44 protein-coding genes, 1 pseudogene and 1 riboswitch (1 of these 46 running past the window's edge) are annotated in these 57,671 nt (G+C 71.2%); of the genes and pseudogenes, 14 read left to right on the top strand and 31 right to left on the bottom strand.

From position 1 onward, the window contains the following. From sepF to AB0G10_RS20445, 15 genes are all read right to left on the bottom strand, one after another. On the bottom strand, positions 1-548 hold the 5' portion of the coding sequence (gene sepF / locus AB0G10_RS20515; RefSeq protein ID WP_360923698.1) for a cell division protein SepF. Its footprint begins 166 nt before the window's first position; only the first 548 of its 714 coding nucleotides appear in the window; its start codon is at positions 546-548; its stop codon lies beyond the left edge, outside the window. A 221-nt stretch (positions 549-769) separates the two neighbouring features. Then, positions 770-1,480: a YggS family pyridoxal phosphate-dependent enzyme gene (locus AB0G10_RS20510; protein ID WP_360923695.1), complete on the bottom strand. Its 711-nt coding sequence runs from the start codon at positions 1,478-1,480 to the stop codon at positions 770-772. 8 nt (positions 1,481-1,488) lie between these two features. Next, complete coding sequence (gene ftsZ / locus AB0G10_RS20505; protein ID WP_360923692.1) at positions 1,489-2,607, bottom strand: cell division protein FtsZ; 1,119 nt, start codon at positions 2,605-2,607, stop codon at positions 1,489-1,491. A 278-nt stretch (positions 2,608-2,885) separates the two neighbouring features. After that, entirely contained in the window at positions 2,886-3,683 is a 798-nt protein-coding gene (locus AB0G10_RS20500; RefSeq protein WP_360923689.1) for an FtsQ-type POTRA domain-containing protein, read from the bottom strand. A gap of 1 nt (position 3,684) precedes the next feature. Beyond that, the gene (gene murC / locus AB0G10_RS20495; RefSeq protein WP_360923686.1) at positions 3,685-5,121 is read right to left on the bottom strand and encodes a UDP-N-acetylmuramate--L-alanine ligase; all 1,437 of its coding nucleotides are present in this window, start codon (positions 5,119-5,121) and stop codon (positions 3,685-3,687) included. Between the two features lie 28 nt (positions 5,122-5,149). Beyond that, the gene (murG, locus tag AB0G10_RS20490) at positions 5,150-6,253 is read right to left on the bottom strand and encodes an undecaprenyldiphospho-muramoylpentapeptide beta-N-acetylglucosaminyltransferase (RefSeq protein WP_360923683.1); all 1,104 of its coding nucleotides are present in this window, start codon (positions 6,251-6,253) and stop codon (positions 5,150-5,152) included. Then, a complete protein-coding gene (locus AB0G10_RS20485; RefSeq protein ID WP_360923680.1) occupies positions 6,253-7,626 on the bottom strand; it encodes a putative peptidoglycan glycosyltransferase FtsW in 1,374 nt (457 codons plus the stop codon). Before AB0G10_RS20485 ends, murG begins: the two co-directional genes overlap by 1 nt. Before the next feature lie 758 nt (positions 7,627-8,384). Continuing rightward, complete coding sequence (mraY, locus tag AB0G10_RS20480; RefSeq protein WP_360923677.1) at positions 8,385-9,500, bottom strand: phospho-N-acetylmuramoyl-pentapeptide-transferase; 1,116 nt, start codon at positions 9,498-9,500, stop codon at positions 8,385-8,387. Further along, entirely contained in the window at positions 9,497-10,873 is a 1,377-nt protein-coding gene (gene murF / locus AB0G10_RS20475; protein WP_360923674.1) for a UDP-N-acetylmuramoyl-tripeptide--D-alanyl-D-alanine ligase, read from the bottom strand. The genes mraY and murF overlap by 4 nt, the downstream gene beginning before the upstream one ends. Then, positions 10,870-12,375, bottom strand: a complete 1,506-nt coding sequence (locus AB0G10_RS20470; protein WP_360923671.1) for a UDP-N-acetylmuramoyl-L-alanyl-D-glutamate--2,6-diaminopimelate ligase — start codon at positions 12,373-12,375, stop codon at positions 10,870-10,872. Before AB0G10_RS20470 ends, murF begins: the two co-directional genes overlap by 4 nt. 57 nt (positions 12,376-12,432) lie before the next feature. Then, positions 12,433-14,736 carry a penicillin-binding transpeptidase domain-containing protein gene (locus AB0G10_RS20465; RefSeq protein WP_360923668.1) on the bottom strand — a complete coding sequence of 768 codons (2,304 nt, stop codon included), beginning with the start codon at positions 14,734-14,736 and terminating at the stop codon, positions 12,433-12,435. A gap of 4 nt (positions 14,737-14,740) precedes the next feature. Beyond that, a complete protein-coding gene (locus tag AB0G10_RS20460; protein ID WP_360923665.1) occupies positions 14,741-15,337 on the bottom strand; it encodes a hypothetical protein in 597 nt (198 codons plus the stop codon). Between the two features lie 264 nt (positions 15,338-15,601). Next, the gene (rsmH, locus tag AB0G10_RS20455; RefSeq protein ID WP_360924973.1) at positions 15,602-16,657 is read right to left on the bottom strand and encodes a 16S rRNA (cytosine(1402)-N(4))-methyltransferase RsmH; all 1,056 of its coding nucleotides are present in this window, start codon (positions 16,655-16,657) and stop codon (positions 15,602-15,604) included. Between the two features lie 235 nt (positions 16,658-16,892). Further along, a complete protein-coding gene (gene mraZ, locus AB0G10_RS20450; RefSeq protein ID WP_360923662.1) occupies positions 16,893-17,324 on the bottom strand; it encodes a division/cell wall cluster transcriptional repressor MraZ in 432 nt (143 codons plus the stop codon). Positions 17,325-18,069: 745 nt separating this feature from the next. After that, positions 18,070-18,864 carry an NlpC/P60 family protein gene (locus tag AB0G10_RS20445; RefSeq protein WP_360923659.1) on the bottom strand — a complete coding sequence of 265 codons (795 nt, stop codon included), beginning with the start codon at positions 18,862-18,864 and terminating at the stop codon, positions 18,070-18,072. A gap of 39 nt (positions 18,865-18,903) precedes the next feature. Continuing rightward, positions 18,904-19,071: riboswitch (cyclic di-AMP (ydaO/yuaA leader) on the bottom strand. A 379-nt stretch (positions 19,072-19,450) separates the two neighbouring features. Here AB0G10_RS20445 and AB0G10_RS20440 point away from each other — a divergent pair. Genes AB0G10_RS20440 through AB0G10_RS20430 form a run of 3 tightly spaced genes read left to right on the top strand, consistent with a single transcriptional unit; the run spans position 19,451 to position 22,098 of the window. Then, a complete protein-coding gene (locus AB0G10_RS20440; protein WP_360924970.1) occupies positions 19,451-20,671 on the top strand; it encodes a MurT ligase domain-containing protein in 1,221 nt (406 codons plus the stop codon). Beyond that, positions 20,661-21,374 (top strand): glutamine amidotransferase, encoded by a 714-nt coding sequence (locus AB0G10_RS20435; RefSeq protein WP_360923657.1) that lies wholly within the window; start codon positions 20,661-20,663, stop codon positions 21,372-21,374. Before AB0G10_RS20440 ends, AB0G10_RS20435 begins: the two co-directional genes overlap by 11 nt. Before the next feature lie 40 nt (positions 21,375-21,414). Then, complete coding sequence (locus AB0G10_RS20430) at positions 21,415-22,098, top strand: VTT domain-containing protein (RefSeq protein WP_360923654.1); 684 nt, start codon at positions 21,415-21,417, stop codon at positions 22,096-22,098. A 670-nt stretch (positions 22,099-22,768) separates the two neighbouring features. On the opposite strand, the gene AB0G10_RS20425 is transcribed toward AB0G10_RS20430, so the two are convergent. From AB0G10_RS20425 to AB0G10_RS20415, 3 genes are read right to left on the bottom strand one after another with little or no spacing between them, the layout of a single operon-like run. Then, positions 22,769-25,225, bottom strand: a complete 2,457-nt coding sequence (locus tag AB0G10_RS20425) for a DUF3488 and transglutaminase-like domain-containing protein (protein WP_360923651.1) — start codon at positions 25,223-25,225, stop codon at positions 22,769-22,771. Beyond that, complete coding sequence (locus AB0G10_RS20420; protein ID WP_360924967.1) at positions 25,222-26,520, bottom strand: DUF58 domain-containing protein; 1,299 nt, start codon at positions 26,518-26,520, stop codon at positions 25,222-25,224. Before AB0G10_RS20420 ends, AB0G10_RS20425 begins: the two co-directional genes overlap by 4 nt. Positions 26,521-26,522: 2 nt before the next feature. Further along, on the bottom strand, positions 26,523-27,494 hold the full coding sequence (locus AB0G10_RS20415) for a MoxR family ATPase (protein WP_360924964.1): 972 nt from the start codon (positions 27,492-27,494) through the stop codon (positions 26,523-26,525). Positions 27,495-27,954: 460 nt separating this feature from the next. On the opposite strand from AB0G10_RS20415, the gene leuS reads away from it, so the two are divergent. Then, entirely contained in the window at positions 27,955-30,744 is a 2,790-nt protein-coding gene (gene leuS / locus AB0G10_RS20410; protein WP_360923648.1) for a leucine--tRNA ligase, read from the top strand. Positions 30,745-31,095: 351 nt separating this feature from the next. Here the strand turns inward: leuS and AB0G10_RS20405 are convergent, their stop codons facing one another. The 9 genes and pseudogenes from AB0G10_RS20405 to AB0G10_RS20365 form a co-directional block, all read right to left on the bottom strand. Further along, positions 31,096-31,485, bottom strand: a complete 390-nt coding sequence (locus AB0G10_RS20405) for a DUF3040 domain-containing protein (RefSeq protein WP_127547594.1) — start codon at positions 31,483-31,485, stop codon at positions 31,096-31,098. A gap of 228 nt (positions 31,486-31,713) precedes the next feature. After that, positions 31,714-32,889 carry an alkaline phosphatase family protein gene (locus AB0G10_RS20400; RefSeq protein ID WP_360923645.1) on the bottom strand — a complete coding sequence of 392 codons (1,176 nt, stop codon included), beginning with the start codon at positions 32,887-32,889 and terminating at the stop codon, positions 31,714-31,716. 96 nt (positions 32,890-32,985) lie between these two features. Next, positions 32,986-33,741, bottom strand: coding sequence for a methyltransferase domain-containing protein (locus tag AB0G10_RS20395; protein WP_360923642.1), 756 nt, complete (start codon positions 33,739-33,741; stop codon positions 32,986-32,988). Positions 33,742-33,760: 19 nt separating this feature from the next. Beyond that, a complete protein-coding gene (locus AB0G10_RS20390) occupies positions 33,761-34,117 on the bottom strand; it encodes an SSI family serine proteinase inhibitor (RefSeq protein WP_360923639.1) in 357 nt (118 codons plus the stop codon). A 31-nt stretch (positions 34,118-34,148) separates the two neighbouring features. Continuing rightward, positions 34,149-37,475, bottom strand: a complete 3,327-nt coding sequence (locus tag AB0G10_RS20385; RefSeq protein WP_360923637.1) for an error-prone DNA polymerase — start codon at positions 37,473-37,475, stop codon at positions 34,149-34,151. Positions 37,476-37,486: 11 nt separating this feature from the next. Continuing rightward, positions 37,487-39,328, bottom strand: a complete 1,842-nt coding sequence (locus AB0G10_RS20380; RefSeq protein WP_360923634.1) for a DNA polymerase Y family protein — start codon at positions 39,326-39,328, stop codon at positions 37,487-37,489. A 545-nt stretch (positions 39,329-39,873) separates the two neighbouring features. After that, positions 39,874-40,515 (bottom strand): annotated as a pseudogene (locus tag AB0G10_RS20375) (hypothetical protein); the annotation flags it as partial. A gap of 127 nt (positions 40,516-40,642) precedes the next feature. Next, positions 40,643-41,044 (bottom strand): SAV_6107 family HEPN domain-containing protein, encoded by a 402-nt coding sequence (locus tag AB0G10_RS20370; RefSeq protein ID WP_360924961.1) that lies wholly within the window; start codon positions 41,042-41,044, stop codon positions 40,643-40,645. A 619-nt stretch (positions 41,045-41,663) separates the two neighbouring features. Continuing rightward, on the bottom strand, positions 41,664-42,641 hold the full coding sequence (locus AB0G10_RS20365; protein WP_360923631.1) for a winged helix-turn-helix domain-containing protein: 978 nt from the start codon (positions 42,639-42,641) through the stop codon (positions 41,664-41,666). 65 nt (positions 42,642-42,706) lie between these two features. Between AB0G10_RS20365 and AB0G10_RS20360 the strand changes: the two genes are divergently transcribed. From AB0G10_RS20360 to AB0G10_RS20330, 7 genes are read left to right on the top strand one after another with little or no spacing between them, the layout of a single operon-like run. Then, positions 42,707-43,882, top strand: a complete 1,176-nt coding sequence (locus AB0G10_RS20360) for an MFS transporter (protein WP_360923628.1) — start codon at positions 42,707-42,709, stop codon at positions 43,880-43,882. Positions 43,883-43,892: 10 nt separating this feature from the next. Continuing rightward, on the top strand, positions 43,893-44,714 hold the full coding sequence (locus AB0G10_RS20355) for an SDR family NAD(P)-dependent oxidoreductase (RefSeq protein ID WP_360923625.1): 822 nt from the start codon (positions 43,893-43,895) through the stop codon (positions 44,712-44,714). Continuing rightward, positions 44,707-45,177: a YbaK/EbsC family protein gene (locus AB0G10_RS20350; protein ID WP_360923622.1), complete on the top strand. Its 471-nt coding sequence runs from the start codon at positions 44,707-44,709 to the stop codon at positions 45,175-45,177. The genes AB0G10_RS20355 and AB0G10_RS20350 overlap by 8 nt, the downstream gene beginning before the upstream one ends. Continuing rightward, positions 45,170-45,829, top strand: coding sequence for a monooxygenase (locus tag AB0G10_RS20345; RefSeq protein WP_360923619.1), 660 nt, complete (start codon positions 45,170-45,172; stop codon positions 45,827-45,829). Before AB0G10_RS20350 ends, AB0G10_RS20345 begins: the two co-directional genes overlap by 8 nt. Before the next feature lie 2 nt (positions 45,830-45,831). Then, on the top strand, positions 45,832-46,395 hold the full coding sequence (locus AB0G10_RS20340) for a GNAT family N-acetyltransferase (RefSeq protein WP_360923616.1): 564 nt from the start codon (positions 45,832-45,834) through the stop codon (positions 46,393-46,395). After that, positions 46,389-47,123: a carotenoid biosynthesis protein gene (locus AB0G10_RS20335; protein WP_360924959.1), complete on the top strand. Its 735-nt coding sequence runs from the start codon at positions 46,389-46,391 to the stop codon at positions 47,121-47,123. Before AB0G10_RS20340 ends, AB0G10_RS20335 begins: the two co-directional genes overlap by 7 nt. Beyond that, the gene (locus AB0G10_RS20330) at positions 47,120-48,208 is read left to right on the top strand and encodes a glycosyltransferase family 2 protein (protein WP_360923613.1); all 1,089 of its coding nucleotides are present in this window, start codon (positions 47,120-47,122) and stop codon (positions 48,206-48,208) included. Before AB0G10_RS20335 ends, AB0G10_RS20330 begins: the two co-directional genes overlap by 4 nt. 303 nt (positions 48,209-48,511) lie before the next feature. On the opposite strand, the gene AB0G10_RS20325 is transcribed toward AB0G10_RS20330, so the two are convergent. From AB0G10_RS20325 to AB0G10_RS20315, 3 genes are read right to left on the bottom strand one after another with little or no spacing between them, the layout of a single operon-like run. Further along, complete coding sequence (locus AB0G10_RS20325; protein ID WP_360923610.1) at positions 48,512-49,255, bottom strand: succinate dehydrogenase/fumarate reductase iron-sulfur subunit; 744 nt, start codon at positions 49,253-49,255, stop codon at positions 48,512-48,514. Next, positions 49,255-51,195, bottom strand: coding sequence for a fumarate reductase/succinate dehydrogenase flavoprotein subunit (locus tag AB0G10_RS20320; RefSeq protein ID WP_360923607.1), 1,941 nt, complete (start codon positions 51,193-51,195; stop codon positions 49,255-49,257). The genes AB0G10_RS20325 and AB0G10_RS20320 overlap by 1 nt, the downstream gene beginning before the upstream one ends. A 2-nt stretch (positions 51,196-51,197) precedes the next feature. Further along, a complete protein-coding gene (locus AB0G10_RS20315; RefSeq protein ID WP_360923604.1) occupies positions 51,198-51,863 on the bottom strand; it encodes a succinate dehydrogenase cytochrome b subunit in 666 nt (221 codons plus the stop codon). Between the two features lie 146 nt (positions 51,864-52,009). Between AB0G10_RS20315 and AB0G10_RS20310 the strand changes: the two genes are divergently transcribed. The 3 genes from AB0G10_RS20310 to AB0G10_RS20300 all read left to right on the top strand — a co-directional run bounded on the left by AB0G10_RS20310 (position 52,010) and on the right by AB0G10_RS20300 (position 55,591). Beyond that, positions 52,010-52,948: a LysR substrate-binding domain-containing protein gene (locus AB0G10_RS20310; RefSeq protein ID WP_360924956.1), complete on the top strand. Its 939-nt coding sequence runs from the start codon at positions 52,010-52,012 to the stop codon at positions 52,946-52,948. A gap of 17 nt (positions 52,949-52,965) precedes the next feature. Continuing rightward, positions 52,966-53,709 carry a methyltransferase domain-containing protein gene (locus AB0G10_RS20305; RefSeq protein WP_360923601.1) on the top strand — a complete coding sequence of 248 codons (744 nt, stop codon included), beginning with the start codon at positions 52,966-52,968 and terminating at the stop codon, positions 53,707-53,709. 160 nt (positions 53,710-53,869) lie between these two features. Beyond that, the gene (locus AB0G10_RS20300; RefSeq protein WP_360923598.1) at positions 53,870-55,591 is read left to right on the top strand and encodes a substrate-binding domain-containing protein; all 1,722 of its coding nucleotides are present in this window, start codon (positions 53,870-53,872) and stop codon (positions 55,589-55,591) included. Between the two features lie 73 nt (positions 55,592-55,664). Here AB0G10_RS20300 and crtI read toward each other — a convergent pair whose 3' ends face one another. Continuing rightward, the gene (gene crtI, locus AB0G10_RS20295) at positions 55,665-57,089 is read right to left on the bottom strand and encodes a phytoene desaturase family protein (protein WP_360923595.1); all 1,425 of its coding nucleotides are present in this window, start codon (positions 57,087-57,089) and stop codon (positions 55,665-55,667) included. Between the last annotated feature and the right edge of the window lie 582 nt (positions 57,090-57,671).

Genomic DNA, 57,671 nt, shown 5'->3' with positions numbered 1-57,671 from the left:
GACTCATCCATCTCGGTGAGATTGATGATGACCGGGACGCCGTCGCGGAAGTGCTCTCCGATCGTGCGGGCCTCCCGGTACGTGGTGGGGTGCAGCGTGGTGATCTGGTAACGCTGCTCCTCCTCCACCGGACGCGGCTGCACCTGGGGCTGGACCTGCGGCTGCGGCTTCAGGGCGAGGTTCTCCCGGGTCGAGTACGAGAGGGCGTTGCTCTGCTCCGGCGCCGGCTGCGGCCGGGTGATGGAGCGCACGCTCGCCCGATCGAGGCGCTCGCTCTCCTCCCGGTCGAGGTCGGCACGCGCGGCGGAGACCCGGTCGAGGCGGCTGCTGCGCTCGGACCGCGCCCGCGGAACGGCGCGCTCCTCCTCCTCGTCCTCCTCGGCGAACTCGTCGGCGTAGCGGTCGCGGTCGCTGGTGTAGCGCTCACGCTCGCGCTCCCGGCCGCGGTCACGGTAGGAGCTCTCCCGGTAGCCGCGGTCGTCGTACCCGCGGTCGTCGTCCTCCTCGACGAGGCCGAGCCAGACGCCTGCCTTACGCAATGCGCTCACGCCGCCCCTCCCTGCCGAGCGTCCATGCCCCCACCTCCGTGTCCGCTGTGCGGCGCGCGCCCCCTTCGGCGTGCCGCGTCCCCCCTTGTACGAGCCGAACACACGGATCCGATTCGGACCCACGACTCGCTGCGACGCTGCGTCGTCGGACGCGGCGGCCGCCGAGGCGGTGAGTCCGTCGCGTAAAACAACACCTGTGTAGTTTGCTGCCCGGCGCAAGGCTACCGCAGCGAGTTTCGCATCCCGAGTAAAGATGTACCGATCCGTACGTGTGTCGCCCCGTGCCGGACGGCCGCCTCGAGGTCGCCGCTCATGCCCGCGGAGACCGTCGTGGCGCCCGGATACCGCTCGCTCAGGCGCCCGGCCAGCAGGGCCAGTCGCTCGAACGCGCGGTCCGGATCCCAGCCCAGCGGCGCCACCGCCATCACGCCGGCGAGCCGGAGACCGTCCGATGAGGTCACCGTGTCGGATACCCGCCAAAGATCATTTTCAACCACGCCGCCGCGCTCCGGGTCGCCGTCGATGCTGATCTGGATCAACACGTCGAGCGGGACCGCGCGGCCGGCGGCGGCCCGCCCCAGGGCCTCGGCCAGACGTTCCGAGTTCACCGACTCGACCACGTCGGCGTACGAGACCACCGACTTCACCTTGTTGCGCTGCAGCTGACCGACGAAGTGCCAGCGGAGGCGTACCCCGTCCGCGGCGAGCGCGGCGGCCTTGGCCGCCGCCTCCTGGTCCTTGTTCTCCCCGACGTCGGTGACGCCGAGCCCGGCGAGCAGAGCGACGTCGCTCGCCGGGTAGGTCTTCGTCACCGCGGTCAGGGTGACGCTCTCCACCGGGCGCCCGGCCGCCTCACAGGCGCGGGCGATCCGGTCGTTCACCTGCACGAGATTGGCGGCGAGCTCGGCCCGCCGCCGTTCATCACGTTCCATCGGCAGTGCTACGAGCCGTTCTTCAGGAAGTCCGGCACGTCCACGTCGTCGAAGAGCACCCGGCGCGGCGGCGGAGTGGCGGCCGGCTGCACCGGCGGCGGGCTCACCGGCGCCGAGACCGGCGGGCTGGCGGGCTGCGGCACGACCTTGCGGACCGGCTCGGCCGGCTTGTACGAGGGCGTGCCCCCGTCGAAGCCCGCCGCGATCACGGTGACCCGCACCTCGTCGCCGAGGGCGTCGTCGATCACGGCGCCGAAGATGATGTTCGCGTCCGGGTGGGCCGCGTCGGTGACCAGCTGGGCCGCGTCGTTGATCTCGAACAGGCCGAGGTCCGAGCCGCCGGCGATGGAGAGCAGCACGCCGCGCGCGCCGTCCATGCTCTGCTCCAGCAGCGGGCTGGAGATGGCCCGCTCGGCCGCCTCGACCGCGCGGTTGTCGCCGCGCGCGCTGCCGATGCCCATGAGCGCGCTGCCGGCGTTGCTCATGACGCTCTTCACGTCGGCGAAGTCCAGGTTGATCAGACCCGGCGTGGTGATCAGGTCGGTGATGCCCTGCACACCGGAGAGCAGGACCTGGTCGGCCTGGCGGAACGCGTCCATCATGCTGATGCCGCGGTCGCCGAGCGCGAGCAGCCGGTCGTTCGGGATGACGATCAGGGTGTCGCACTGGTTGCGCAGCTCGTCGATGCCGGCCTCGGCCTGGACCTGCCGCCGCTTGCCCTCGAACGAGAACGGGCGGGTGACCACGCCGATGGTGAGCGCGCCGAGCTTGCGGGCGATGTTCGCCACGACGGGCGCGCCGCCGGTGCCGGTGCCGCCGCCCTCGCCGCAGGTGACGAAGACCATGTCGGCGCCCTTGAGCACCTCCTCGATCTCGTCGCGGTGGTCCTCGGCGGCGTTCTTGCCGACGTCGGGCTGCGCGCCCGCGCCGAGGCCGCGGGTGAGCTCGCGGCCGACGTCGAGCTTCACGTCGGCGTCGCTCATCAGGAGCGCCTGGGCGTCCGTGTTGATCGCGATGAACTCGACGCCCTTGAGCCCGACCTCGATCATGCGGTTCACGGCGTTAACACCGCCGCCGCCGATACCGACGACCTTGATAACCGCCAGGTAGTTGTGTGGAGGTGTCATCGGTCTCCAGCCTTCCCTTCCAGGGTGGACGAACGTCGACGGCGCACTTCGACATCCGCTGCCGTACAAGGGAGGGCGAGGAAACCCTCACCCTCTACTAGAGGTTTAGAGTTATGTCAACCACTCAGAACCTCTCGACGCAACGTAAGCAAACATCCGGCCGTCACCAAAGACCCCGGACGGCGTGTCGCGTCCGCTTACGTGGCGAGTATCCGACTGACCCGTAACCTCGGACGTTATATTCCGTTCCTACGGCTTCGTCCGGATTAATCGGATAATCACCGAATTGTCACGACTGTCGGGGCGCTCACGTCGATCTCCTCGCCCTTCTGCCCGAGCAGCTCGGTCGCCACCTTGCTCTTCTCGTCACTCTTGGTCTCGTCGCCCCAGATGACGACCCGGCCCTTCCGTAACTCCAACCGGATCTGCACCGGCGAGGGGACGGCCACCGCCACGAGCTGTTTGCGGAGTTCGTCACTGAGGGCGGAGAGCACCGTCAGCGCCGACTCGGTGTTCGTGTCGAGCGGGCCGGGCGCCGAGAGCCGGGCCAGCGGCAGCCCGGACGGCTGCTCCTTCACGGCCCGGAACGGCACTCCGTCGTCGTCGATCAGGATGAAGCCCTGCTTCGCCGGGACGGCCGCCACGGCGGTGCGCTCGATCACCTCGATCACCACCGTCGACGGCCAGCTGCGGCTCACCACGACCCGGTCCACGGCGGGCAGCCCGCGCACCCGGGCGCCGGCCGCGCCGAGGTCGACCCGGGCCAGCGGGCGCCGGTCCGGGATCGCGGCGGCCCGGCGCACCTGGTCCTGGCTGAGCAGCTCGGTGCCGACCACCTCCACCTGGCGCACGCCCAGCACCGAGGTGCCGTAGACGAGCCAGACCAGGCCGCCGGCGACCAGCAGCACGCCGGCGCCGATCAGCCACGGCATCGCGGCCTTCAGCCGGCGCTGCCGGGCCCGGGCCATGAACCGCCGCGCCGACGACGGCACCGCGTCCGTGTCGGCGCGGACCAGCCGCCAGTTGCGCGTGCCCCCGCCCGCTCCCGGCTTGCCCGCCCCCGGCTTGCCCGCCACGCTATCCGGCCAGGTCCGGCTGCTGGTCCGCCTCGGCGAGCGCGGCCAGCAGCTCGTCGCCCATGAGCGAGATCGGCGGCGCGCCCATCGTCACCACGACGTCGCCGGGACGGCTGCGGCGGACCACCTCGGCCGGCACGTCGTCCCAGTCCGGCACGAAGACCTTGCGGTCGTCCGGCAGGTCGATCGCGGCGGTCAGCGCCCGGCCGCCCTCGCCCGGCCCGCGGGTCTCCCCCGGCCCGAACACCTCCATGCAGATCACCTCGTCGGCGACCGCGAGGCCCTCGGCGAGCTCGGCCTGCAGGTCCCGGGTGCGGTAGACCCGGTACGGCTGGAAGACCACGAGCAGCCGGCCGTCCCCGGCCACCTCGCGCAGGGTCCGCAGCGCGGCCATGACGGAGGTGGGGTGGTAGGCGTACTCGTCGTAGACGCGTACCCCGGCGGCGATGCCCTTGCGCTCGAAGCGCCGGCGCACCCCCGGGAACGACTCCAGCGCCTCGATCACCCTGTCCAGCGGCAGGCCCAGCTTCAGCGCGGTCAGCACGGTGGCGGCGCTGTTGAGGCCCATGTGCTTGCCGGGCAGCGCCAGCTTCACCTCGCCGAGCGGCTTGCCCTCGAGGGTGGCCTGGTAGCGCACGCCGCTGGTGGAGGACACCACGTCGCTGATCCGCAGATCCGCGTGCTCCGATTCCCCGTACGTGTAAACGGTCTTGCCCTGGGCCTTGAGCCCCTCGATCAGCTCCTCGGTGCCCGGACCGTCGGCGCAGGTCACCACGAAGCCGTCGGCGAGCTTGCCGAACTCGAGGAAGCCGGCCTTGAGCGACTCCAGGTCGCCCCAGTTGTTGAGGTGGTCACCCTCGATGTTCGTGATGATCGCGACGTGCGGCCGGTAGATCAGGAACGACTTGTCGCTCTCGTCCGCCTCGACCACGAAGTGCGGGCCGGTGCCGTGATGCCCGGCCGCGCCGGCCGCCGAGATCTCGCCGCCGATCACGAACGACGGGTCCTGGCCGGCGTGCTGCAGGATCACCGTCATGATCGAGGTGGTGGTGGTCTTGCCGTGGGTGCCGGCGATCGCGATGCCCTGCCGGTTCGTCATGGCCGCGGCGAGCGCCTCGGAGCGGTGCAGCAGGCGCAGGCCGCGGCGGCGGGCCTCGGCCATCTCGATGTGGTCGTGCGGGATCGCGGTCGAGTAGACGACCGTGTCCACGCCGTCCAGGTTCGACGCGACGTGCGACATGTGCACGGTGCCGCCGAGGGCCCGCAGCGCGGTGAGGGCGGGCCACTCGCGCAGCTCGCTGCCGGAGACCGGGACACCCCGGGTCAGCAGGAGGCGGGCCAGGCCGGCCATGCCGACCCCGCCGATCCCGATCAGATGCACGCTGCCCAGGTCCTCGGCGGTCAACTCGCCGGCCGGCGTCAGCTCCGCCGTGTTCACAGATCAACTCCCTCAGTGCAAAGCACGTTCAGCTCACCGCTTCCAGGACGTAGCGCAGCAGCGCCTCGTCGCCGTCCCGCCGGCCGTACCGCGCCGCGGCCGCGCCCATCGCGCCGAGCCGCTGCCGGTCCCGCGCGATCGGGATGATGTTGCGTTCGATCCAGTCCGGGGTCAGCTCGCTGTTGTCGACGAGCAGGCCGCCACCGGCCTCCACCACGGGCAGCGCGTTGCGGCGCTGCTCCTGGTTGCTGTACGGGTAGGGCACGTAGATCGCCGGCATGCCGAGCGCCGTGGTCTCGGCCACCGTGATCGCGCCGCCCCGGCAGAGCATCAGGTCCGCGGCCGCATAACCGAGTTCCATCTCGGAGAGATACGGGACCACCACGTACGGGACCGGCAGGTCGTTCGGCACCTCGAACGGGTCGTTGCGCCCGCCCTGCACGTGCAGCACCTGGATGCCGGCGTGGGCGAGGCGCTTCGCGGCGGCCGCGACCGCCAGGTTGATGGTCCGGGCGCCGGACGAGCCGCCGGAGACGAAGAGCACCGGCAGGTCGGGGCGGAGCCCGAAGTGGTAGAGGGCCTGCGGGCGCAGCGCCGGCCGGTCCATGTGGGTGATCCCGGTGCGCAGCGGCACGCCGACGAGCCGGGCGTTGCGCAGCGACTCGGCCTGCTCCAGCTGGTGCGGGAAGCCGACCGCCACCCGCTTCGTGAACTTCATGCCCATCCGGTTCGCGACACCCGGCGGCACGTTCACCTCGTGGATCACGATGGGCAGCTCACGGCGCCAGGCCGCGAGGTAGGCCGGCACCGACACGTAGCCACCGAAACCGACGACGACCTCGGCCTGCACCTCGTCGATGATCTCGCCGGCCGCGTGCGCCGACTTGTACATCCGATCCGGCGTGCGCAGCAGGTCCAGGTTCAGCGCCCGGGGCAGCTGGAACGCCGGGATCACGCGCAGGTCGTACCCGGCCGCCGGGATCAGCTGGTTCTCCATGCCCTTCGGGCTGCCCAGCGTCGTGATCCGGATGTTCGGGAAGTGGCGCCGCAGAGCGTCGGCGAAGGCGAGCAGCGGGTAGATGTGACCACCGGTGCCTCCTCCGGCGAGCACGACCGACCGCAGCTGGCTCATCACCGTCTCCTCTCGTCCCCCACTCCAACGGGTTTCTTCTGCGTCGGCCGCCGCGGCGCCGGGGGTAGCGGCGGCAGCGGGGCCCACAGTAGTCGTACCCATCTCGGGGTCGGACGGGCGTTCAGCGCTCGCGCGGCATCCGGTTCCGCCCGGGCGAACGACGCCAGCATGCCGATCGCCGCGAGAGTCACCACCAGAGCGCTACCACCTGCGGAGATGAACGGTAGCGGAAGGCCGGTGATCGGCAGCAGCCCGACCACCCCACCCATGTTGATCACGGCCTGAGCGACCAGCCACGTGGTGATCGCGGAGGCGGCGAGCCGGCGGAACGGGTCCTGCGACCGCCGGGCGATCCGGAAGCCGGTGTACGCCAGCACCGACAGCAGCGCCAGCACCACGGCGCACCCGACGACGCCGAGCTCCTCCGCCACGATCGAGAAGATGAAGTCGTTCTCGGCCTCGGGCACCCAGCCCCACTTGAGCGCGCCCTTGCCGAGCCCGACGCCGAACCAGCCGCCCTCGAAGATCGCCGACCGGCCCTGGATGATCTGGTAGCAGGCCTTGTCGATGTCACACTCGCTGAGCGGCGTGAGGAAGCTGGTGAGCCGCTCCAGCCGGTAGTTGGGCTCCCCGGCCGCACCGGACCCGGCGCCGCGCGACGCCGCCGCGATCAGCAGGCCGACACCGGCGAGCCCGAGCACGCCGAGGGCCGCGAAGAACTTCATCCGCACCCCGGCCGCCCAGAGCAGACCGACGATGAGGGAGAGCAGCACCAGCATGGTGCCGAGGTCGTTGTAGCCGACCAGCACGAACAGCAGGCCGATCACCGGGAAGAGCGGCATCGCCAGCTCCCGCCAGTGCCCCAGCTTCGGCCCCTTGCGCGCGATCACGTCGGCGCCCCAGAGCACCATGCCGACCTTGGCGAACTCACCCGGCTGCATGCTGACCGGGCCGATGTACAGCCAGTTCAGGTCGGACTTGATCGGACCCAGGCCGCTCTTCGCGATCCCGGCCGACTTGAGCGCGTGCAGCACCGCCAGGAGCGTCAGCAGCAGGATCGCGAGACCGATGACGTATTTCCCGAGCGTCCGCAGCGTCTGCGCGGGAAGCCGCTGGCAGATCCAGAACGCCACCAGCCCGAGCAGGGCGAAGACCGCCTGACTGGAGATCTCCGAGAACGCGTTCCCGTTCTTCGCGTACGCCTCCACGCTGGTCGCCGAGAACACCATGGTGAGCCCGATGAGCAGCAGCAACCCGGAACTGGCGATCAGCAGGTAGTAGGACGAGAGGGGGCGGGCCAGCAGCCCGTGCACCGCGGGCAGCAGCTGCCGGCTCAGCGACGGGCGGGCCTTCTGGTTACGGTCGTCCGCCATATCCCCATCATCGTCGGATGTCCACCTTCCACAGGCGTCACACCACGGCGTGTCGCGCTTGTTCCCGCTCACTGCCAAACCCATTTTTCGGGTACGACCTACCCCGTCCCCACCCGCACCACCACCGTCCCGTGGCGCACCACACCTGCGGCCACCTCCGCCCGGCGCGACCCGCCGCCGGCCCCGGCGTCCCTCACCCTCCCGCCGTCCCGTCCACCCCCGCCGAACGCCCCACCTCCTAGGCCGTCACCGACCGCCACCCAGCTGCACAGAAGAGCGACAAATCGGGCGCAAGAAGAGCCATGACGTACAGCCACCCCAGCCTGGCTGCACAGCAGAGCGACAAATCGGGCGTGAAGGCAGCCATGGCGTACAGCCGCCACAACCTGGCTGCACAGGAAGGCGACAAAACCGGCGTGAAGGCAGCCATGGCGTACAGCCACTGCGGCCCGGCTGCACAGGAGAGCGGCAAATCGGGCGCGCACCGAGCCGTGGCGTGCAGCCGAGCCGGCGCGGCCCGGCTGCACCGGAGGGCGACGAAACGGGCGCCGAGAGAGGGCGGGCTTGGGCGGCCGGCTGTGGGCGACCTTCCGGAACCGCGTGGAGGGTGGGTGGAGGGTGAGGGGACGCCGGGGCCGGCGGCGGGACGCGCCGGGCGGAGGTGGCCGCAGGTGTGGTGCGCCACGGGACGGCGCTGGTGCGGCTGGGGGCGGCCGGTCACCTCGTACGGATGAAGGGGGTGACCGGCCGCAGCGAGCTCAGCCCATGACCGCCAGGTGATCGCTGTAGAAGAGGCCCAGGCCGATCGCCGCGCAGATGCCCGCGATGATCCAGAAGCGGACCACGATGTTGACCTCGGACCAGCCCGCCAGCTCGAAGTGGTGCTGGAGGGGGGACATGCGGAAGACGCGCTTGCCGGTCGTCTTGAAGGAGATGATCTGGATGACGACGGACATCGTGATGATGACGAAGAGGCCGCCGATGATGACCGAGAGCAGGGTCGTGCGGGTGGCGACGGCGAGGCCGCCGATCAGGCCGCCGAGGGCGAGGGCTCCGGTGTCGCCCATGAAGATGCGGGCCGGGTTGGTGTTCCACCAGAGGAAGCCGACGCAGGCCGCCGCCGCGGCTGCCGCGATCATCGCGATCTCGAGCGGATCTCGTACCTGATAGCAGTGCTGCTGGGTGAGCTCGCTGGTGAGGCGGTAGTCGTCGTCGCCGCACCAGTGCCGGTACTGCCAGAAGCCGATCAGCGAGTACGCGCCGAGCACCAGGATCGACGCGCCGGTGGCGAGGCCGTCGAGGCCGTCGGTGAGGTTCACGCCGTTCGACATCGCCATGATGACGAAGACGAAGACCATGACCGAGCCGACCTTGCCGACGTCGAGCCAGCTCACGTCGCGGATGAAGGAGATCTTCTCGCTCGCCACGGTCTGCCCGTTGGTGCTCGGGAAGTTCAGCGCCACCAGGCCGAACGCCGTGCCGATGAGCAGCTGGCCGAGGAGTTTGCCCTTGGCGCTGAGGCCGTCCGAGTTCTTCTTGCGGACCTTCAGGAAGTCGTCGAGGAAGCCGACCGCGCCGCAGAAGACGAAGATCCCGAGCAGGACCAGCGCCGTCATGGTCGGCTTCTCCTGGGCGATCTGCCGGTCCGGCAGGGTGGTCAGCGCCAGGTGGCCGGCCACGTACGCGAAGACCGTGGCCAGGATGAACGCCACGCCGCCCATCGTGGGGGTGCCCCGCTTGCCCAGGTGGGTCTGCGGGCCGATGGTGCGGATCGGCTGCCCGGCCTTGAGCGCCGAGAAGACCCGGATCGCGATCGGGGTGCCGAACAGCGAGATGAGAAAGGCGACCGCGGCCGCGACGATGACTGCCCTCACTTGGGCTGAACCTCCTCGGGATGCCGCAGCCAGTCGGCGACGTCCCACGTGCGGTACCGGGAACCCTTGACCAGCACGACGTCGTCGGCGCGCAGGTCATTCTTCAGGATGGCGATGGCCTCGGCCTGGTCGGCGGCGAGGTGCTTCTCCGCCATCGCGGAGGCACCGTCCAGGATGGGGCGGGTGTTCTCGCCGACGGCGATCAGGCGGTCGACGCCCAGCTCGGCGGCGAGCCGGCCGACGTCCCGATGTCCGGAAATTTCGTATTCGCCCAACTCGGCCATGTAGCCGAGGACCGCGGTGGTCCGGCGGTCCCGGCCCATCGCCGCCAGGGCACGGAGGGCCGCGGACGTCGAGGAGGGGTTGGCGTTGTAGGAGTCGTCGATGACCCGCACGCCGTCCTCCCGGTCGAAGACGTCCATCCGGCGGCCGGACACGATGCCCACCTCGCCGAGCGCCTCGACCAGCTCGTCGAAGTCCATGCCGGCGCTCAGGGCCACGGCGGCGGCGGCCAGGGTGTTCGCCACTTGATGACGACCGGCCACGGCCAACCGGACAAGTCCCGATTTTTCGTTGAATTTCATTGTGTACGTTGCCCGGCCCGCATCGTCGAGCGACACCTCGCTCGCCCGCACGCCGGCGCCGGCCTCCCCGGTGAGGATCACCTTCGCCGAGGTCCGCGCCGCCATGCCGGACACCAGGGGGTCGTCCGCGTTCAGGATCGCCACCCCGTCCGCCGGCAGGGCCTCGACCAGCTCCCCCTTGGCGAGGGCGGTCCCCTCGACCGAGCCGAACTCGCCGATGTGCGCGGCGCCGACGTTCAGCACGACGCCGATCCTCGGCTGGGCGATCTCGGTCAGGTAGCGGATGTGACCGATACCGCGGGCGCCCATCTCCAGCACCAGGAAGCGGGTCTCCGCGGTGGCCTGCAGGACCGTGTACGGGAAGCCCAGCTCGTTGTTGAGCGAGCCGGCCGGGGCGACGGTCGGGCCGAGCCGTGCCAGCAGCTGGCCGATGTAGTCCTTCGTGGTCGTCTTCCCGGACGAGCCGGTCAGCCCCACAATCGTCAACTTGTCCAGATTTTTCGTGACATGGCGTGCCAAAGCCGCCAGCGCCGCGAGCTGATCCTCGACGATGACCGACGGCACGCCGACGTCCTTGGTCCCGAGGACCCCGGCCGCCCCCGCCTCGATCACCGCGGGAGCGTAGTCGTGCCCGTCGGCCTTCTCCCCCTCGAAGGCGACGAAGAGGCCACCGGCCGGGACCTTGCGGGAGTCGTACTCGACGCCGCCGGTCACCGTGACATCCTCGGCGGCGTTGACCACCCGGCCGCCGGTCACGGCGGCGATGGCCGCCAGGGTCATCGGGATCATCTCCGGCCTCCCAGCGCCGCGGCCAGCTCGATACGGTCGTCGAACGGCAGCACCTCGCCGTTCACCTCCTGGCCCTGCTCGTTGCCCTTGCCGAGCACCGCGATCACGTCGCCGGCCGCCGCGAGCCGGACCGCCTCGTCGATCGCGGCACGCCGGCCGCCCACCTCGATGATCTTCGAGGCGGCGTGGGCGGACTCCGCGCCGTCCCGGACCGCGGCCCTGATCACGGCCGGGTCCTCGGTGCGCGGGTTGTCGTCGGTCACGATCACGAGATCGGCGCCGTGGGCCGCGGCGTCGCCCATGAGCGGCCGCTTGCCCTTGTCCCGGTCGCCGCCCGCGCCGATCACGCAGATGAGCCGACCGCCCCGGCCGGTGGCGAGCTCGCGCAGGGCCGCGAGGGCCGCGACGATCGCGTTCGGCTTGTGGGCGTAGTCGACGACGCCGAGGATCTCGCCGGGGGCGTCGACCTGCTCGAGGCGGCCGGGCACCCCCTTGCACTCCTTGATCCCGCGGCCGGCGGTGGCCGGGTCGACCCCGGCGCCGGCCAGCAGGGCGAGGGCGAGCAGGGCGTTCGCCACGTTGTGCAGGCCGGGGAGGGCGACGCCGGTCTCCACGGTGAGGCCGCCCGGCCCGTGCGCGGTGAAGGTCTGCCCGAAGTCGGAGACACGGACATCGCCGGCCCACCAGTCCGCCGCGACATTCCCGGAAGCGGAATACGTGACCGATTTGTCATGCTTTAAGCGCATAACTTCCGAGTCATCGTAGTTCAGCACTTCGACTGCCGACCTACCGTCGAAGAGCCGGGCCTTCGCGGAGAAATACTCTTCCGAGGAGGCGTGGAAGTCGAGGTGGTCCTGGCCGAAGTTGGTGTACCCGGCCGCCGCGAACGCGATCCCGTCGGCTCGCCCCATCACGAGGGCGTGGCTGGACACCTCCATGACGACTGCCGAGACCCCGCGCTCGAGGCCGGCCGCGAGGATCGCCTGGAGGTCGGTCGCCTCCGGCGTGGTCCGCACCGACTTGACCACGAAGTCCCCGAGCCGCGTCTCCACGGTTCCGACCAGCCCGGTGACCAGACCGGCGGCCCGCAGCCCGGCCTCGACGAGGTACGACGTCGACGTCTTCCCGGCAGTGCCGGTGATGCCGATCATCGTGAGCCGCCGCGACGGATCACCGTAGATCGCCGACGCGACGGCGCCGAGGACCGCCCGCGGGTCGTCCACGACGAGCGCGGGCAGCCCGGCCTCCGCGGCGAGCGGCAGGCCCGCCCTATCGGTCAGCACGGCCACCGCTCCCGAGGAACGGGCCGAGGCTATGAACTCCGCCCCGTGCCGGTTCGCTCCGGGGAGAGCCGCGTACAAATCGCCGGGGCGCACGGCCCCGCTACTGTGAGTGACCCCAGTGACATCAATGTCACCGCCCGCCGCTTCCACGCTGAGCAACGCGGCGAGCCTGCTCAACGGGTACGGCGTGACGTTCACGGGTCGGGGAATGCCGGACACGGCGTCAGACCCTACCCCGTGCCGCACCGGTTCTCGTCAACGCCATGCGGCCGGGGTTCATGGATGGATCTTGAAAGTCGGCGGCTTCGTACTGGACGGTGGCACACGGTAGCGGAGCAACGTGTTCGACATCATCTCGCTGAAGGCCGGCGCGGCCACGTCGCCGCCACCGCCGGTCGCCACGTCCATCGAGACGGCGATGACGTACCGCGGGTCCTCGGCGGGCGCCATGCCGATGAACGAGCTGGCGTTGTGGCTGGTGTACTGCCCGTCGGTGAGCATCTTGCCGGTGCCGGTCTTGCCGGCCACCCGGTATCCGGGCACCGCCGCGGCGCCACCGGTGCCGCCCTTCGCGTCGACCACGGCCTCCATCATGGTCCTCAGCTGCGCGGCGACGCCCGGGTCGAGCACCTTGTGCGTCTTCGGCTCGGCGGCCGGGGTGACCTTGCCGTCCGCGCCGGAGATGGTCGCCTTGATCAGCTGGGGCTGGATGTAGACGCCGTCGTTCGCGATCGCGCCGTACGCCGCCGCCATCTGGATGAGGGTGGCCGAGACGCTGTGCCCGATCGGCACCGACCCGTACGCCGAACCACTCCACTGGCTGGGCTCGAGAAGCTGGCCGTCCGCCTCGCCGAGGACGCCCTCACCGGTCGCCCGGCCCAGCCCGAACAGCTTCTGGTACTCGTACACCTTCTCCTTGCCGAGCTTCTCGGCGATCAGGATGGTGCCGACGTTCGAGGAGTACGCGAGCAGGCCCGGCATGGTCATCTCGGTGCCGGGGTCCTGCGGATGGGTGTCCCGGAACGGGTAGCCGCCCCGCTCGATCCCCGGCCCGATCTTCAGGGTCGAGTCGGGCGTGATGATGCCCTCCTGCAGGGCCGCGCCGAAGATGAACGCCTTGTGGCTGGAGCCCGGGTCGGTGACCACGCTGCTCGGCACGTCGGCCCGGTCCTGCGACTCGGAGTCCTCCGGCTTCGCCGCGTTGTAGGCCGGGTAGCTGGCCTGGGCCAGCACCTCGCCGGTGCGCGCGTCGAGGACCACGGCGCCGGCCACGGTGGCCTTCCTCTTCTCCGCCTCGGCGTCGAGGATGCGCTGCACTTCGTACTGCACGTCGCGGTCGATGGTGAGCTGCAGCGAGTTGCCCGGCTTCGCGGCGGTGTACTGCTCGTACCCACCCGGGATGGGCGCGCCGAGGCTGCCCTTGCCGACCTCGAAGACGCGCTTGCCGTCGGTGCCCTGCAGCAGCTCGTCGTAGCGGGCCTCGAGCCCTTCGAGCCCGTGGTGGTCGTCGCCGGTGAAGCCGATCAGGTTGGCCGCGAGGTCCTTGCCGGGCACGTCACGCCGCTCGTCGCTGTGCGTGTAGATGCCGGGCAGACTCATGTCGTCGATCTTGTCGGCGACCGCCACGTCGATGCCGCGGGCCAGGTAGCGGAACTTCAGCCACCGTCCCAGCGACTGCTTGCGCTGCATGCTCGCGATCAGCTCGGAGGCCGGGACGCGGAGCAGCGGCGCCAGCTTGGCCGCGATGCCGGGGACGTCCTTCTGGAGCCCGGCGTTCTCCGGGTCGGCGTAGACGTACCGCGCCTCGACGCTGTGCGCCAGGACCGCGCCGGAGCTGTCCAGGATGCTGCCGCGCGGCGCCGGGAGCTCCACCGTGGAGAGCCGGCGTTCGCGGAGCGCGAGCAGGCTCTCGGCCTCGTCCGGGGAGGTGGCGACCTGGAGCACGACGAGGCGTACCCCGATCGTCACGAACAGGGAGAGCGCCAGGACGGTCCCGAGCCGCAGCCGCCGCGTGCTGTTGGCGAGCTTCGGCGGTTCGGCCGGCACCCGCTTCTCGGTGCGCATGCGCTCGGGCCTCGCGGGCGGCCTGCGTCGTGGTCCGGCCGAGCGTCCGGCCTCCCGCTCGCGGTCGGCACGATCCTGCCGGGTACGAGGGATCGCACCGCTCTCGCGGCCGCGGGTCTCCTTCTCCTTCACCCGGGGGGTGGCCCGTTCCTTCTCCTTCGCCCGGGGAGCGGCCCGTTCCCGGTCCTTCTCGGGCCGGCGGGCCGGAGTCGCCGGAGTCGCCGCCTCGTCCTTCTCGGCCTGCTCCCGGCCCCGCCCGCGGGCCCGTGGCGGGGTCTCGCCGCCGTCCAGGACCTGCAGGGCCGGCCGGAACGGGTCGGAGGTGCGGCCGGAACGCGGCAACCGCCCCCGCTCGGCCACGGTCCGGCCGCGGGGCGTGTAGGCCCGGGCGTCGCCGATGCTGGAACGGCCCCGGCGCCCCGGGTTCTCCTCGGGCTCCTCGGCGGGGAGGTCACGTGACGAACCGCGCCGGGGCTGAGTACCCCGGCGCGGTGTCTCGTCGTCTCGCGGCGACATGGCGCTACTGCCCGGCGCCCGCGGTGGCGGTGCCCGGCTTGAGGCCGCCCTGGGCGGTCACGCCCGGCTGGCCCCGGCCCGGCGTGGGGATCCGGCTGATCTTCCCGTCCGGGAGCCGGATCATCGCCGGGTTCTCGGCCATGACGAGGCCGAGGCGGCGGGCCGCAGCGTGGATGTTGCCCGGGTTGGACGCCTGGATGAGCTGCTGCTCCAGGCCCTGCTGCTGCTTGTCGAGCGCGGCCTGCTCCTTCTGCAGGGCGTCGAGCTTGAAGGACTGCTCCATCGTCTTCGTGTTGACCAGGAGGACACCGAGGACGCCGAGCAGCACCACGGCGATCACCGAGGCGGCGAAGGTCGCGCGCGGGGCACGCATCGGCAGCGGCGGCGCCACCCAGAGGCGGGGGCGGCCGGCCGGCTGGGCGGTCGCGGGCTGGGCTTCCGCCGGGACGGCGCTGACCTCGAGGGCGAGCGCGGCGGTCCCGTCGGCGTCGGCTCCGGCGCCACGGTTGCTCCGGCGTACCGGATCGGCGCCCGGCTTGACCGGCGCACCCGGCTTGGCCCGGCCGGTCCCGGTCCGGGGTTCCGCGCTGCCGCTCCGCATCCCTGAGCGGCGCGTGTCGGCACGACCGGAGCTCTGGCGCGCCCCCCGGGCGCCAGTGCCCGTCGCCTCACGAGGCGCCGACCGGCCCCCCGACCGCGGCGCGTCGAATCGCTCGCTCATGTCCATCCCTCCCCCTCATGGTTCGCCCCCGGGCGTAACCGCCCCTGTCCCCCGTGCGTTGACTCGCGGGGTTACTTCTGTTTTCCGCCGCGGGTCGGCCCAGCCTCGCGGGGTTACTTCTGTCGTCCGCCGCGGGGAGGCCTGTTACTTCTCGCCTCCGCCGCGGGTCGGTCCAGCCATCCGAGGCCGTTCGCGGCCGGTCCTCGGTGCCTGGTTGTACTTCGGTCCCTGCTCCTGCTCGTCGATCCGTTCCACCGCTCGCAACTTCACCGAGGCCGCCCTCGGGTTCTCCGCCACCTCCGCCTCGCTCGGCAGCTCGGACCCCCTGGTGAGCAGCCGCAGCGTCGGCCCGGTGCCGGGAAGCTCGACCGGCAGGTCGATCGGCCCGGTGCTACGTGCCCTCGCGGCGAGGGCACGCTTCACGATTTTGTCCTCCAGTGATTGATAACTCATCACCACAAGCCGCCCCTTGGGCGCCAACACGTCCAAAGCAGCCGGAACCGCACCCTCGAGAGCGTCCAGTTCGGCGTTGACCTCAATGCGTAGTGCCTGGAACGTCCTTTTTGCGGGATTTCCACCCGTTCGGCGCGCGGCGGCCGGGATCGCTTCCTTGATCAGTTCAGCCAGCCGTGCGGTCGACGTGATCCGCGCTTTCGCCCGCTCCCGCACGATCGCCTGCACGACCCGGGGCGCGAACTTCTCCTCGCCGTACTGCCGCAGGATCCGGACCAGCTCGCCCGGCTCGTAGCCGTTCACGACCTCTTCCGCGGTCACGCCCCGGGACTGGTCCATCCGCATGTCCAGGGGAGCGTCCTGCGAGTACGCGAACCCGCGGTCCGCCTCGTCCAGCTGCAACGAGGAGACGCCCAGGTCGAAGAGCCCGCTGTGGATCGCCGGGATGCTCAGCTCGCCGAGCACCCGCGGCAGTTCGTCGTAGACGGCGTGCACCAGATGTGTCCGGTCCGCGAAGCGGGTGAGCCGGTGCCGCGCGTGAGCGAGCGCCTCGGTGTCCCGGTCGAGCCCGATCAGGACGACGTCCGGGAACCGCTCGAGAACCGCCTCGGCGTGCCCGCCCAGACCCAGCGTGAAGTCGACGTGAACGGCGCCCGGGAGCGCCAGCCCGGGAGCGAGCAGCTCGAGACAGCGCTCGAGCAGCACCGGCACATGCGTGCCCCGCGGCTCCCCCATGACGACCCCCATAGCCTGCCCATTCACGTGTCTCACCTACGGTGTTTCCCTTACTCGGCCGACGATTTCGGCCCGGCCGCCTGTCCGTACCGCCAGATCCCCATCCGCTCTGCCCGGCGCCGGCGTGGCCGGCCCGGACACGCGCCTGGCGCCGGGGAAGAGGCGCCAGGAGCGGGAGCGGCTGGAGATCTCGCAGTACGGCGGCAGTGGCGTCCGGGCCGTGGTGCGGCCCACCGAGGTGCCACGCCTACAGTCCGCCGGGCAGCACCCCCTCCTCGATGTCGGCGAACTCTTCCTCGCTCGCCGTGAGGTAGTCGTCCCAGGACTGCTTGTCCCAGATCTCGACCCTGGTGCTGGCGCCGATCACCACGAGGTCGCGGCCGAGGCTCGCGTATTCCCGCAAGTGCGCCGGGATCGTCACCCGGCCTTGCTTGTCGGGAACCTCGTCGTGGGCGCTGGCGAAGAACACCCGGCTGTATGCCCGGGCGGCCTTGTTCGTCACCGGCGCCTCACGCAGCTGACCGGCGAGCCGCTGGAACTCCGGCATCGGGAACACGTAGAGACAGCGCTCCTGCCCTTTCGTGATCACGACACCTCCCGCCAGCTCGTCACGGAACTTCGCCGGGAGGATCAGCCGGCCCTTCTCGTCCAGGCGCGGGGTATGCGTGCCGAGGAACATCGGCCAACCCCCCTTGCCGTGGCGTCGCGTTCCTTCGCGGTGGAACGGTCTCGCCTGTCAACTCGGGCCGGCAGTCCCGGTTCGGTTCCTCGGTCCTGCCACTGCGCCCCACTCTACTCCACTTCCCTCCACCTGCAACCCGAATGGAGCCGCTCGCGAGGCCTTTTCGCGGACGAATCCCCAGTTCACAGGCGGTGGGCCGGAGTGGAGGGCCAGACCATGATCGACGACGTCTGGTTTCCGACATCGACCCCAGCGAGTCCGATAACTCCGCGTTCACACTGTGGGAGCCCTCCCGTTTCGCTCCCCGTGGAGGGAAGTGGAGGCGCCCGGTGGAGCGAAGTGGAGCCCTCCGGTGGGGTGAAGCGGGCCGCCGGGCCGGAAGGTGGGGCCCGCCGCGGGCGGGCGGCCGGGAGGGCGGGCACGCCGCGGGCGGGCAGCCGGGAGGTCGGGCACGCCGCGGGCGGGCAGCCGGGAGGGCGCGGGCCCGCCGGGGGCGGGAGGCTGGGAGGGTGAGGGCACGCCGGGGCCGGCGGCGGGTCGCGCCGGGGGAACGTGGCCGCAGGTGTGGTGCGCCACGGGACGGGCGCTGATGCGGTCGGGGACGCGGTAGGTCGTACAGAAGAAGGTCCTGAAGAAACGCCTGTGGGGCGTGACCCAGGCGATCGGGTCACACCCCACAAGGCGTTCGAACTCCAGCCGGCGCCACCACGCCGCCCGGCTCTTCCTTACTTACTACCTACTACTAGGCGACGAGACGCCGCACGACGTAGTTCTTGCTCCAGATCTTGTGCTTGCCGACGCGGGCGCCGGTGTGCGGCGAGTCGTAGATGTAGCCGTTGCCGGCGTAGATCCCGGCGTGGTAGCCGTACGACCCGTTGCGGAACACGATCAGGTCGCCGACCTTCTTCTTGCTCTTGGCGACCTTGGTGCCGTACTTCTGCTGCGAGTTCGCCTTGTGCGGCAGCTTCTTGCCCGCCGCCTTCTTGTAGACGTACTTGGTGAAGCCCGAGCAGTCGAAGCGCTTGGGGCCGGCCGCGCCGTACTTGTAGAGCGAGCCCTTGTGCTTCTTGGCCTCGGCGAGGATCTTGGCACCGCTGGCCTTGACCGTGATCTTCACCTTGCCGGTGGAGGCGCTGCTGTAGCCGGAGCCGGTGAAGAGCGTGCGGACGTAGTACGTGTTCTTCGGCTTGTACGTGAGCGACACGGCACCGCTCTTGGAGGTCGCCGTGTCCCACGTCCGCCACTTGCCGCCGACCAGGCCCTGGAGCCGGACCGTGCCCTTGGCGACCTTGCCGGTGCGCGGGTCGATGACCTTGGCGGTCACCTTGAGGGTGGAGCCCCAGGGGAGCTTCCGGGTGCTGGCCTTGGCGGTCAGCTTGGGCTTCACCGTGGCGGCCGCCTGAGTGGCGGCGACCGTCTTCACGACCGGCGCGGTGCTGGCAGCCGCGGCCGCGGGGGACGCGGTGGCGACCAGCTGGCCGGCGCAGAGGCAGAGACCCAGAGACAGTGCGACAGTGCCGGCGCCGCGAGAAGACATGCGGCGGCCACGGCGCGAACTGTGTTCGTGCACGGTAGAGAATTCCCTCCGGCACGCCTGCGAGGTTAGCTGTCGGGTTCGGGCGGGAAGGTGTGCCCGGTCGCGGGAGGCGACTTCACCCCGAGGCCGATGTTGAGCGGTACCGGCCGGAAATGGTTCCCCCGTCCCTGCCCCCGAATGCCTTTGTGGTTGAACCGATGGAGCAGTGGTCGCACCGTCCAACCCGGGGCAGGGCTCGGCGTGAGCCGTCCGGTGCGAGCCGGGCGGTTGTGCCCGGCCCAACCTTGGTACCTGACGTTCCGCATGATCGTTAGCGCCGAAAAAGTCACGCAGAGTGATTGGCACAAATGTAGGTGTCCGGTTTGTTACCGGCCGGAGACATTTGCCACCACGGAGGGGAACCGGGTGCTCACTCATGGTCGAAAGTTACGGGTGAAACAGAACACACAATTGCCGGAGGATCAACCTCACACCTAGGTCAAAACGTCGGGAGCACCACAAACTCCGAGCGCACGTGATCTTGACCGGTCGGCAACTCGACGTAACCTTCCGGTCCGGTACCCTCGCTGGCGTGACGGACGGGAAGATGCCTCTCATCGCCAAGGTCGCGACCACTGCGTCGAAGACCGCGGCGGCGCTCTCCAGGGCCGCGGGACGCGGCGACGGTTCAGTGATCGGCGGCTGGATCGGCCTCAAGATCGACCCTGACCTTCTGGCCCACCTCTCGTCCGGGCGCGCTGTCGCGCTCGTCTCCGGGACCAACGGCAAGACCACCACGACCCGTCTCACCGCGGCCGCCGTCGGCGTCCTCGGCCGGGTCGCCACCAACTCGTTCGGCGCCAACATGCCGACCGGCCACACCTCGGCGCTGGCGAAGGAGGGACACACCCCGTTCGCCGTGCTGGAGGTGGACGAGCACTACCTCCCCCAGGTCATCGAGGCCACCAGGCCCAAGGTGGTGGCGCTGCTCAACCTCTCCCGGGACCAGCTGGACCGGGCCAAGGAGGTGGCGATGATGGCGCAGCTGTGGAAGGTGGCGCTCGCCAACCACCCGAGCATCAAAGTCGTGGCGAACGCGGACGACCCGATGGTCGTCTGGGCCGCGAGCAGCAGCCCGCAGACCACCTGGTTCAGCGCCGGCCAGCGCTGGCTGGACGACTCGTTCGTCTGCCCGGAGAGCGGCCACCCGATCGAGCGGCAGAACGGCGACTGGTGGTGCACCGGCTGCCCGCTGCGCCGCCCGCGGCCCGGCTGGCAGGTCGAGGACGAGGGCGTCATCGACCCGCGCGGCGACTGGCACCTCGTGAAGCTCCAGCTGCCCGGCAAGGTCAACATCGGGAACGCGGCGACCGCGCTCGCCGTCGCGGCCGAGTTCGGCGTCCGCCCGATCGAGGCACTCCCCCGGCTCGCCCGGGTCACCTCGATCGCCGGCCGCTACGCGCAGGTCGACCGGGACGGCCGCAACATCCGGCTGCTGCTCGCCAAGAACCCGGCCAGCTGGCTGGAGGCGTTCGACATGGCCGAGCAGGCGCCGACACTGCTCTCCATCAACGCGCGGGACCCCGACGGCTTCGACACGTCGTGGCTCTACGACGTCGACTTCTCCCCGCTGCGCAACCGCCCGGTGCTGATCACCGGCGACCGCGCCTACGACCTGGCCGTCCGGCTCCAGGTGAACCAGGTGCCGTTCCGGCACGTACAGAGATTCGACGAGGCGCTCGCGGCGGTGCCGCCGGGCCGTCTCGAAGTGATCGCCAACTACACGGCGTTCCAGGACATCCGAGCGGAGTTGGACCGTGTCAACTGAGAGCCTCCGGATCGTGTGGATCTACCCCGATCTGCTGTCGACCTACGGCGACCGGGGCAACCTGCTGATCCTGGCCCACCGGGCGGCCGCGCGCGGCATCCCGGTGGAGACCTACGAGGTCCGCTCCGACCAGCAGATGCCGACCACTGCCGACATCTACCTGATCGGCGGCGGCGAGGACGGCCCGCAGGCCCTCGCCGCGCAGCGCCTGATCACCGACGGCGGTCTGCACCGCGCGGTCAATCAGGGTGCGGCCGTCCTCGCGATCTGCGCCGGATATCAGCTCTTCGGGCACTCATTCTTCGCAAAAGGGGCGAAGTGTCAGGGTCTCGGTTTGCTCGACATAACCTCGGACCGGGGCGTCACCCGGGCGGTCGGAGAGATCCGCGGTGACATCGACCCGCGGCTCGGGCTGCCGCCCCTGACCGGGTTCGAGAACCACGGTGGGCGCACCCATCTCGGCGCGCACGCCGCGCCGCTGGCCCGGGTCACCGCCGGGATCGGCAACGACGGCCAGACCGAGGGAGCGTGGGCGGGGAAGATCCTCGGAACGTACTCCCACGGCCCGGCGCTCGCTCGCAACCCAGCGATAGCCGATCTGCTACTGCGCTGGTCAACGGGCGCGGATAGGCTTGCGCCCCTGGATGACACCTGGGCCGACCGGCTCCGGCAGGAACGGCTCGAGGCCGCGAGCGCAGTTTGACTTTGTTCTGAACCGACGACAGTTGGGGCGGTACGCCTGCATGACCGACATCCTGATCGCTGCACGCCCTCAGGACGCCGTTCCTTTCTCATGGAAGCGCCGTCTCATCCGCTTCGGCTCCCTCGGCGCCGTGGTGGGCGCTCTCGCGATCGCCGCCGCCACGCTCCCGCTGCGGGAGATCGGCGCGAGCGTCGAGACCCTGGGTGCGGTCGCCCCCGCCGCCGTCGCGGTGGTGGGCGGCCTGCTCCTCTCGGTGCTGGTCCCCCGTACCGCGATCACCCTCCTCTGCGGCCTCCTGCTGGGCGCCGCGACGGGCGCGATCGCCGCCCTGGCCGCCGCCATCATCGCGGCGACGGCCACCTACTACGCGGGCCGCTGGGCCGGCCGCGGCGCCCTGAAGGCCCGCGCCGGCAGCAAGCTCGACCGCCTCGACGGCTGGCTCAACCGCCGCGGCCTGGCCGCCGTCCTCCTGGTCCGCTTCCTCCCGCTGGCCCCCTTCGGCCTGGTCGGCTACGCCTACGGCACCACCTCGGTCTGCCGCAAGCGCTACCTCCTCGGCACCACGATCGCCGCCATCCCCTCCACGGTCACCTACGCCGTCATCGGCGCCGCCGTGGCCTCCCCGGGCTCGATGAACGCCGCCACCCTGGCCCCCGCCGCCATCGGCTTCGCCATCTCGACCGCGATCGTGCTGCGCTGGCGATACACCGCGCGCCGGGCCTGACCCCTCCTTTTCCGTACGACCTACCGCGTCCCCGACCGCATCAGCGCCCGTCCCGTGGCGCACCACACCTGCGGCCACCTTCCGCCGGCGCCCGTAGCCGCCGGCCCCGGCGGTTCGTGGCGCTCCAAGCACCGTCACCCATCCATTTCGCCGAGCGGCCCCTTCACCGGCTGCACACCATGGCTGTCCAGCGCCCGTTTTGTGAACCACACGCCGCAGCCGGACTCGTCCATTCGCTTCGGCTGCACCACAGAGCGACAAAACGGGCGGCGACCCGACACTGGCGTACAGCCAGCCCCGACTGGCTGCACATAAGCGTGACAAAACGGGCACCGAGACAGCCGTGAAGCGCAGCCGGCGGGGACGACATCTGCCGGCTTCTCGCGTATGCGAGGCGAGCTGTATCCCATTGCTGTCCGGCGCCCGATTTGTGAACCACGCGCTGCAGCCGGCTCACGCTCCTGCGGCTTGGATCGGCCGGGGATCGCTCCCCGATCGGCCGCGAAATCACCGCAATCGCACCGGCCGGCATGGTCGATCTCAGTCGGCGCACCGTTGTGGCTCGCTGACCGGGCGCGGATCGGCGCTGCGGGTGAGGCACCCACGACTCGGAGACGGTGAGAGGGCGGGGCGCCGGAACAGCGCCCCGCCCTCTCGGACCGTTCATCGGTCAGCGGGCTCGGGTGAGCAACCTCCGCGGACTGAAACGGGTCGCCGCGTCGCGGAGGCGGGTCGCTGCCTCGGCGGCTCGGGCTGACTGCTCGGCGATGCCGAGACGCCAGCTCAGCAGGACCGACGGGGGCAGGAGGGCCGCTCTCGCCCTGGTGCGGAACGAGGCGGTGCCGGACAGGCCGGCGCGGACCTGGCGGAGTGCCGCGGTGAGCTCGGCGCCCTGGAGGGGCAGGCGGGCGTAGCGGGCGCGCTCCTCGGCCCGGCCCAGCAGCGACGCGGCCTCGGCCGATTCGCCGTTGAGCAGGGTGTCCTTGACCAGGCGGCGGGTCGTCACCCGGGGGGTCTCGGTGGGGTCCACCGGCACCCGGAAGTCGACCATCGTGTCGATCAGCTCGTCCCAGGCGGCGTGCGCGTCCTCGCGGGCGCGGGCCGACTCGGTCGTCACCGTGATGTCACTGATCGCCCCGCCACCACCGGGCGTGGTGGTCACGACCGGGGCCGGGACGCCCGCCGTGGCGGCGTGCCGCCGGCGGCGGAGCAGGACCCGGAGGAACGCCGGGATCAGCAGGATCGCCAGGACCAGCGCGATGCCGGCCGCCACGAACAGCGGCATCCACGAGCCGTCGTCCGGGACGACACCCTCGTCGATGCTGGAGGTGGCGCCGTCGTTAGCCTGCTCGGGACGCTCGGCGCGGCCCGGAGCGGCCGACGAGCCGGTCCCCGGTACGGCAGCGCCGGTGGAGCTGGACGGCTCCGGCTCGGGACGCTCTACGTCCGGCGCCCACGAGGAGCGAGCCGAACCCGTGACGCTGCTCGCCGGGGTGGCGTCGAACGGCACCCAGCCGAAGCCGTCGAGGTAGACCTCGGTCCAGGCGTGCGCGTTCCGGTTGGTGATCTGGTAGGTGTTGTCGTCGAGGGCGGTGCCCCGGGTGAAGCCGAACGCCACCCGGGCCGGGATCCCGGCGGCCCGCACCATCCACGCCATCGCGGCCGCGTACTGCTGGCAGTAGCCGACCTTGTTCTCCAGGAACGCCGCGATCTCCGAGGCGTTGCCGCTGTTCTGGGTGGCGAGGTTGTAGCGGAACCCGTTCTTCGAGGAGAACGAGTCGTAGATCGCCCGGACCTTGTCGTACTGGGTTTCCTCGCCCTCGACGAGCTCGTCCACCTTCGCCTGCACGGCGTCGTCCTGCGGTGCCGCCGTGTATTGCCGGCGCAGCGGGTCGTCCTCGGGCAGCGGCTCGGCGGTCCGCAGCTGCGCCGCCGTGTAGCGCGGGCGCAGGTAGCTGACCGTGTATTTCTGGTCGCCGGTCGTCGAGCGGCCGGAGTAGATGACCTGCTGACCGGCGTCGTACGACCAGTTGCCCTTGAGCCCCTGCACGCCCGTCGCGGAGGTGTAGACCGGCAGCATGTTCTGCCGCAGCGCGTCGGCGACCTCGATCTCGGCCTGGTATTCGGTGTAGTTCGCCCGCTCGGTGGACGCCGCGTTGCCCGGGTTGGGCAGGCCCTCGTTCAGCGACTGGCCGCGCGGCGAGGTGTTGCCGAAACCGTCGGCGTTGAGTATGTCGGCCACGGCGAACCGCAAGTAGAACGGCTCCCGCTCGTTCGTCCGCACCTTGATGATGTTGACGGTGGCGTTCTGGTTGAGCTGGCCGCTGAGCGCCGCGAACAGGTTGATCCGCCCGTTGCCGGTGCCGCCCGGCCCGGCGCCGAGCCCGCTGCCGCTCTGCGTCCACTTGGTGAGCAGGCCGCCCGAGACGGTCGGCACGGCGAGCGGCAGCAGCACCGCCACGAGCACGCCGACGACGCCGAGGCGGCGGCCGGCCGAGGCGAGCGGCGAGGGCTCCCAGACGTCCACGTCACGGCCGTCGCCGGTGAAGCGGCGGCCGAACCGGCGGACCCGGTCGACGTTGTCGGCGACGAGCAGCCACATGTAGCCGATCGCGCCGATGATGAACGGGAACACCGGCACGCTGTCGAGGTAGACCGCGACCGGGATCGAGTAGATCGCCAGCATCGGCAGGCCGGCCAGTGCCGGGCGGCGGAAGACCGCGGTGAGCAGGTCGACCACGATCGCCACGGCCCCGATGCCGAGCACCGCCACGAAGAGCAGGCCGTCCCGGTCCGGGACGGGCACACCGTACGACCGGGTGTCCTCCCCGGCCTGCCGGATCAGCTCGGCGAAGTGGGTGAAGGTGGCCGGCTGCGGGATCAGGATCTCTTTGCCGCTCGGGAACAGCCAGGTCAGCGCCAGCAGCAGCGCGAGGACCATGAGGCTCCCCTGCGCCCAGGTCGGGAACCGCAGGGTACGGGCAGCGACCGCCGCGCCGGCGATCAGGATCACGGTGAGCATGGCCTGGAACAGCCAGGTCCACGTATCGAAGATGGACGACAGCGGTGCGGCCGCGAGAAGTGTCGCGGCCGCCGCGATCAGTCCGAGACGGCGGCGCCCGGTCACCGGATCACCCCGCCCACGGTCTCGGCCATGGCCGCGCGGTAGGCGAAGCCCTGCGACCCGCGGGCCACGGCGGGCCAGAGGGCCGGCAGCGTGTCGCCGTGCGTGACCGGCACCGATTTCCAGCCGCTGCGGACCAGCGCGAGCGAGGCGGCCGCGTGCTCGCGGTCGGACTCCTGCCGGTCGCCGTTGGTCATCGGCACCCAGGTCGTGCTGTCGATGGCGAAGCCGATGCAGCTCGCGCCGTTGGCCCGCAGGCCGGCCAGCACCTCCGCCTCGGCCACCGTGAGCGCGCCGAACAGACCGATCACGAGACCGCCGTCGGAGCGGCGCCGGACCTGGTCGACCAGCACCGAGACGTCACCGGTCTGGCTGAGCTTCACCTCGGCCAGGTTGTCCAGGATGATCCCCTCCCCGCCGGCCTCGGACGCGTCCAGGTCGATCCCGGAGCCGGTCACCAGCCGGAGTTTGTAACCCTGCTGGCGCAGGTGCATGGCGATGCTGGCGGCGGCGGAGACGGCCCACTCGAAGCTGGCGGTCGGTCCCTCGCCACGGTGGGCGTACATCCGGGTGTCGAGAACCACCGTCGCCCGGCTCTCCCAGGGTTGCTCCTCCCGCCGGACCATCAGCTCACCGGTCCGGGCCGTCGAGCGCCAGTGCACCCGCCGCAGGTCGTCGCCGCGCCGGTATTCCCGGGTGGCGGCGTCGTCCTCGCCGTGCACCGCGACCGACCGGGCCCGGCTCTCGCCGGTGCCCGCGTACTCCCCGGCGAGCCGCACCCGCGGGAGCGGGCTGACCTGCGGGATCACGATGAGCTTGTCGACCGAGGGGAACGAGCGGGTCAGCTCGCAGAGACCGAACGGGTCGGTCAGCCGGATCATCAGCGGGCCGATCGGGTAGCGCCCGCGCACGTCGGCGCGGACCGTGTAGGCCACCGAGCTCGCCTGCTGGGCGCCGAGCCGCTCGAGCACGACCCGGGGCCGGCTGCCCAAGGCGTAGGGCAGCCGGTCCTCCAGCAGCATCGTGCCGGTGGGCAGCCGGGACAGGTTCTGCAGGCGCAGGATCACCCGCGCGCTGGAGCCGACCGGGGTGCGGCCCGGGTCCAGCGAGCGGGTGCAGGCCAGCTTGTACCGGCTGCGGCCGACGTACCACGCGGCGAGCATCGGCAGGGCCGCCAGCAGCACGGCGACCCGCAGCAGGTCACGCTCGCCGAGGATGAGCGCCGAGGCCGCGGCGGCGGCCCCCGCGGCAAGGAACGAGCGGCCGCGCGTGGTGAGCCCCCGCAGCGCCTCCCGCATCGTCACCGCCCCCGGGACTCGTACGACGTCGGCGTGCGCCCGTCACGGGTGTCGTAGGGGTTGCGGGCCCGGTCGTGCGGCAGCGGCAGCCGGTGCACGATCTCGGACACGATCGCGTCGGTGGTCCGCCGATTCAGCTGGGCGTCCGCGGTCGGGATGATCCGGTGCGCGAGGACCGGCACGGCGAGCGCCTGCAGGTCGTCCGGCAGGACGTAGTCCCGGCCCTCGAGCGCGGCGACCGCCTTGGCGGTGCGCAGCAGCTGCAGCGTCGACCGGGGGGACGCGCCGAGACGGATCTCCGGCGCCTCCCGGGTCGCGGTGACCAGGGCGATCGCGTACTGCTGGACGGCCTCGGCGGTGTGCACGTCCCGGGCCGTGGCGATCAGCCGGCGGACCAGGGCGGCGTCGGCGACGGCGCGCAGGTCGTTCAGCGGGTCGTGGTCGCCGTGCGCGCCCAGCATGGCGAGCTCGGCGCGGGGGTCCGGGTAGCCCATCGCGATCCGGGCGGTGAACCGGTCGCGCTGCGCCTCGGGGAGGGGGTAGGTGCCCTCCATCTCGATCGGGTTCTGCGTGGCCACCACCATGAACGGGGCCTGCAGCTCGTACGTCGTGCCGTCGACGGTGACCTGCCGCTCCTCCATGCACTCGAGCAGCGCGGACTGGGTCTTCGGCGAGGCTCGGTTGATCTCGTCGCCGACCACCAGGTTGGCGAAGACGGCGCCCGGCTTGAACTCGAAGTCGCGCGTCTCCTGGTTGTAGACGCTGACCCCGGTGACGTCGCTGGGCAGCAGGTCGGGCGTGAACTGGATGCGGCGCACCGAGCAGTCGATGGACCGCGCGAGGGCCTTGGCGAGCTTCGTCTTGCCGACGCCCGGCACGTCCTCGATCAGCAGGTGCCCCTCGGCGAGCAGAACCGCGAGCGCCAGACGCACCGTCGCGCTCTTGCCCTCGATGACCTGCTCGATGTTGGCCATGATGGCTTGCGTCGCGGCGGCGAACTCGGCGCTCGTCAGCGGGCCTGCCGGCTCGCCCCAGGTCGGCGTTGTCACGGGCCTCCTCCAGATTCGGTCTTGCTCCCTCGCGACAGGAGATCACCCACCGTCAAGGGGCATCGAAGGTTGCGGGCGCCCAGCGGCCGTGGGCCTCCGGCGCTCGCCGCCCGTCCCCACAGGTTATCTCCGTACGTACACCTTGCCGAAAGGCCTGATCGAGACCGATTCGAGATAAGGAATCGGTCGCCTGTGGACACCACCGGCATATCACCCGCCCCGGTATACCGGTCGCCGTGCGTGACGGGCGGCGGGTATCATGCAACGCATGGCTCGGTCTTTTCTGCTTCTTAGCAGGCCGTGCTGACGAGAGGTCAGCACGGCGCCCCTCCTGTGTGAGGGGCTTTTTTGTGCCTTCCTCCAGAAAAAAGACGAGATGGTGAAGATGAGCGAGACCGAGACCCCGCCGTTCCGGTACACCGCCGCCCTGGCCGGCGAGATCGAGCTGCGCTGGCAGGCGTACTGGGAGGAGCACGGCACCTTCCGGGCGCCGAACCCGGTCGGTGAGCTGGCCGACCCCTCGCACCCGCGCGCCGGCGCGCCGAAGCTGCACGTGCAGGACATGTTCCCGTACCCGTCCGGCGCCGGCCTGCACGTCGGGCACCCGCTGGGCTACATCGGCACCGACAGCTACACCCGCTACCAGCGGATGGCCGGCTACAACGTGCTGCACCCGATGGGCTTCGACGCGTTCGGCCTGCCCGCCGAGCAGTACGCGGTGCAGACCGGCACCCACCCGGCGGTCACCACCGCCGCCAACGTCGAGCGCTACAAGCAGCAGCTGCGCCGCCTGGGCCTGGCCTACGACGACCGGCGCTCGTTCTCGACGACCGACCCGGACTACTACCGCTGGACCCAGTGGATCTTCCTGCAGGTCTTCAACTCGTGGTTCGACCCCGAGCAGCGCAAGGCGCGTCCGATCAGTGAGCTGATCGCCCGGTTCGAGGCGACTCCCGAATGGGCGGAGCTGTCGCCCGCCGAGCGCCGCAAGAAGATCGACGACCACCGCCTGGCGTACGTCAGCGAGGCCCCGGTCAACTGGTGCCCCGGCCTGGGCACCGTGCTGGCCAACGAGGAGGTCACGCCGGACGGCCGCAGCGAGCGCGGCAACTTCCCGGTCTTCAAGCGCAGCCTGAAGCAGTGGATGATGCGGATCACCGCGTACGGCGACCGCCTGATCGAGGACCTGGACACGCTGGACTGGCCGGAGCCGGTCAAGCTGATGCAGCGCAACTGGATCGGCCGCAGCAGGGGCGCGCACGTCGACTTCGCGATCGACGGGAGCGACGAGAAGATCACCGTCTTCACCACCCGCCCCGACACGCTGTTCGGCGCGACCTACATGGTGCTGGCGCCCGAGCACGAGCTGGTCGCCGGGATCACCCCGCGCGAGTGGCCGGCCGGCACCAACGAGAAGTGGACCGGCGGGCACGCGACCCCGGCCGCCGCGGTCAAGGCCTACCAGGAGACGGCCGCCGCGAAGACCGAGGAGGAGCGCACCGCCGACGGCAAGGTGAAGACCGGCGTCTTCACCGGCGCTTACGCGGAGAACCCGGTCAACGGCGCCCGCGTGCCGGTCTTCATCGCCGACTACGTGCTGGCGGGCTACGGCACCGGGGCCATCATGGCGGTGCCCGGCCAGGACGAGCGCGACTGGGCCTTCGCCGAGGTGTTCGAGCTGCCGATCATCCGTACCGTTGAAGCTCCTGAAGGTTTTGAAGGGGCCTTCACCGGTGACGGACCCGCGATCAACAGCGACTGGCTGAACGGCAAGGGTGTCGCCGAGGCCAAGGCCGCCATGATCGCGTGGCTGGAGGAGCACGGCCGGGGTACCGGCGCGACCACCTACCGCCTGCGGGACTGGCTGTTCAGCCGGCAGCGGTACTGGGGCGAGCCGTTCCCGATCGTCTACGACGAGACCGGCCTGCCGGTGGCGCTGCCCGACTCGATGCTGCCGGTCGAGCTGCCCGACGTCGACGACTTCTCGCCGCGCACCTTCGACCCGGAGGACGCGGACACCGAGCCGGAGACCCCGCTGTCCCGCAAGAAGGACTGGGTGCAGGTCGAGCTGGACCTGGGCGACGGGCCGAAGACGTACACCCGCGAGACCAACACGATGCCGCAGTGGGCCGGCTCCTGCTGGTACGAGCTGCGCTACCTGGACCCGCACAACGACGACAAGCTGGTCGACCCGGCGAACGAGGCCTACTGGATGGGCCCGCGCGCCGACGGCGACTGCGGCGGCGTCGACCTGTACGTCGGCGGCGTCGAGCACGCCGTGCTGCACCTGCTGTACGCGCGGTTCTGGCACAAGGTGCTGTTCGACCTGGGCCACGTCTCGTCGTTCGAGCCGTTCCGCAAACTGTTCAACCAGGGCTACATCCAGGCGTACGCCTACCAGGACGCCCGCGGCTTCTACGTGCCGGCCGAGGAGGTCGTCGAGCGCGACGGCAAGTACTTCTACGGCTCCGAGGAGGTCGCCCGCTCCTACGGCAAGATGGGCAAGTCGCTGAAGAACATCGTGACCCCCGACGAGATGTGCGACCAGTACGGCGCCGACACGTTCCGGGTCTACGAGATGGCGATGGGCCCGCTGGACGTCTCCCGCCCCTGGGAGACCCGCGCCGTGGTCGGCTCGCAGCGCTTCCTGCAGCGCGCCTGGCGCCTGGTGGTCGACGAGGAGACCGGCGCGTCCCGGGTCACCGACGCGCCGCTGGACCCGAAGACCCGCAAGGTCCTGCACAGGGTCATCGCCGGTGTCCGCGAGGACATGGACGAGCTGCGGTTCAACACCGCGATCGCCAAGCTGATCGAGCTGACGAACGCGCTGACCCCGCTGCCGACCGTCTCCCGCGAGGCCGTCGAGCCGCTGGTGCTGATGCTGGCGCCGTTCGCCCCGCACATGGCCGAGGAGCTGTGGGGCAAGCTGGGCCACTCCGGGACGCTGGCCTACGCCGACTTCCCGGTCGCCGACCCGGAGCAGCTGAAGGCCGACTCGATCACCTACCCGGTGCAGGTCAACGGCAAGGTCCGCGGCCGGGTCGAGGTCGCCCCGGACACCCCCGAGGCCGACGTGCGCGCGGCGGCCCTGGAGGCGGTGGCCGAGGTGCTGGGCGACCGCGAGCCGAAGAAGGTCATCGTGGTGGCCGGCCGTCTGGTCTCGGTCGTGATCTGACGTTCCGCGAAGCGGCCCGCCTCTCCTCCGGGAGCGGCGGGCCGTTGACCGTCACCCGCGTGTCGACTTCGGGCGCGATCCGCACCCCAACTCAACACGCCACGACACACCCACCCCCGCGTGTCGACTACGGGCGCGATCCGCACCCCAACTCAACACGCCACGACACACCCACCCCCGCGTGTCGACTTCGGGCGCAATCCGCACCCCGACTCAACACGCAGCGATGGAACGCAACGTCGGGGCGGGGCCGGGCGGGACGCGGGCGGCCGGATCCGGGCATGGAGATACGACGAAGGCGGCCGGTGTCGGCCGCCGTTCGTCGGGCGCCGGCTCAGCCGGCTCGGCAGGTCAGCGATGCCCCTCCGGACGCTGCCGCCACCGGTCCTCGAGCCGGTCGATGAGGCCGCCCCGGCGACCGCCCTGGCGCGTGCGCCGCGTCGCGGTGCCACCGACCGATTTCAGGTCGGGAGCCTGGCTACGCCGGCGCGACTGCATCGCGAAGGCGGCGGAGCCGAGCATGACGACGAATCCGGCCACGCCGAGCGGCGTGTTCTGGCTCACGGTCCCGAAGACGACCAGAGCGAGACCAAGGACGATCACGAACGCGGCGATGAGGAGCCGGCGCCGTGCGTGGAAACGCGGGTCGCTGGCCCGCACAGCCGAGGCGAACTTGGGGTCCTCGGCAAGCGACCGCTCGATCTGATCGAACAGCCGCTGCTCGTGCTCCGAGAGCGGCACGGCATTCCTCCCCGGGCGCATTGCCGGCCCCAGTCCGAGGGCCGGCGGTGGTGCAGGTGTGGTGAAACGGGGCAGCCGTCGGCTGCCTTATCACGCAAGTCTACGAGCGGGTTGGCGGGTCGGAAAGCCGGACGACCGCCGAGTGCGGGTGATTTTCCGTGCCCTCAAGATTGGTTCGTCCCAAAAGACCGATCACCCGACCGGGCACAGCCGAACACAACCCGTGATCTAGCGGGCGACGATCAGGGGGATCGTCATCTCGGCGGCGGTCGCGGAGCCGTGGTACGCCACCAACTGTCCCGCCTTGGCCGGCTCCCACCCGGAGGCGACCGCCACGGCACGCCCCTGGCAGAGCACGACCACGTCGCCGATCCGGCCGGCGTGCGCGGGCGGCACCGGGCCGAACCAGCCGCCGTCGATCGCCTCGTCGCGGGTCATCACCCGGGCGCCGGCGCCGAACACGCCCCGCCAGTTGTCGAGGACGTCGGGGAGCGCGCCGGGAGAGGCGTACAGGTAGCGGACCCGCGGCTCGCCCGCGACCGCCACGACCCCCTCGCGCAGCGCTGGAATGTCCGCCATGTCGTATCTACCGGACAGCGGGACGTTGAGCTGGCCGTGATCGGCGATGACGAGCAGGGCGGCGGTCGGCGGCAGGGCGTGCACGATCCGGTCCAGGATCACGTCGACGCCGGCCGCGGCGGCCTGCCAGGTCGGCGAGTCGACGCCGTCCTCGTGCCCGAAGTGGTCGAGATCGGGGTGATAGCCGTAGACCAGGCCGGGGCCGCGGCGCAGCGCCTCGATCATCCCGGTGGCGACGGCGTCCCCGTCGTCGGCGCCCACGTAGCGCCCGCCCCGGTTGGCCGCGAGGCTCAGCCCGCTCCCCTCGAACGCCGAGCGGCTCACCACGGTCACCGCGAGCCCGGCCGCCGCGGCGGTCTCCAGCCGGGTCGGGGCCGGCTGCCAGTCGCGCGGGTCCGGGTCGTCGTCCCAGGCGATGTGGGTGAGGATCCCGCCGTCCGGCCGGCGCACGGTGAAGCCGAGGATGCCGTGCACGCCCGGCGGCACCCCGGCGCCGAGGGTCACGAGGCTGACCGGGGTGGTCGACGGAAAGCCGGCGGTGAGCGTGCCGGCGTGGCCACGACCCCCCGCCGCGAGATCGGCGAGGACCGGCGCGTGCTTCGAGGCCAGGGGCAATTGGTACGCCCCCAGCCCGTCGACGAGCAGCACCCCGACCCGGTCCACGCCGTCGAGGCGCTCGGTGAGGCCGAGGACGTCCGCGGCGCCCGGCACCCCGAGCACCGCCGACACGCTCGGCAGCAGGTCGGCGAGGCTGCCCGTGCCGTACGCGGGCGGCACGATCCGCAGCGCGTCCGCGTGCAGGCCGTCCTCCGGCACAACCGTCATGACCAGCCTCCGGGGAACGGAACGGGGATCAGGACGGGCACATCCGTCATGACCGGCCTCCGGGGAACGGAACGGGGGTCAGGACGGGCGGGCCCGTCATGACCGGCGGGCGAACAGGTGGAGCTGGGAGGCGATGTCCCGGAACGGCGGCCGGCTGCTCAGCTCCAGCTCCAGGTCGAGGACCGCCTGCGGGTCGTCCTCGAGGACGGTGGCGGGCAGCAGGTCGGCGACGACGCGTACGCCGTGGGTCTCCTCCACGGTGAGCCCGGCGGCCGTGAGGAGCGCGGTGGCGCTCGCCGCGTCGAACCTGCGCAGCAGGGTGTCGCGCGGCCCGGCCCGGCCCGCCGGGTCGGTGACCAGCGCCGCGGCCGCGCGGAGGTGGCCGTTCACGGCCCGGCCCAGGATCGCCGCGGCCCGGCTCGCCACCAGCAGGCTGACCGCGCCGCCCGGCCGGAGCGCGGCCGCGATCGCCGACGCCACCCGGGCCGGGTCGTCGACCACCTCGAGCACGGCGTGGCAGAGGATGAGGTCGGCGGCGGCCGGCTCGACCAGCGTGGCGAGCGCGTCGCCGTCGCCCTGCACGGCGCGGACCCGGTCGGCGACCCCGGCGTCGCTGGCCCGGCGGGTCAGCGCCGCGAGCGCGTCCGGGCTCGCGTCGATCACGGTGACGGTGTGCCCGGCCTCGGCCAGCGGCACCGCGAACCCGCCGGTCCCGCCGCCGACGTCGAGCACGGTCAGCGCGCGGCCGCCGAGGCGCGCGGCCTGCCGGTCGAGCTCGCGGCGGAGAACCGCCCAGACCGCGGCGGTGCGGGCCGTGACGTGCGGGCGGCCGGTGCGCGCAGAAGTTTCCACCCCGGCAGCCTAGCGATTGTCAGAACTGGAACAGGACACCCGTCGCGCGGTTCATCTCGCAGGTGTTGCCGTAGGTGTGCCGCCACAGCACGTCCCTGCCCCGCCAGACGCCCTTCAGCTCGGCGGTGACCGGCTGGTAGAGCAGGACGCACATCCGGTCGCCGGCCGGCAGCCGGTCCGGGTCGGCGTCGATGCGCTCCAGCACGGCGCAGGCGTCGGCCGGCTTCGGGTGGCCGCCACCGGCCGGATCGCAGCTGAGCTTCACGGCCGAGGCGAACCCGGCCTCCGCCATGTAGGTGAGGGTGAGGTCGGTGGTCCGGGGCGCGGGACCGCCCGCGACCGCCACGGCGAGGGCGATCAGCGCAGGGAGGATCATGAGGGAGCACTCTAATCACCTGAAAAGCGATTTATCGGAAATCTCGGGACGCCGGGCGGACCGGCGCGGTCACCTGCTCCAGCCGGTCCGCGACCAGGTTGAGCACCCCCTCGACCTTCTCCAGCCGGCCGCGCACCAGTAGCGCCGTGCTGCTCCGGGCCACCCGCCGGTACCGCTGCCACAGTCCCGGCGAGCAGGTCACGTTGAGCATCCCGGTCTCGTCCTCCAGGTTCACGAACGTCACCCCGCCCGCGGTGGCCGGCCGCTGCCGGTGGGTCACGATGCCGCCGACCCGGATCCGGGTGCCCGCCTCCACCGCCCCGAGCCGGTCGATCGGCAGCGCGCCGGCCTCGTCGAACTGGTCGCGGAGGAACCGGGCCGGGTGGGTCTCCGGGGACAGGCCGGTCGCCCAGACGTCCGCGACCAGCACGTCCACCTCGCTCATGCCGGGCAGCATCGGCGCCTCGGTGCCGGTCACCGTGCCGGGGAGCCGGTCCGGCTTGTCCTGCGCGGCGGCGCCGGCCGCCCAGAGCGCCTCGCGGCGGGAGAGCCCGAAGCTCGCGAAAGCGTCGGCGGTGGCGAGCGCCTCCAGATGTGCGGTGGAGCAGCCGGTGCGCCGGGCCAGATCCGTCATTGACCGATACGGGCCATGGTTCTCGCGCTCCATCTCGATCCGCTCCGCGAGGTCGGCTCCGATCGTACGAATGCTGGAAAGCCCTTGGCGGACGGCCGGGCCGCGCAGTCCCCAGGCGTGCGGAGGCTCCCCGGCCGCGGCCTTCAGCCGGGAATCCGGCGTCGTCTCCAGCGTCGCCGCCGCGTCACTGAGGTTGATGTCCGGCCGGCGCACCTCGACGCCGTGCCGCCGCGCGTCGTCCACCAGGGACTGTGGCGAATAGAAGCCCATCGGCTGCGCGTTGAGCAGCGCCGCGCAGAACGCCGCCGGGTGATACCGCTTCAGCCACGCGCTCGCGTAGACGAGGTACGCGAAGCTCATCGAATGGCTTTCCGGGAAGCCGTAACTCGCGAACGCGGACAGCTTGTGGAAGAGGTCGTCGGCGAGCTCGCCGGTGATCCCGTTGCCGGCCATCCCCTCGTACAGTCGCTTTTTGATCCTCTCCATCTTTGTCTTTGATCTTTTGGAGCCCATCGCCCGGCGCAGCTGATCGGCCTCGGACGGGTCGAAGCCGGCCACGTCGATCGCGAGTTGCATCAGCTGCTCCTGGAAGAGCGGCACGCCCAGGGTCTTGGCCAGCGCGTTCTCCATGAGTGGGTGCGGCACGCGGGGCGCCTCCAGGCCGTTTTTGCGGCGGATGTACGGGTGGACCGAACCACCCTGAATCGGTCCCGGCCGGATCAGCGCCACCTCGATCACCAGGTCGTAGAACTGCCGTGGCTTGAGGCGTGGCAGGGTCGCCATCTGGGCGCGGCTCTCCACCTGGAAGACGCCGACCGAGTCGGCCCGGCAGAGCATCTCGTAGACCTCGGGGTCGTCCAGCGGCATCGTCCCGAGGTCGAGCTCGTCCTCGATCATGTCGTAGGCGTAGTGCAGCGCCGACAGCATCCCGAGGCCGAGCAGGTCGAACTTGACCAGGTCGACGGCGGCGCAGTCGTCCTTGTCCCACTGCAGCACCGAGCGGCCCGGCATCCGGCCCCACTCCACCGGGCAGACCTCGATGATCGGGCGGTCGCAGATCACCATGCCGCCGGAGTGGATGCCGAGGTGCCTCGGGAAGTTCTGGATCTCGTTGGCCTTCTCGATGACGTGTTCCGGGATGTCGTTCTCTGCCGTCGCGACGTCGCCCCAGCGGTCGATCTGCTTGCTCCAGGCGTCCTGCTGGCCCGGGGAGAAGCCGAACGCCCTCGCCATGTCCCGGACCGCCGAGCGGGGGCGGTAGGAGATGACGTTGGCGACCTGGGCGGTGTGCTCGCGGCCGTATTTGCCGTAGACGTGCTGGATGACCTCTTCGCGGCGGTCGGACTCGATGTCGACGTCGATGTCGGGTGGGCCGTCGCGTTCCGGGGCGAGGAAGCGTTCAAAAAGTAGTCGATGTTTGACCGCATCGACGTTTGTTATGAATAGGGCATAGCAGACAGCGGAGTTGGCGGCGGAGCCGCGGCCTTGGCAATAAATCCTATTTTTTCGGCAGAAGTCCACTATGTCGTAGACGACGAGGAAGTAGCCGGGGAAGCCGAGCTCCTCGATCATCTTGAGTTCGTAGTCGATCTGCTCGAACGCTTTTCTGTCGCCGTCTTCGTAACGCTGCTTCGCACCCCGCATCGTCAGCTCGCGCAGCCAGCTCATCTCGGTGTGGCCCGGCGGCACCGGATAGTCGGGCAGCCTCGGCGCGACCAGGTTCAGGTCGAAGGCAAGATCCTCGGCGTACATCACGGCGTTCTCCACGGCCCCCGGATAGTCGGCGAACCGGCGCGCCATCTCGTCGCCGCTGCGCAGGTGGGCGGCGCCGGACGCGGGCAGCCAGCCGTCCATCTCGTCGAGGCTGCGGCGGGCCCGGACGGCCGCGAGCGCGGTGGCGAGCCGGCGGCGGGACGGAGTCGCGTAGTGCACGTTGTTCGTGGCGACCACCTCCAGGTCGCGGCTGGCAGCGAGCGCGTAGAGGTAGTCGTTGCGGTCCCCGTCGTACGGGTCGGCGTGGTCGGTCAGCTCGACGGCCACGTTCGGGGCGCCGAAGAGATCCACGAGACGGTCCAGCTCGGAGGCGGCCTGCTCGACGCCGCCCGTGGCGAGGGCGCGCGGGACCGTCCCCTTGCGACAGCCGGTCAGCACCAGGACGTGATCCTTGAGCACCTCGGCGACCTCCTCGAGGCTGCCGTAGTCGGGCTTGCCCTTCTCGCCGCCCCGCAACTGGGCCTGGGAGATCACCCGGGCCAGCCGGGCGTAGCCCTCGTGGCCGTGCGCCAGAGCCAGCAGATGGGCACCCTCCGGGTCCGCCTCGCCGTTCTGCGAGCGGGTCAGCCCCAGCGACAACTCGGCGCCGAAGATCGTCGGCAGGCCCAGCTCGCGGGCCGCCTGCGAGAACCGGACCACGCCGTAGAAACCGTCGTGGTCGGTGACGGCCAGACCGGTCAGACCGAGCCGCGCCGCCTCCTCGGCCAGCTCCTCGGGGTGACTAGCGCCGTCGAGGAAGCTGAAGTTGGTGTGGCAGTGCAGTTCGGCGTACTTCGTCCGGCTCTCCGAACGGATCAGCCCCGGCGAGGGCCGGTAGGGCTGGCGCTTCCGGCTCCAGGCCGGCGAATCCCCGCCATCCCCGTCGACGGCGAGCGGGTCGACGACCAGCCCGTCCCCGCTGAGCGTGCGCTCCAGCTGGGACCAGGGCATCTCGGGGTTATGAAAGCCCACGGTCTGTTTTCTCAGTCATAAATCGCCTCCACTAGCCACTCCCCCCGCGCCAGGGAGAGCATCAGCGCCCGCCCGTCCTCAGTGGTCATCTGAAATCGCGCCCGCCGCCGCGCCTCCTCCGGCGCCCACCACCGCTCGTCGACGGGCCACGGCCCGGCCCACCCGGTGATGGCGCACGGCCGCCCCCGCTCGATCGCGAGACTCACCGGTTCACCGGTCAGCTCGAGCCGCGCGCTGACCCCGACGGTCCGCCCCTCTCCATCCCGCACCACAGCAGGCAGCGGTTCCGGCAGGACGATCGCCGGCGAGGGTCGCGGAAACCGCCCCGGCCAGGGAGGAAGGACCGGTTTGCCCTTGACGCCGCGCCTTCCTTTTCCGGGCCCGACCGCCACCACCGCGAACCCGCTCCCCACCTTCCCGTCCCGCCCTCCACTCCCCGCATCCCCGTGCGGCCCTACACTCCCCGCACCCCCGTGCTGCCCTCCACTCCCCTCACCCCCGCGTCGCATGCCGGACATTTCCGAATTATCCGACATCCCGACCACATGGATCGGCCTCAGCGGCGTCACCGACGCCACCTTCCCCAGCAGCGGCTCCGTGACCACCCCCGGAATCGGTTCCCGATGTTCCGCCGCAGCCCGCGCCGGTTCCCGCTCGTCACCCCACGGCACCAGCCGAACCTGATCGTCCGCCGACCGCCCGCCGCCGAGCACCATGGTCACCACCGAATCCGGCCCGAGCAGGCCCTGCACCCGGCTGAACGCCCGATGCGCCCGCTCCCGCTCCTCCCCGGTCTCACCCCAGAGCCCCGGCTGGAGTCCGACATGGACCATCACGCCGTCCGGTATCAGCCGCAGCCGCACCAGCCCCGCGGTGGGCCCGGACATCGCCCCGCGCCGCGCCCCGGTCAGCCACCCGTCCAGCTGCCACCGCACCCGTTCGGCGATCGCCGCGGACGTGAGCATCCCGTCGTGCCGCCACACCCGGTACAGCTCCTGCCCATCCCCGGTCACCGCCTCGATGCCGAGCCGCGTGCAGGCCAGACCGTGCGCCGCGAGCCGCTCGTGCAACTGCTCGGCGAGGGCCCGCCCGGCGAACGCCGCCACGTCCACCCGTTCCAGCGCGTCGTCGTAGACCTCCTCCACCGCAAGATCCAGCGGCGGTTGCCGAACCGCCAGCGGCCGATGATCAGAACCGGACGCCAATCGATGCGCGAGAGCTCCCTCAAACCCGAACCGCGTCAGCACGTCGCTCGCCGGCAACGCCGCGAACTCCCCGAGCGTCTTCACCCCGAGCCGGTCCAGCAGGTCGGTCAGGTCCGGCTTTTCCAAAGCCGAGACGGGTACGGAGGAAAGAAACTCCCGTGCGCGTCCCGCCCCCACGACTATCCCGGTGCGCGCCGCGATCCCGGCGGCGAACACTCCGTCGGCGATCCCCACCTGGCATTCCACCGCACAGGCCTGGGCAACCTGCTCGACGATGCGTTCCGCGGCGGCTTCCTCGCCCCCGAAGTACCGGGCCGGCCCCCGCGCCGCCACGGCACAAGCCCCGGGCCGGATGACCTCGATACCCGCCACCACTTCCTCGATGGCCGCCACCACCGGCTCGAAGGCCCGCGCATCCCGCCCCGGATCATGCTCCACAACAATCACTTGCGGACACCGACTCTGAGCCTCGCGCCGCCGAAGCCCACGCCGAACCCCTTCACGCCGAGCAGCCTCGGAGCAGGCCAGCACCCGATTCCCCGCCATCACGACGACCGGAGCCTCCCCCGGCACCCCGTCCACAATCTCCGCCGCGACGACAGGCCAATCAGGACACCAGATCAGCAGAGTACGAACCCCCGCCTCCACTAGTCCCCCTCCCCAACAAGCCGAAGCCCACCCCGCCCACCAACCCGCCCGTCCTCCGCCCCCGCCCCCTCGGCCGCCGCCGCCTCACTCCCGATCTTGTTGATCCGCGCAGCACCGCCCCCGCCCACATCAACAAGATCGACAGGAACTTGGCGAACAGACGCGGACGCGACGTGCGACGCGGACGCGACGTGCGACGCGGACGCGACGTGCGACGCGGACGCGACGTGCGACGCGGACGCGACGTGCGACGCGGACGCGAGATGCGACGCGGCCGCAGCATGCGACGCGGGCGCATCACTCCCGATCTTGTTGATCCGCGCAGCCCCGCCCCCGCCCACATCAACAAGATCGGCAGGAGCTTGGCGAGCAGACGCGGGCGCGACGTGCGAAGCGGGCACGAGGTGCGACGCGGGCGCAGCATGCGACGCGGGGTGGGGCGTGGAAGCGGGGTGGGGCGTGGAAGCGGGGTGGGGCGTGGAAGCGGGGTGGGGCGTGGAAGCGGGGTGGGGGCGCCGGGCCGGGATTGCGGCGTGGGCTGTCACGCCCGGCATCCACATGGTGATCTCGCGGGGGCGGGCGGCCGCGCCTCGCCCGCGCGCCGTGACGGTCACCTCGCGACGGCGCAGGCGGCCTCGGCCGGGGCCCAGTCCTTCCCAGTGGGCGCGCCCGACCTGCAACGTCACGTCGGCGCCGGACCAGTCCCCGAACGGGACCAGTACGCTTCCCCGCTGCCTCGCCCGCGCCGCCAGCCTGCTCACTATCGAACCCGAGACCGCGCCCGGAACGGCCGTGACCACTACATCCACCCCGTCGATCAGTGCGGCCACCACGGTGGGCCAGTCCGGGCCGGGGTTCGGTACGAGCGCAAGCCGGTCGAGGACGATTCCGCTCTCCGCGGCGGCCAGGGCGCCGAGCATCGGCACACCTACGACGGCGCACCAGGAACCGGATCGTGAGGCGGCGGCGAGCAGCGCCAGCATCAGCGAGGTGCCGCCGCCGGCCGGCGCCGCACGCCCGGTGTCCACGGACACCGTGCTTCCCCGGCGCAGCCCCCGCCCGGGAAGCAGCCCGCCCAACTCGGGCGCGACCGGAAGCATCCGGTGCGCCCCGGGTTCGTCGGTACCGGTAGCCGGCCGGACCAGCCCCGCAAGGGCAGCCGCACTGTTGACCATGCGCCCCGCCACGTCATGCCCCGCTCTGTGTTACCTGAAAAACCAAGCGCCCCCACGACCAGCGAGCCGGCCAGGAAAGCCCACGTCCAGCGAGCGGGCCAGGAGAACTCACGATCCGCGCCGCGGCCCGGACGTCAGCTCATGCGGCCAGCGGAGGCTGGTAGGTCACGCCGAGAGAGGACTCGGCGACCGCCACGAACTGTTCGGCCGCTCGCAACAGGTCGTCGGCCTCGCGGGCGCTCACCACTCTCGGGATGCCCGCTTCGGCGGCGGCCCGCTTGCCGGCGCCCAGGGCGAAATAGCCCGCCCAGTCGCTGAACTCGGGCGCCACCAGGGAGAGCAGCGACCACACGCTCGTCGCCCGGGCGCGCCGGCCGGACGCCGCCGGTCTGGCACGGGCGGCCAGCAGGGCGGCGGCCGCGCGCAGGGCGGCGAGGTGGGCTGCCGCGTAGCGGAGACCGTCGGGAGTCGTGTGCGCCGCCTCGGTCAAGCCCGCCCGGGCGAGCGCCAGCAACTGGGCCGGCGTGCGGTGCGGCAGCATGTGCGCCGGGATCGAAGGCGTCTCCGCCTTGCCGACGGCACTGGGCGCCTGAACACCGGCCACCTGCTCACCGATGGATCGCGGCGCGGGGATACCCGAAACGCCGGGTCTGCCGGACGCGCTGGGTCTGCCGGACGCGCTGGGCGCCTGCGCCAGACCGGGAGCCGGCCTGAGGCCGGGGGCCGTGGTGCTCGCCATGCTCGTATCTCCTCGCCTGTTCCGCATCCGACGTGTGGTCGAACCGTGTGCCGCGGAGGAAGACGCAGCGGTGACACCGGGGTACGTCCGGCCGGGTGCAGAGCTTCCCCACACCACACCCGGCCGGCACCGTCGGCGGGTCCGCCGCCCGCCACCGGGGGTCGGGGGCAGCGAGCGGCGGCCTGCCATGTGTGGACCCGGGCCCGCGAAAACCCGGATCGCACGTGTGACGCTTCGCGTGCGCCACTCCGGGAGGCGAGCCGCGAAACACGCTCCCGGGTCAGAGCGAACGCTCTTTCGAACATCCGTTCTAACTACGGCAAAGACTAGCACCCGCCTACGACGAAAAGGCAACCTTCGCGGGCGGCTCGCCGCCACTTTTTCGAACGGATGATCGAATACGCTCCGAACCCGGAGACGATCACGAAGCGGCCTCGACGAGACCGTCACCCACGGGCGTCCGCGCGTACAGAACGCTTCTCCCGGCCCGGCGCCGGAGCACCAACCCGGCCTCCAGCAGGATCTTCAGGTGCCGGCCCACCGAGCCGAGCCCCTGACCGGTGATCGCGACCAGCTGCGACGTGCTCTTCGGCGCCCGCGGATCGAGCTCCAGCAGCACCCGCGCCCGCCCCTCGCCGAGCAGCCGCCCCAGCGCGCCGGGCACCGCGGCGCCCGCCGGGGAGGCCAGCACCCCCGAGCACTGGTAGATCACCGCGTGCCGGCCCGGCGATTGGGCCACCCAGCCACGGGACACGGTCACGGGTACGAACGACAGCCGCGTCCCGGAGATGTCGTGCGGCGGGTGGTCGAGCACGTTGATCTGCAACCGCCCTCCGCCGAGCCAGCGCATCCCGTCGCGCATCCGGTCCAGGGCATCGGCCCAGCCGCCGAGGGTGAGCTGCCGGGTACGGGCCACCACGTCCGCCTCGAGGATCCGCCGGCGGCGCGCCCAGTCCGGCTCCACGGCGTGCTGCCAGACCCAGGTCAGCAGGTCCGCCATCCGCTCGGCGAGGTCGTCCCGTTCCAGAAGGGGCCACGAGCCGGGCAGGTAGGAGGAGCGGCCCGCGGTGAAGGCCATGATCAGATCGGTACGGACCTGCGCGGGAGGAGCCGCCCGCACGACGGCCACCTCCTCGGCGAACGACGTGCCCAGCGGAACCGGCGACGCGAAGTTCGCGACCCACCGCGGCCGCAGCACGGCATCCACCAGCGCCACGTCGACCGGGTCGGACGCGAGCCGGGCCCGATAGGACGCGCGATGGGAGCGCACGAGGTCGAGCTGACCGGCGCGGTTCTTGTGCAGGCTCATCAACCCGGCCAGCGTCTCGGCCATCGGCGACACCGTGAACCGGCTGCCGGCGAGCGTGTCGGCGTCGACGTTCCAGAAGCCCACTGCCATCCGACCTTTCGCTCGTCCGCGAAACATTAACCGGCCGCCGGGCCTCCCGCGAAGACTTCCCGACCATGCAGACCTACCGCGAGCTGTTCCGGAACCGGGAGTTCGCCGCCCTCTTCACCACCGCCTGCGTGCAGAACGCCGCCACCACGATCAGCGGCCTGGCCCTGGCCACGACGGTCTACGGCAGCACCGGCTCGCCCTTCCTGGCGGCCGTGGCGATGTTCGGACCGTCGCTGGCGCAGTTCATCGGCGCGACCCTGCTGATGTCGGCCGCGGACCGCCTCCCGCCCCGGGCGGCGATCAGCACCCTCGCCGTGATCACCGCAAGCCTCATAACCGTCATTTCCGCAAAAATCCCGACGTGGGGCATATTTCTCACCCTGCTACTACTAGGGCTCAACAGCTCCGTCGCGGGCGGCGTCCGCTCCGGACTGCTCACCGAAATCGTCCCCGAGCGGTCCTACCTCCTCGGCAGATCCGCATTGAACATCTCGGTCGGCACCATGCAGATCGTCGGCTTCTCCACCGGCGGCCTGCTGGTCAGTGTCCTCACCCCGAGCCAGACCCTGCTGGTGGGCGCATCGTTGCACCTGACGGCGGCTCTCGTGGCCCGGCTGGGCCTGTCCCGCCGCGCTCCGCGCGCCGCCGGGCGGCCCTCGGTGGGTGAGACCTGGCGGGTCAACCGTCGCTTGTGGTCGATTCCATCGGTACGGCCGGTGTACGCCGGTCTCTGGATCCCGAACGGCCTGATCGTCGGCTGCGAGGCGCTCTTCGTCCCCTACGACCCGGAGGGCGCCGGTGTGCTGCTGGCGGCGTCGGCGGCCGGCATGCTGGCCGGCGACGTGCTGGCCGGACGGTTCCTCGGCCCGGAGTGGCGGGACAGGTTGGCGCCCTACTTGCGGCTGCTTCTCGCCGTACCCTATCTGCTCCTCGCCTTTGATCCTCCCCTGCCGATCGCGGCGCTCGCCGTCGTGGCCGCGAGCGTCGGATACTGCTCCACGCTGCTGCTCCAGGAGCAACTGGTGAAGAGGGTCCCGGCCGACGCGATGGGTCAGGCGCTGGGCCTGCACACCTCGGGGATGCTCACGACGCAGGCGGTCTGCGCGGCGCTGGCTGGCGGGATCGCGCAGTACACCTCCCCGGCCACCGGCATCACCGTGATGGCCGTCGCGTCGATCACCGTGACCCTCGCGCTTGCCCCGGCCCTGAAGAGGGGAACAGGGATAATGACACCCGCGTAGAGGAGGCCGCATGGGACGGACGATCGTGGTGACCGGCGCGAGCTCGGGCGTGGGCCTGGCCGCCGCCAAGCAGTTCGCGGCGATGGGCGACGACGTCGTCCTGGTGGGCCGTGATCCGCAGCGGCTCGCCGACGCGGTGGCCCAGGTGCGCGAGGCGGGCGGCGGACGCGAGCCGGGCCGGTTCCGGGCCGACTTCAACTCCTTCGCCGAGGTGCGGGCGCTCGCCGATCACCTGCTGACCAGCCTGCCGGCGATCGACGTGCTGGCGAACAACGCCGGCGGCATGGTCGCCGGCTACACCCGCACGGCCGACGGCTTCGAGGCCACCATCCAGGGCAACCACCTGGCGCCGTTCCTGCTGACCAGCCTGCTGCGGGAGCGGCTGCGCGGCGGGCGGGTGGTCAACACCGCGTCGCGGGCGCACATGCAGGGCAGGCCCGACCCGGACGGCCTGGCCGGCGATCCGGGGAAGTACAGCTCGTGGCAGGCCTACGGCGCCAGCAAGGCCGCGAACATCCTCTTCACGTCGGAGGCGGCGCGGCGCTGGCCGGACATCACGAGCGTCTCGTTCCACCCGGGGGTCGTACGCAGCAATTTCGGGGTCGGCCGCCTGACCCGGTTCTTCTACAAGTACGCGCCGGGACTGGTCACCCCGGAGAAGGCCGGCGATCTGCTGGTCTGGCTCGCGACGGCGCCGAAGGCCGATCTGACGCAGGGCGGCTACTACGTGGGCCGGGAGACGGCCACCCCCGCCCCGCACGCGCGCGACCAGCAGCTGGCTGCCAAGCTCTGGGAGGCCAGTGCCGAGGCGACGGGGGCGGGAAATGCTTGATCATCCCAATGTGACAGCGGTGCGCGACGCTCTGGAGAGCGCGGGAGCGCCGGCGGACATCGTGATCCTGGACGAGGCGGTGCACACCGCCGCCCTCGCGGCCGCCGCGCTGGACATCGAGGTCGGTCAGATCGCCAACTCGCTGATCTTCGACGCCGACGGCGAGCCGCTGCTCGTGCTGACCTCGGGCGCGCACCGGGTGGACACCACGAAGGTGGCCCTGCTGCTCGACGTCGCGAAGCTGAAGCGGGCCACCCCCGAGTTCGTCCGGCAGCACACCGGCCAGGCCATCGGCGGGGTCGCGCCGCTCGGCCACCCGAAGCCGGTCCGCACCCTGATCGACGTCGACCTCGAGCAGTACCCGGTGGTCTGGGCGGCGGCCGGGGTGCCCCAGTCGGTCTTCCCGATCACCTACGCCGAGCTGGTCCGGGTGACGAGCGGGACGCCGGCCTCAGTTGCCTGAGAGCGTCGTCAGCCTGCACGTCTGGCGTGTCCCGCGTCGTCTCGTCGGCTCCGCCATGCTGCGCATGGCCTTCGCCCGGCGAGATCTTCCGGGCGTGCGTTTCGCCAAATTCCTGGGTACGGGGACCGGCACCGGATTCGGCCCCTCCGACACCGACCTGACCCGCTGGGCGGCCATCTCGGTGAGTGACCGCCCGGTGCGCTACCCGGCCTGGGACCGGATCGCCGCGTCGCGGGCCCGCGTCGACCTGGAACCGCTGATCAGCCGGGGCGCGTGGTCCGGCCGGGAACCGTTCCAGCCGACCGGCCGGAAAGCGGACGGGCCGGTCCTGGCGCTGACCCGCGCCCGCCTGCGTCCCACCCGCGCTGTCCGGTTCTGGTCGGCCATCCCCGCGGTGGCCCGGGAGCTCGCCGAGGCGCCGGGGCTGCTGGCCCGGTTCGGGGTCGGGGAGGCGCCGATCGGCTGGCAGGGAACGGTCAGCGTGTGGCGCAGCGCCGCGGACCTCACCGCGTTCGCGTACCGTCAGCCGCAGCACCGCGCCGCCATCGCCCGCACCCCGGCTGACCGCTGGTACGCCGAGGAGCTCTTCGCCCGTTTCGCGGTGCTCGACGTCAACGGCGACCGGTCCGTCCTGGGATGGGAGCGTACGTAAGCATGAGGCTCGTAGCTTGGCAGCCGGACGACCTGCTGCGCCGGCTCGACGACGTGGTCTCGGTCTACGGCGAGGCGATGGGCTACCGCCCCGAGCTGTTGCAGACCCGCCGCGGCTACATCGGCTCGCACGTGCGCCGGCCCGGTTTCCGCGCGGTCGCGACCCTCACCCCGGAGGGGAAGGTCGCCGGCTTCGGGTACGGCTACACCTCGATCCCCGGCCAGTGGTGGCACGACCAGGTCCGCTCGGCGCTGGACGAGCCCGGACGCCGGCAGTGGCTCGGCGACTGCTTCGAGGTGGTCGAGCTGCACGTGCGCCCGGTCGCCCAGGGCCACGGCCTCGGCGCCCGCCAGCTGCGCGCCCTGCTCGCCATGGCGAAGGGCAGCACCGTCCTGCTGTCCACACCGGAGGCCGACGAGCAGGCGTCCCGGGCGTGGCGGCTGTACCGCCGGTTCGGGTTCACCGACGTGCTGCGGAACTTCTGGTTCCCCGGCGACGAACGCGCCTTCGCCATCCTCGGCCGCGAGCTGCCGCTCGCCTCTCTGTCGGAGGAAGCACGATCCTGAAATACCTGCTCGGCGTCCTGATCCTGGCCCAGATCTGCTACCCCCTCACCGGCGGTGACGTGCGCGCCGGGCTGACCGTCGCCACCGTGCTCATCGGCGTCGCCCTGTCGGTGTCGCACGCGTGGACCTCCCGGGGTCCGCGCGCGGTCGCCGCCCTCGTCGGCACGGCCACGGCCGGCGGCTTCGCGGTCGAGGCGATCGGCGTCGCCACCGGTTTCCCGTTCGGCACCTACGACTACTCCGGCGAGCTCGGCCCCAAGGTCCTCGGCGTGCCGCTGATCATCCCGCTCGCCTGGACCTGGATGGCCTGGCCGGCCTGGCTCGCCGCGGTGCGCGTGACCCGTTCCCGCGCCGCCCGGATCGCGCTGGCCGCGGCCGGGCTCGCCGCGTGGGACCTCTTCCTCGACCCGCAAATGGTGGCCGAGGGCTACTGGCGCTGGCACGACCCGGTGCCGGCCCTCCCCGGCGTCCCGGGCATCCCGATCGGCAACTACCTGGGCTGGCTCGGGTTCGCCGTGGTGCTGATGACGGCGTTGTCGTTCGCTCTGGGCGGGTTGTCGGAACCACTACCCGGCGACACGCTGATGTACGTGCTCTGGATCTGGACCTACGCGTCGTCGGTCCTCGCGCACGCCGTCTTCCTGGACCTGCCGGCGTCGGCGGTCTGGGGCGGGGTGCTGATGGGCGCCGCGGTGGCGCCCCTGATCATTGCGCTGCGCCGTACATGATCCTTCTTCTGCTCCCGCTGCTCCTGCTGACTCTGCACACCGCGGTGAACGCGCTCCTGCTGCGCCGCCCCCGCCGCTCCGCCTCCACCGAGGAGCGCGTCGCCGTCCTCCTCCCGCTGCGCAACGAGGCCGATCGCGTCACCCCGTGCCTGGAGTCGCTGCTGGCCCAGCGCGGCGTCCCGAACCTGACGATCCACGTCCTCGACGACGACTCCACCGACGGCACCGCCGCCGTGGTCCGCGCGGTCGCCGGCGATCGGGTGGTCCTGCACCGGGGCGCCGGTCCTCAGCCGGGCTGGCTGGGCAAGCCGCACGCCTGCCACCAGCTGTCCGTCCTGGCCTCTTCCGCTTCTTTTTCCGAGCCTGATGTGCTCGTCTTCGTCGACGCCGACGTGGTCCTCGAACCGGATGCCGTCGCCGGCGCCGTGGAGATGCTGCGCCGCACCGGGGTGACCCTGCTGTCGCCGTACCCCCGCATCACCGGCGCCGGCCGCCTCGTCCAGCCGCTGCTGCAGTGGTCCTGGCTGACCTTCCTCCCGCTGCGCCTGATGGAACGCTCCCCGCGCCCCTCCCTCGCAGCCGCCGGCGGCCAATGGCTGGTCGTCGACCGGGCGGGCTACCAGCAGGCCGGCGGCCACGAGCCGGTCCGCGACGACATCCTCGAGGACATCGGCCTGGCCCGGGCCATCAAACGCTCCGGAGGCCGGATAGCCCTGGCCGACGGTTCCGCGCTGGCCACCTGCCGGATGTACGACTCCTTCCACGACCTGGCCGACGGCTACGCCAAATCCCTCTGGCGCTCCTTCGGCTCCGCTTCCGGCGCCGCCACCGTCGTGGTCCTTCTTTCCCTTCTGTACGTCGTCCCGCCCCTGCTGATCGCCTACCCACCCTTGACGCCCTACGCGGCCGCCGCCTACCTCCTGGCAGTGACCGGCCGGACGATCAGCGCGGTGGCGACGGGCGGCCGCCCCTTCCCCGATCCGTTCCTGCACCCGGTGTCCGTGGTGCTGTTCGCCTATCTGACGGCGCGTTCATTCCACAAGAGATCCCGGAACACGCTCTCCTGGCGCGGCCGTCCACTCTGAGCGGCTCTCCTCAGGCTGTACCACAGAGCGACAAATCGGGCACGGATACGACGTTGCCGTACAGCCAGGCAGAAGTGGCTGTACGGCAGAGCGACAAATCGGGCGGCCGGAGAGCCCTGAGCGCCAGCCGGCGAAACGATCACACGGTCCCGAACCGCTCCGCGGGGCTCACGTCGTACCCGGAAAGGAGCGCAAGGCCGCGGAAAGCCGGACGCCCGGCACGTCGTTGTGCCGGGCGTCTGGAGACTCGATACCGAGTGACGGGACACGCCGTTGTGCCCCATCACCGGCAGCCGGGGACCGTCAGTGCTTGGTGAGCGCCTTCCGGTAGTCGCTGTTGAGGCGGCCGATCAGGCTCAGCGGAATGCCCTTGGGGCAGACCTCGGCGCACTCGCCCATGTTGGTGCAGCCACCGAAGCCGGCGTCGTCCTGGGCCTGCAGCATGTCGATCACCCGGCTGTCGCGCTCGGGCTGGCCCTGCGGCATCAGGCCGAGGTGGGTGATCTTCGCGGCGGTGAAGAGCATCGAGGAGCCGTTGGGGCAGGCCGCGACGCAGGCGCCGCAACCGATGCAGGTCGCCGCCTCGAAGGCCGCGTCGGCGTCCTTCTTCGGGACCGGCGCGGCGTGCGCGTCGGGGGCGGTGCCGGTCGGCGCGCTGATGTAGCCGCCGGCCTGGATGATCTTGTCGAACGCGGAGCGGTTGACGACCAGGTCCTTGATCACCGGGAAGGCCGCGGCGCGCCACGGCTCCACGTCGATCGTGTCGCCGTCGGAGAACTTCCGCATGTGCAGCTGGCACACCGTGGTGGCCTTCTCCGGGCCGTGCGCCACACCGTTGACGACCATGCTGCACATGCCGCAGATGCCTTCACGGCAGTCGTGGTCGAACGCGATGGGGTCCTCGCCGGCGAGGATCAGCGTCTCGTTGAGAACGTCGATCATCTCGAGGAACGAGGCGTCCGGGGAGATGTCCTTGACGTCGTAGGTGACCATCTTCCCGGCAGCGGTGGGACCGGACTGACGCCACACCCGTACTTTGATGTTCATTACTTGTAACTCCGCGTGCTCGGGTGGACGTACTCGAAGTTGAGGTCTTCCTTGTGCAGCGTGGGCTTGCCGTCGGCGCCGAAGTACTCCCACGCCGCGGCGTAGCCGAACTCGTCGTCGTGGCGCAGCGCCTCACCGTCCGGGGTCTGGCTCTCGGCCCGGAAGTGGCCGCCGCAGGACTCGCGGCGGTGCAGCGCGTCGATGCACATGAGCTCGCCGAGCTCGATGAAGTCGGCGACCCGGCCGGCCTTCTCCAGGTTCTGGTTGAGCTCCTCGCCCTTGCCGGGCACCTTCACCCGGGTCCAGAACTCCTCCTTGAGCGCCCGGATGAGGCCGATCGCCTTGGTCAGGCCCTCCTCGGTGCGCTCCATGCCGCAGTACTCCCACATGATGTGGCCGAGCTCGCGGTGGAAGGAGTCGACGGTGCGGTCGCCGTCGATCGAGAGGAACTTGGCGATCCGGTCCTCGACCTCCTTGCGCGCCTCGACGACGGCGGCGTCGGACGACGAGATCTTGGGGAACGGCCCGGACGCCAGGTAGTTGTTGATCGTGTTGGGCAGCACGAAGTAGCCGTCCGCGAGGCCCTGCATCAGCGCCGAGGCGCCGAGGCGGTTGGCGCCGTGGTCGGAGAAGTTCGCCTCGCCGATCACGAACAGGCCGGGGATGGTGGACTGCAGGTCGTAGTCGACCCAGAGGCCGCCCATCGTGTAGTGCACGGCGGGGTAGATGCGCATCGGCGTCTCGTACGGGTCCTCGCCCGTGATCCGCTCGTACATCTCGAAGAGGTTGCCGTACTTGGCCTCGACGGCCTTGCGGCCCAGCCGCTTGATCGCGTCCGCGAAGTCGAGGTAGACGCCGAGGCCACCGGGGCCGACGCCGCGGCCCTCGTCGCAGACGTTCTTGGCGGCACGGGACGCGATGTCACGGGGCACCAGGTTGCCGAACGACGGGTAGATGCGCTCCAGGTAGTAGTCGCGCTCGTCCTCGGGGATGTCGGCGGCGCGGCGGGTGTCCTTCTGCGCCTTCGGCACCCACACCCGGCCGTCGTTGCGCAGCGACTCCGACATCAGGGTCAGTTTCGACTGGTGCGAGCCGGACTCCGGGATGCAGGTCGGGTGGATCTGCGTGTAGCAGGGGTTCGCGAAGAGCGCGCCCTTGCGGTGCGCCCGCCACGTCGCCGTGACGTTGCAGCCCTTGGCGTTCGTGGACAGGAAGAACACGTTGCCGTAGCCGCCGGAGGCGAGCACCACGGCGTCCGCGAACTCGGTGGTGATCTCGCCGGTGATCATGTCGCGGACCACGATGCCGCGCGCCTTGCCGTCCACGATGATCAGCTCGAGCATCTCGTGCCGGGCGTTCATCTCGACGTTGCCGAGGCCGATCTGCCGCTCCAGGGCCTGGTACGCGCCGAGCAGCAGCTGCTGGCCCGTCTGGCCCCGGGCGTAGAAGGTCCGGGACACCTGGGTGCCACCGAACGAGCGGTTGTCGAGCAGGCCGCCGTACTCGCGGGCGAACGGGACGCCCTGCGCCACGGCCTGGTCGATGATGTTCACCGACTCCTGCGCCAGCCGGTAGACGTTCGACTCGCGGGCGCGGAAGTCGCCGCCCTTCACGGTGTCGTAGAACAGCCGGTAGACGGAGTCGCCGTCGTTGCGGTAGTTCTTCGCGGCGTTGATGCCACCCTGCGCGGCGATCGAGTGCGCGCGGCGCGGGCTGTCCTGGTAGCAGTACGACTTGACGTGGTAGCCCTGCTCGGCCAGGGTCGCGGCCGCGGAGCCGCCGGCCAGGCCGGTGCCGACCACGATGATCGTGAGCTTCCGGCGGTTCGCCGGGTTGACCAGCTTGGCGGAGAACTTGCGCCGTTCCCAGCGGGTCTCGATGGGTCCGTCCGGCGCGGCCTTGTCGACGACCGGCTCGCCCTCGGTCCAGAAGTCAGTCATGTTCACTTCACCAATCCGAACGTCACCGCGAACGGCACCGAGAGGTACATCGCGACCAGCACCACGGAGAGCACCAGCGCGACGATCTGCGCGCGGCGCTCGTTGGTCTTGGTCTGCTGGCCCAGGGTGCGCATCGCGCTCCAGATGCCGTGCCGCAGGTGCAGGCCGACCATGACGATCGAGACGACGTAGAAGAGCGTCACGTACCAGCGGTCGGCGGCGAAGTCGCCGATCACGTTGGCGTGCGGGTTCGCCTTGTCGTTCACCGGGTTCAGGTGACCCGTCGTCAGGTCGAGGATGTGGTAGATGATGAACAGCAGGACGATCACGCCACCCCAGCGCATGGTCCGGGCGGCGTAGCTGCCCTGGACCTTGGGCCGGTGCGCGTACTTGACCGGCCGGGCCTTCTTCGCCCGGATGGTCAGCTGCGTCGCCGCCCAGATGTGCGCGATGATGGCGACCAGCAGGCCGATCCGCATGATCCAGAGGAACCACACGTCCGGGAGCAGCGGCGTGCCGATCGTCCGCAGCCAGTGCGCGTAGTGGTCGAAGTCCTCGTTGCCGACGAAGATCTTCAGGTTGCCGGCCGCGTGCGCGAAGAGGAACAGCACCAGCGCGATGCCGCTGACCGCCATGATCAATTTAAGGGTGACCGACGAGGGTCGCACCGACCTACGCGGAGCGGGGCGTGCCGTCGCGCCCGCCGCGTTCGTCGTCTTGGGAATTGGAGTGTCTACCGCCACAACTTGGAAGGTAGAAAGTCCCGAGTCATTCGTCTAATGCATGATCGGGCGGTTGTTCATAGCGGTAGGCTATTAACGTGCAGCTGCAACAACTCAGGTACTTCGTGGCGGTCGCCGAGACCAGGCATTTCACACATGCGGCGGATATTCTGGGCGTCTCGCAGCCTACGTTGAGTAAGCAGATTCACACCCTGGAGTCCTCACTCGGCGCGCCGCTGTTCGAGCGGATCCGCGGCGCGATCAGTCTGACCGTGGCCGGCGAGACCCTGCTGCCTCTCGCCCAGCGCATGGTCGCCGACGCCGACGCGGCCCTCGACGCGGTCCGCGACATCGTCGGGCTGCGCCGCGGCGAGGTGCGCCTCGGCGCCACGCCGAGCCTCTGCTCCTCGCTCGTGCCGGGGATACTCCGCACGTACCGGGAGGAGCACCCGGACATCCAGCTGCACGTGAGCGAGGGCAGCTCGCAGGATCTCATCGCCAACCTGCTGGCGCACGCGCTCGACCTGGCGCTCATCGTGCAGCCGGAGCACGGCGTCGACCCGGCCCTGGAGACCACCGACCTGCTGCGGGAGAGCCTCGTCGTCGCCTCGGTGCTGGACGGCCCGGCGCCCACCGTGGCCCGGCAGCTGGAGCTGGCCGAGCTGCGGCACACCCCGATGGTGATGTTCCGGAAGGGCTACGACATCCGCGACGTCACCGTGCACGCCTGCGAACGGGCCGGCTTCACCCCGAAGTTCGCGGTCGAGGGCGGCGAGATGGACGCGGTGCTGGCCTTCGTCGAGGCGGGTCTCGGCGTCGCCCTGGTGCCGAGCATGGTGCTGGCGAACCGGCCGCTGCTGCGGGCCACCCCGCTCGCTCCCCCGGGCATGCGCCGGACCATCGCCCTGGCGCAGCGCCGCGGCGCGGTCCTGCCGCACGCCGCGGCCGCCCTGCGCGAGGTGATCACCGAGCACATCGCTTCCGGCCGGCTGCCGTTCGGGGTGCGAGCTCTGTCCACTTCGGGACCTTGACGGCTAGCATCCCCCTTGTGTGGCATGGCGAGTACCGGCACCCCCGGCTGGTCGAGGTCTACGACGCCGAATGCCCCTGGGGCTGGGACGACGACTTCTTCATGGCCGTGCTCGCCGAGCACTCCGCGCCGCGCGTCCTCGATCTCGGCTGCGGCACCGGCCGGCTCGCGATCGCGATGGCCGAGGCCGGTCACGCGGTCACCGGGCTCGATCCGTCCGGGCCGGCCCTGGACGCCGCCCGCCGCAAACCCGGCGCCGCGAGGGTCCACTGGATCGACGGCCCGATCAGCGAACTGGGCAACCGGACCTTCGACGCCGTCTTTCTGACCGGGCACGTCGCGCAGTTCTTCGTGAGTGATCAGGAATGGTCGTCGCTGCTGCACGCGGTGCGCCGCGCACTCGACCTCGACGGCCGGCTCGTCTTCGACAGCCGCGATCCGGCGGCCGCCGAATGGGAGCGCTGGAATCCGGACGAATCGTGGCGGTCCGTCATGCTCGCCGACGGCACGACGGTCGAGGCGTGGACCGAGGTGGAGTCGGTGCGCGGGGATGTGGTCTCCCTGGCTCACCACTACCGATTCTCCGACGGCGAGAAGCTCACGAGCCAGGGGACACTGCGATTTCGTACGGAGGAAGAGCTGCGCGCATCGCTGCGGGCCGCCGGATTCCACGTCGACCAGGTCTACGGCGGCTGGGGCCGGGAGCCGGTCGGGCTGAGCGGCGACGGCGAGTTGATCGTCATAGCGACCGCGCTCTCGTGATCGACGAAGATCAAAGTGAAGATCAATTTTAGTTCGATCTTGGTTGATGCTTAAATGATCATTTCTAATGTGCCGAGATGCGGGCTGCGTTATCGTAAAACGTGAATCCCGGGCTAGTATCCGCCACGCACCGTGAAAACTTTACGACGGGTTAGGTGGCATGTCCGACAACGAGTGGCCAAGGGAGTTGCCGGCCGGACCCGGTGAGTGGAGCGAGCCTCCACACCGTCCCCGGCGGGCACTTCTCGCGGCAGCGCTGGTCCTCGCGGTTCTCGCGGCGGCCGGTGGTCTCACCTGGCAGTTGATGAGCAACGGCGCGGCCGCGCCGGAGGCGGAGCCCACCGCGGCGCCGATCCCCTCGGCAACCTCACCGAGCGTGACCCCCTGCCCCGACCCGGAGTTGAGCGTCGCCGCCGCTCCGGAGATCGCTCCACTGGTCGCCGAGGCGGCCGCCACCCTCAATCCGGACAACCTGCGCTGCCCGCCGGTCGTGGTCCGCGCCGAGGAGCCCGGCACCACCGCGGTCGCCAAGGACCGGCCGGACGTCTGGATCCCGTCGAGCAGCGCCTGGCTCACCGTCGCGGCCGGCGCCGGCCAGAGATACACCGCCTCCGGCCGGCCGGTCGCGTACTCGCCGGTGCTCATCGCCGCGCCCGAGGGCATCTCCACGCTGTACGCGAAGGACGGCCGGACCACCTGGACCGGGCTGATCCAGGGGGCGACCGAGAGCCGGTTCCCGACGATCACCATGCCCGACCCGCTGCGGAGCACCGTCGGCCTGCTCAGCGTGCACGCCGTGCACGCCGCGACGGCACGCACCACGAAGGACTCCGGCATCGCCCAGCTCCGCGCGTTCACCCTGCGCAGCCGCCTCGAGGAGGCCTCCGCCGACCCGGTCCAGCTGCTCGACCGGATGGGTAAGGAGTCCGACGCCACCACCGCGGTCTACGACATCGGCGTCTTCCCGGTGACCGAGCAGCAGCTGAAGGCGTACCAGAAGGCGAACCACCAGGTCCGGCTCGCCGGCTTCCCGCCGGTCGACGGCCGGGTCGAGGCCGACTACCCGTTCGCGCTCCGCAAGGGCACCGACAAGGACCTGGCCGCCGAGCTGCGCGAGGCGATCAGCAAACCGGCCGTGGCGGCGGCCGGTTTCCGCATCGAGCCGACCGCCGGCGTGCTCGAGCTGCCCGGCTCGGTCACCGAGCTGCTCACCCCGGCCCAGCAGTGGGCGCAATACAAGGACCTCGCGTTCCAGGTGCTGCTGCTGATCGACTCGTCCGGCTCGATGAGCGAGGCGATCACCGACAAGGACGGCAAGAAGGGCACCAAGGCGTCGCTGCTGCGCGAATCCGGGGTGAGCGCCTCCGAGCTGTTCGGCGACGACACCACGATCGGGATGTGGTACTTCGGCACGAACGCCCGCAACGGCCCGGCGCACACCGAGGTGGTGCCGTACGGCCCGATCACCGGGAAGGTCGAGGGCCGCTCCCGCCGCGAGGCGCTGCAGGCGCAGATCGGCGCCTACAAGCCGGAGGCGAGTGCCGGGACCCCGCTCTACCAGGCGGTTCTCGACGGCGTGAGCGCCATGCGCGAGCAGGTACGCAAGGACACCGCCACGGTCGTGGTGGTGCTGACCGACGGCGCCGACGGCGGCACCAGGTTCGCGATGTCCAACGACGCCTTCCTGACGAAGCTGAACGAGACGCAGGACCCGGCCCGGCCCGTCTCGATCATCGCGGTCGGCTACGGGCCGGACGCCAACATGGGCGCGCTCACCGGCATGGCCGAGGCGAGCGGCGGCCGCGCGTTCGCCGCCCGCAACCCCGCCGACCTGGGTTCGGCGATGGCCCAGGCCTTCCTCGCCGCCCACGCCACGCAATAACCGGCCGGGATCTTGGCGAGTTGCGCCCATATGAGCGCCACAACTCGCCAAGATCGCGGCAGGTAAGCCGACGTCAGGCAGCTCCGATGGCGTCGGCTACTATCTGCGCCGACAGCGTCACCATCGGCAGGCCGCCGCCCGGGTGCACCGAGCCGCCCACCAGATACAGGCCCTTCACCGGCCCCCGGTTGGACGGCCTGGTCAGCCCGCCCGCCGTTCCATAGATCGACCCGCCCGGCGCCGACACCAGATCGGCCGGCGTACGGATCTCCATGAACTCCAGCCGGTCCCGCACGTCCAGCCCGCGCGCGGCGAGCACGTCGAGCAGGTGCCGCCCGTAGGCGTCCGCGAGCCCCGGCCGCGTCCAGTCCACAGCGGACCATCCGGTGCCCTGCCGTGCCGCGTTGACCAGCACGAACCAGGCCTCGTTCCCCTCCGGGCGCACCGCCGGGTCGTCCGCGCGGGTCACGAAGATCGCCGGATCGTCGACCGGCCGGGCCCGCCGCGACGCCGACCCGAAGATCGCGTCGAACTCGGCGTCGTAGTTCGGCGGGAAGAACACGGTGTGGTGCGCCAGCGACGGCGTCGTCCCGCGCACGCCGAGCAGCAGCACGAACCCGCCGAGGCTGCGGTCCGCGAGCCCGGCGAGGCGGCGCGGCGCCGGCAGCAGATCGCGGTACAGCACCGAGGCGTCCACGTTGGAGACGACGACGTCGGCCTTCACGAACTCGCCCGACGCGAGACGCACCCCGCGCACGGAACGGTCCGCCTCGATGCCGGTGACCGGGGACGAGAGCTTCACCCGTACCCCCGCATCGGCGCACCTGGCGTGCAGCGCCTCACCCAGCGTGCCCAATCCCCCGGGCAGATACCACCCACCGTGCGTGAGCTCGGCATACGGGATCGCGGCGAGCGCCGCAGGCGCGCGACGCGGATCCGAGCCGGTGTACGTCGCATACCGGTCGAGCAGCATCCGCAGCCGGGGATCCCGCAGGTAGGCGCGCCCCAGCGACCGCAGCGACCGCCCCGGCGCGATCGCCGCGAGATCACCGAGACGCCACGACAGCCGGGCCAGGGTCGCCCTGTTCATCGGACGCCGCAGCACCGAATCCCACGACGCGTTCCAGATCCGCTTCGCCCGGCGCCAGAACCGATCCCAGTCGTCCGCCGCGTCCTTCCCCATCGCGGCGGCGATCCGCTCCAGGAACACACCGTGCACACTCGACGAGTCGAGCACCGTCCGGTCCGGGAACACGTGCCGCACCACCGGATCCAGCGGCACCGGCCGCAGATCGAGATCGAGGTCGTCGAACACCTGCGGCAGCGTCAGCAGACTGGGCCCGGTGTCGAACCGATACCCGTCCCGCTCGAACACGGCCAGCTTCCCGCCGACCTCCGCCGCGCGCTCATGCACCTCGACCCGATGCCCCGCCTCCGCCAGCCGCACGGCAGCCGCAAGCCCCCCGACGCCGGCGCCGATAACCACGATGTCGCTCACCCTGCCATGATCCGCTCCCGCTGAGAGATCCGCTCATCCGGTACGACCTGAGCCGTCCCGCCCGGCCACCCCTCCCGTGGCGCACCACACCTGCGGCCACCTCCGCCCGGCGCAGCCCGCCGCCGGCCCCGGCGGCCCCTCACGCTCCCGGCCCCGCTCCCCGCCGCCCCGGCCGAGCTCTTCAGCCATCCCGGCCGCCCGCCCTCCAGCCGTCTACTCCAGCCGCCCCGGCCCTCCCACTCACCGCCGGCCCTTTCGCCCGGTCCACCGCCGCCCGCCGCCCTTTTTGCCCGGTCCACCGCCGCCCACCGCCTGCCGCCCCTTTCGCCCAGGTCCACCGCTTGCCGGCCCTTCGCCGAATTCCTCGCCGCTTCCTCGCTCCCGCTGCAGCGCGTTGCAGTGCGGGAGCGCTCCCGACAGCCATGGAATACAGCCGGACTGACCCGGCTGCAGCCTGTTGTCGCGGAGAGCGCTCCCACCAGCAATGAGCCGCAGCCGAGCCCGATCACGCCATCGCCCGGGCATGCCGCCGCCGGTGTTCGCCACAAGGCCCGATGCACGTCGCGCGACCGCCCACCGGCT

Origin of the sequence: Actinoplanes sp. NPDC023714, assembly GCF_040639855.1 — a bacterium.
Lineage (GTDB): Bacteria > Actinomycetota > Actinomycetes > Mycobacteriales > Micromonosporaceae > Actinoplanes.
This window is presented reverse-complemented; position numbering and strand designations above follow the sequence as displayed.

Excerpts from the sequence above, each read along its gene's own strand:
- AB0G10_RS20510 (WP_360923695.1), bottom strand. The coding sequence starts at position 1,480 with ATGGAACGTGATGAACGGCGGCGGGCCGAGCTCGCCGCCAATCTCGTG.
- ftsZ (WP_360923692.1), bottom strand. The coding sequence starts at position 2,607 with ATGACACCTCCACACAACTACCTGGCGGTTATCAAGGTCGTCGGTATC.
- murG (WP_360923683.1), bottom strand. The coding sequence starts at position 6,253 with ATGAGCCAGCTGCGGTCGGTCGTGCTCGCCGGAGGAGGCACCGGTGGT.
- AB0G10_RS20485 (WP_360923680.1), bottom strand. The coding sequence starts at position 7,626 with ATGGCGGACGACCGTAACCAGAAGGCCCGCCCGTCGCTGAGCCGGCAG.
- murF (WP_360923674.1), bottom strand. The coding sequence starts at position 10,873 with ATGATCCCGATGACCCTGGCGGCCATCGCCGCCGTGACCGGCGGCCGG.
- AB0G10_RS20465 (WP_360923668.1), bottom strand. The coding sequence starts at position 14,736 with ATGTCGCCGCGAGACGACGAGACACCGCGCCGGGGTACTCAGCCCCGG.
- AB0G10_RS20460 (WP_360923665.1), bottom strand. The coding sequence starts at position 15,337 with ATGCGGAGCGGCAGCGCGGAACCCCGGACCGGGACCGGCCGGGCCAAG.
- rsmH (WP_360924973.1), bottom strand. The coding sequence starts at position 16,657 with ATGGGGGTCGTCATGGGGGAGCCGCGGGGCACGCATGTGCCGGTGCTG.
- mraZ (WP_360923662.1), bottom strand. The coding sequence starts at position 17,324 with ATGTTCCTCGGCACGCATACCCCGCGCCTGGACGAGAAGGGCCGGCTG.
- AB0G10_RS20445 (WP_360923659.1), bottom strand. The coding sequence starts at position 18,864 with ATGTCTTCTCGCGGCGCCGGCACTGTCGCACTGTCTCTGGGTCTCTGC.
- AB0G10_RS20440 (WP_360924970.1), top strand. The coding sequence starts at position 19,451 with ATGCCTCTCATCGCCAAGGTCGCGACCACTGCGTCGAAGACCGCGGCG.
- AB0G10_RS20430 (WP_360923654.1), top strand. The coding sequence starts at position 21,415 with ATGACCGACATCCTGATCGCTGCACGCCCTCAGGACGCCGTTCCTTTC.
- AB0G10_RS20420 (WP_360924967.1), bottom strand. The coding sequence starts at position 26,520 with ATGCGGGAGGCGCTGCGGGGGCTCACCACGCGCGGCCGCTCGTTCCTT.
- AB0G10_RS20415 (WP_360924964.1), bottom strand. The coding sequence starts at position 27,494 with ATGGCCAACATCGAGCAGGTCATCGAGGGCAAGAGCGCGACGGTGCGT.
- leuS (WP_360923648.1), top strand. The coding sequence starts at position 27,955 with ATGAGCGAGACCGAGACCCCGCCGTTCCGGTACACCGCCGCCCTGGCC.
- AB0G10_RS20400 (WP_360923645.1), bottom strand. The coding sequence starts at position 32,889 with ATGACGGTTGTGCCGGAGGACGGCCTGCACGCGGACGCGCTGCGGATC.
- AB0G10_RS20390 (WP_360923639.1), bottom strand. The coding sequence starts at position 34,117 with ATGATCCTCCCTGCGCTGATCGCCCTCGCCGTGGCGGTCGCGGGCGGT.
- AB0G10_RS20370 (WP_360924961.1), bottom strand. The coding sequence starts at position 41,044 with ATGCTGCCGCACCGCACGCCGGCCCAGTTGCTGGCGCTCGCCCGGGCG.
- AB0G10_RS20365 (WP_360923631.1), bottom strand. The coding sequence starts at position 42,641 with ATGGCAGTGGGCTTCTGGAACGTCGACGCCGACACGCTCGCCGGCAGC.
- AB0G10_RS20360 (WP_360923628.1), top strand. The coding sequence starts at position 42,707 with ATGCAGACCTACCGCGAGCTGTTCCGGAACCGGGAGTTCGCCGCCCTC.
- AB0G10_RS20355 (WP_360923625.1), top strand. The coding sequence starts at position 43,893 with ATGGGACGGACGATCGTGGTGACCGGCGCGAGCTCGGGCGTGGGCCTG.
- AB0G10_RS20350 (WP_360923622.1), top strand. The coding sequence starts at position 44,707 with ATGCTTGATCATCCCAATGTGACAGCGGTGCGCGACGCTCTGGAGAGC.
- AB0G10_RS20340 (WP_360923616.1), top strand. The coding sequence starts at position 45,832 with ATGAGGCTCGTAGCTTGGCAGCCGGACGACCTGCTGCGCCGGCTCGAC.
- AB0G10_RS20330 (WP_360923613.1), top strand. The coding sequence starts at position 47,120 with ATGATCCTTCTTCTGCTCCCGCTGCTCCTGCTGACTCTGCACACCGCG.
- AB0G10_RS20325 (WP_360923610.1), bottom strand. The coding sequence starts at position 49,255 with ATGAACATCAAAGTACGGGTGTGGCGTCAGTCCGGTCCCACCGCTGCC.
- AB0G10_RS20320 (WP_360923607.1), bottom strand. The coding sequence starts at position 51,195 with ATGACTGACTTCTGGACCGAGGGCGAGCCGGTCGTCGACAAGGCCGCG.
- AB0G10_RS20300 (WP_360923598.1), top strand. The coding sequence starts at position 53,870 with ATGTCCGACAACGAGTGGCCAAGGGAGTTGCCGGCCGGACCCGGTGAG.